This window comes from Pseudomonas sp. NFX98, assembly GCF_047784845.1.
GTDB lineage: Bacteria > Pseudomonadota > Gammaproteobacteria > Pseudomonadales > Pseudomonadaceae > Aquipseudomonas.
On sequence record NZ_JBLNNF010000018.1, the window covers coordinates 111,265 to 163,794 of the forward strand.

A 52,530-nucleotide genomic window follows, 5' to 3' on the forward strand; every position below is an offset into this window, starting at 1 on the left:
TCGTGACCACTGGCTATGCCCAAAGCCTGTGGGCCAACAAGACCGATGCGCCGGTCGAAGTGGCTCAGTTGCAGCAACAGTCGACAGCGTTCAAACGCTAAACCTGTCTTTCGACGCCGCTGAGTCCAGTGGCGTCTAGCCTGCGAAATACCAGGCCTTGTCCGTTACCGTTCCTTGCAGCGGCACATCCCAGCTCGCCTGAGCCAACCGCTCGACCTTCTGACATTCATGGGCCAGTCCCAATAGCGTCGGCTTGCGCCAGTCATTGCGGCGCGCCAGATAGGCCAGGCTTCGGTCGTAGAAGCCGCCACCCATGCCCAGGCGCCCACCGACATCGTCAAACCCCACCAACGGCAGCAGCACCAGGTCCAGCGCCCAGACTTTGCGTTGTCGGGCGAGGTTGTGCCTGGGTTCGAGAATACGGAAACGGTTGGGTTTCAACTTTTCGCCGGGGCGGATGCGCTGGAACACCATCTTGGTTCGCGGCCAGGCGCTGAGCACTGGCAGATAGGTGGCTTTGCCCCGACGCTGGGCGGCCCGCAGCAGAAGGCGCGGATCGATTTCACCGTCGGTAGGCAAATAGAGGGAGATGTGTTTTGCGCGGCGAAACAGCGGTTGCTGGGCCAATTGCTTATATAGCCCGCGAGCGGCCTGGCGCTGCTGACTGGGTGTCAGTGCGCGGCGGGCCTTGCGCAGCATGCGTCGAAGTTGCGGGCGGGGGAGCAGCGCAGGTTCGGTCATGGGTTCGGGCTTCAGCAGTGCGGATACGTAAAAGCGTACCCGTAAAAAAGCCGATGCCGGTATTTAAACCGGCATCGGACTGGAATCAGGCTCCCCGAATGTGTCGCTGTCGACTTAGCCCTTGAACCCGAAAGTTCAAGGTGGAAGATGCAGTAGGCTTTAAGGCTTTCCGTCTAGCGGACATGCACACCAGCCCAACGTGCAACCTCCAGGGTATAGCAAATCGGCTCAGGGACATCGCCAACTGGCAAACACCCCAGGGAGTGATCGGAGTATACCCCAAGCGGTGAGGCGAATCAGCCTTTGGTGACGTCCGGATCGGTGGCGAGGACCAGATCGACGCGATCGAGCAGGTCGCGCACCTGCTCACGGGTCGAGCCGCTGGCCTGGATATCCGGGCGTTCTTCCTTGTGCAGCAGGTCGTGGGTGATGTTCAGCGCGGCCATCACGGCAATGCGATCGGCGCCGATGACTTTGCCGCTGCTGCGGATCTCGCGCATTTTTCCGTCCAGGTAACGGGCGGCGCTCACCAGGTTGCTGCGTTCTTCCTGGGGGCAGATGATCGAATACTCTTTGTCGAGGATCTGCACGGTGACGCTATTGCTTGAACTCATGAGTCTTGCTCCAGGGCCTTGAGGCGCGAAATCATCGATTCGACCTTACGCCGGGCGATTTCGTTTTTTTCAATGAGGTGAGCGCGTTCCTCGCGCCAGGTCTTTTCCTGAGCTAGTAAGAGTCCGTTTTGGCTCTTTAGTTGCTCGACTCGGGTAATCAGCAGCTCGAGTCTGGCCATCAGCGCTTGCAGGTCGGTGTCTTCCATTGTCTTCACTGTCTGATGGGTTTGGACTGTAGGAGCAAGCTTGCTCGCGATAAGCCTGAGAACGCCGCGGGGTGTCAGGTACCCAGCATTAACGTTGACGACCATCGCGAGCAAGCTCGCTCCTACAGGGGTAGTCGATGTAGGATACAAGGCCTTCATTCTAGACATAGCGCCGTCTGGCGCCTAGCTGCCCATGACCATTCAGAATTCCCCGTACAACGCCTTCGCCACCCTGCTGACTTCCAGCGGCCATAACGTCTCGCCTGCCGAACTGCATGGCCTGTTGCTCGGCCGCAGCTGCGCCGGCGCCGGTTTCGATGCCGAAGGCTGGTTGATCGACGCCGCCGAGCTGCTTGAGAGCGAGCCGCAGGACAACGTTCGCAACGCCTTGATCGGCCTGCAAGAGATGGTCAAAGGCGAGCTGACCGGCGACGACGTGACCGTCGTTCTGCTGCTGCCAACCGACGACGCGCCACTGGCTGATCGAGCCATCGCACTGGGCCAATGGTGCCAGGGTTTCCTCAGCGGATTTGGCCTTAACTGCCGTGACAGCAGCGCCCTGAGCACCGAAGCTACCGAAGTGCTTCAGGATCTGGCGGCCATTTCCCAGGTGCAAGACGCCCTGGAAGAGTCCGACGACGGCGAAAACGACTATATGGAAGTCATGGAGTACCTGCGCGTCGCGCCGCTGCTGCTGTTTTCCGAGACCAAAAAAGACGTGCCGGCCGCTGCCAAACCGTCTTTGCATTAATCGCAAGAAAGGGAAAACCATCTGCCCATGATCCATATCCCGAAATCGGAATACAGCCGTCGCCGCAAGGCGTTGATGGCGCAGATGGAACCCAACAGCATCGCGATCCTGCCCGCCGCCGCAGTGGCCATCCGCAACCGCGATGTCGAGCACGTCTACCGTCAGGACAGTGACTTTCAATACCTCAGCGGTTTCCCCGAGCCTCAGGCCGTTCTGGTACTGATGCCGGGGCGCCTGCATGGCGAATACATTCTGTTCTGTCGTGAGCGCAATGCCGAACGTGAGTTGTGGGACGGCCTGCGCGCCGGGCAGGAAGGCGCGATCCGCGACTTCGGTGCCGACGACGCCTTTCCGATCACCGACATCGACGACATCTTGCCGGGCCTGATCGAAGGTCGCGACCGGGTGTATTCGGCGATGGGCAGCAACCCGGAATTTGACCGCCACTTGATGGAGTGGATCAACGTGATCCGCTCCAAGGCCAACCTAGGCGCCCAGCCACCGAACGAATTCGTTGCCCTGGATCATTTGCTTCACGACATGCGCCTGTATAAATCGGCGGCAGAAGTGAAGGTGATGCGCGAAGCCGCGCGGATTTCCGCCCAGGCGCACGTGCGCGCCATGCAGGCCAGCCGTGCCGGGTTGCATGAGTTCAGCCTGGAAGCCGAACTCGATTACGAATTCCGCAAGGGTGGGGCGAAGATGCCGGCCTACGGTTCGATCGTCGCGGCGGGGCGCAACAGCTGCATCCTGCATTACCAGCAGAATGACGCGGTGCTCAAGGACGGCGATCTGGTGCTGATCGACGCCGGTTGCGAGATCGACTGCTACGCCAGCGACATCACCCGCACCTGGCCGGTCAACGGCAGGTATTCAGCGGAGCAGAAGGCAATCTACGAACTGGTGCTGGCGGCGCAGGAAGCTGCGTTCGCCGAGATCGCACCGGATAAACACTGGAATCAGGCCCATGAAGCCACGGTTCGGGTGATTACCAAAGGCCTGGTCGAATTGGGTTTGTTGCAAGGCGACGTCGATGAATTGATCGCCAGCGAAGCCTATAAGGCGTTCTACATGCACCGAGCCGGGCACTGGCTCGGCATGGACGTGCATGACGTCGGTGAATACAAGGTCGGCGGTGAATGGCGCGTGCTGGAAGTCGGCATGGCGTTGACCGTGGAGCCGGGGATCTACATTGCCCCGGACAACCGCAACGTGGCGAAGAAATGGCGCGGCATTGGCGTGCGCATCGAGGACGACGTGGTGGTCACTAAAACCGGCTGTGAAATCCTCACCAAAGGCGTACCGAAAACGGTCGCCGAAATCGAGGCCTTGATGGCGCAAGCACGGACACAAGCGGCATGAGTCGAGTCAATCTGGCGATTATCGGAGGCGGTCTGGTCGGTGCCAGTCTGGCGCTGGCGTTGCAGGCCGGGGCCAAGTCCCGTGGCTGGAGGATCGTGCTGATCGAGCCGTTTGCTCCCGGCGACAGCTACCAACCGAGCTACGATGCGCGTTCCACGGCATTGTCGTTTGGCGCCCGGCAGATTTATCAGCGCCTGGGCGTCTGGCAGGAAATCTCCCGCCGCGCCGAACCGATCAAGCAGATTCACGTCTCCGACCGCGGGCGTTTTTCCACGGCGCGACTGTCGGCGATGGAAGAGGGCGTTCCGGCGCTGGGCTACGTGGTGGAAAACGCCTGGCTCGGCCAATGCCTGTGGCAAGGCCTGGACAAGGACGTGATCAGTTGGCGTTGCCCGGCGGAAGTCACGCGCATGGAGCCGCTCACCGACGGATATCGCCTGACCCTCAATGACGAAACCACGCTGGAATGCGACCTCGCGGTCCTGGCGGATGGCGGCCGGTCCGGTTTGCGCGAGCAACTGGGGATCGGCATCAGAAAACGTCCGTACAACCAGAGCGCCCTGATCGCCAACATCACCCCGAGCGAAGCCCACAACGGCATGGCGTTCGAGCGATTCACCGACGATGGCCCGATGGCGTTGCTGCCGTTGCCGGACAACCGCTGCGCGCTGGTCTGGACTCGTCTGGGGATGGACGCGCAACGCTTGGCTGCCCTTGATGAGCGCAGTTTTCTCAACGAATTGCAGGGCGTGTTCGGGTATCGCCTCGGCACGTTGAAGCAAGTTGGCGCGCGGCATCTGTACCCGCTGTCGCTGGTGGAAGCCGAAGAGCAGGTGCGATCGCATTTGGCGATACTTGGCAATGCTGCCCACAGCCTGCATCCGATTGCCGGCCAAGGCTTCAACCTGTCGCTGCGCGATGCCCAGGCGCTGGCCGATGCGTTGCTCGCCAGCGAGCAGCCATTGGGCGATTTCGCGACCTTGCAGGCCTATCGCGAGCGCCAGCGTCTGGATCAGAACCTCACCGTCGGCTTCTCCGATCAGGTCACGCGCCTGTTCGGCAGCACTCAGCCATTGGTTTCGCTGGGCCGCAATCTCGGCCTGCTCGGCCTCGATCTGCTGCCACCGGCCAAACGCTGGTTCGCCCGGCAGGCGATGGGTTTGGGTACTCGCCCGGATGCTTAAGTGGCTGATTCGAAAATTTGGTAAAGCGCGGTTGATGCGCACGTTCATGAGCCTCTACCCGCCGTACCTCGGCGCCGGGGTTCGGGTACGGCACATCAGTGACGATTTCCGGGACATTCAGGTGTCCATGGGCCTTGGCTGGTACAACCGTAACTACGTCGGCACCCAGTTTGGTGGCAGCCTGTATTCGATGGTCGACCCGTTCTTCATGCTGATGCTGATGGAGAACCTCGGGCGCAACTACATTGTCTGGGACAAGGCCGCCGACATCGATTTCATCGCACCGGCCAAAGGCCCGGTGTTCGCCCGTTTCAACATCGACGACACCTTGCTCGACGAGATCCGCCGGCAGACGGCCAACGGCGAAAAATACCTGCCGCAGTTGCAGGTCGATATTCATGACGGTGCCGGCAACCTCGTGGCGCGTGTCGGAAAAACCCTTTACGTGCGGCTCAAGCCGCAAGCGAGACAGGCTTAAAGCATGGAAATGCGCGCAGATCTGCTGATTGTCGGAGCCGGAATGGTCGGCAGTGCCTTGGCGCTGGCGTTGCAGGACAGCGGGCTGGAAGTCCTGCTGCTGGACGGCAGCCCGATGAGCGTCAAACCGTTTGATGCCCAAGCCCCGTTCGAACCGCGGGTGAGCGCGCTGTCCATCGCCAGTCAACGAATTCTCGAACGCCTCGGTGTCTGGGACGGCATCGCCAACCGACGCAGCAGCCCTTACGGCGAGATGCAGGTCTGGGATGGCAGCGGCACCGGGCAGATCCACTTTTCGGCTGCCAGCGTGCATGCCGAGGTGCTGGGCCATATCGTCGAGAACCGCGTGGTTCAGGACGCGTTGCTTGACCGTTTGCACGACTGTGACTTGGGGATGCTGGCCAACGCGCGCCTGGAGCAGATGCGTCGCTCCGGTGACGACTGGCTGCTGACCCTCGCCGATGGCCGCACCCTGCGCGCGCCGTTGGTCATCGCGGCGGATGGCGCCAACTCGGCGGTGCGACGCCTGACCGGTGTCGCGACGCGCGAATGGGATTACCTGCACCACGCGATCGTCACCAGTGTGCGCAGCTCAAAAAATCATCAATCGACAGCCTGGCAGCGCTTTACCGACACCGGCCCATTGGCGTTTCTGCCTCTGGAACGTGATGGTCAGCAGGACTGGTGTTCGATCGTCTGGTCGACCACGCCAAGCGAAGCCGAACGCCTGATGGCGCTGGATGACGAGGCCTTCTGCCGTGAACTGGAACGCGCCTTCGAAGGTCGGCTCGGCAGCGTGCTCAGCGCCGACCCGCGTCTGTGCGTGCCGCTGCGCCAGCGTCATGCCAAACGATACGTGGCAGAAGGCCTCGCGCTGATCGGCGACGCGGCGCACACCATTCACCCGTTGGCCGGGCAGGGCGTGAACCTCGGCTTCCTTGATGCCGCCGTGCTCGCCGAAGTGTTGTTGCAAGCCGCCGCCCGAGGCGAGCGTCTGGCGGATGTGAAGGTGCTTAGCCGTTACGAGCGTCGTCGCATGCCGCACAACCTGGCCCTAATGGCCGCGATGGAAGGCTTTGAGCGGTTGTTCCAGGCTGATCCGTTGCCAGTGCGTTGGTTGCGTAATGCCGGGTTGAAGATGGTCGACCAGATGCCCGAGGCCAAGGCGTTGTTCGTGCGCGAGGCGTTGGGGTTGATCGGGGATTTGCCGGCACTGGCCAAGGCCTGAGATTCCCCTGTAGGAGCTGCCGCAGGCTGCGATCTTTTGATCTTGCTCTTCAAAATCAAAAGATCGCAGCCTGCGGCAGCTCCTACAGGGAACGCGGTAAATTTAATGCCTGTGCAACATCTGGTAACTCCTCCGCGAACTGTTCGATTGAGAAGGCAAATGTGAGTCCTTATCATTTGGCCTCACTTTTTCAATCGAGAGACCGCTCCCATGTTGGCACCGAAGCGTCTACTGACCGCACTGGCCCTGACCCTGATTGGCAGCACCGCCGCCCAGGCCGCCGACGAGGTGGTGGTCTATTCCTCGCGTATCGACGAGCTGATCAAGCCGGTCTTCGATGCCTACACCGCGAAAACCGGTGTGAAGGTGAAGTTCATCACCGACAAGGAAGCGCCGCTGATGCAGCGCATCAAGGCCGAGGGCGAGAACGCTACCGCCGACCTGCTGCTGACCGTCGATGCCGGTAACCTCTGGCAAGCTGAGCAGATGGGCATCCTCCAGCCCTTCACCTCGAAAACCATCGATGCCAACATCCCGCTGCAATATCGCGCGGCGTCCCATGCCTGGACCGGCCTGAGCCTGCGGGCGCGGACTATCGCCTATTCCACCGACCGGGTGAAGCCGGGCGAACTGACCACTTACGAAGCACTGGCCGACAAGAACTGGGAAGGCCGCCTGTGCCTGCGTACGGCGAAGAAGGTCTACAACCAGTCGCTGACCGCCACGATGATCGAAGTGCACGGCGCCGAGAAAACCGAGAAGATCCTCAAGGGCTGGGTCAACAACCTGTCCACTGACGTGTTCTCCGACGACGTTGCGGTACTGGAAGCCATCAGTGCCGGCCAGTGCGACGTCGGTATCGTCAACACCTACTACTACGGTCGCCTGCACAAGCAGAAACCGGATCTGCCGGTGAAGCTGTTCTGGCCGAACCAGGCGGACCGCGGCGTGCACGTCAACTTGTCGGGCATCGGCCTGACCAAGTACGCGCCGCACCCGGAAGCCGCCAAGGCCTTGGTCGAGTGGATGACCACGCCTGAAGCGCAGAAAATCTTTGCTGATGTGAACCAGGAATTCCCGGCTAACCCGGCTGTTCAGCCATCCGCTGAAGTCGCAGCGTGGGGCAAGTTCATCGCCGATACCTTGCCGGTGGAAGTTGCCGGCAAGCGTCAGGCAGAGGCAATTCGCATGATGGACCGTGCTGGCTGGAACTGAGTCCGCAGCGTTAAAGAGTAAAAGATCGCAGCCTTCGGCAGCTTCTACAGGGTGATCACCAAGCCAATGTAGGAGCTGCCGGAGGCTGCGATCTTTTTTGCGTTTCTCTACACTTCAAGATTTTCGCGAGAGCTTTTCCTTGGCCCACCCCGCCCAACGCCGCTGGTATCCCCTGGTCTTCGCCATCGCTGCACTGGTCCTGCTGCCCCTGAGCGTCTTGCTGCTGTCCTGGCAAACCATCGATCAACAGATCTGGTCCCACCTCTGGGACACGCAGATGCCGCGACTGCTGGGCAACACTCTGACTCTGGTACTCGGCGTTGGCGTCGGCGTGACTGTCCTCGGTGTGAGCCTGGCCTGGCTCACCAGCCTCTGCGAATTCCCCGGTCGGCGTTGGCTCGATTGGGCGTTGATGCTGCCTTTTGCGATTCCGGCGTACGTGCTGGCATTTGTCTTCGTCGGTCTGCTGGATTTCGCCGGTCCGGTGCAAACCCTGCTGCGAGAGTGGTTCGGCACGGGACTGCGCTTGCCGCGAGTGCGCTCCACGGGCGGGGTGATTCTGGTTCTGGTGCTGGTGTTTTATCCCTACGTTTACCTGTTGGCGCGGACAGCGTTCCTGGCTCAGGGCAAAGGCCTGATGGAAGCCGCGCGAGTGCTTGGGCAATCGCCATGGCAGGCGTTCTGGCGGGTGGCCATGCCGATGGCGCGTCCCGCCATCGGCGCCGGCGTGGCGTTGGCGTTGATGGAAACCCTGGCGGACTTCGGCGCGGTGTCGGTGTTCAACTTCGATACCTTCACGACAGCCATCTACAAGACCTGGTACGGGTTCTTCAGCCTTTCCACCGCCGCACAACTGGCCAGCCTGTTGCTGCTGGTGGTGATGGTGGTGCTGTACGGCGAGCGTCGTGCCCGCGGCGCCAACCGGGCAAGCAACGAGCGGCCACGGGTCAAGGCGTTGTATCACCTGCATGGCTTCAAAGCGCTGCTGGCCACAGCATGGTGCGGGTTGGTGTTCGCCTGCGCCTTCGTCATTCCGATGCTGCAACTGGTGGTGTGGTTCTGGCAGCGGGGGCGCCTGGATCTGGATGAGCGTTACACCGGCCTGATCGTACACACCTTGTATCTTGGGGCGATGGCGGCGCTGATCACCGTCAGTGTCGCCCTGATCCTGGCATTTGCCCGACGATTGGCGCCGACTCAGGGGATCAATGCCGGTGTCGGCCTGGCCAATCTTGGCTACGCCTTGCCCGGTTCGGTGCTGGCGGTGTCGATCATGCTGGCATTCAGTTATTTGGACCGCGAACTGGTGATTCCGCTGTCCGGTTGGTTCGGTGGCGCTGGAAAGCCGCTGCTGCTCGGCAGTCTGGCGGCGTTGCTGTTGGCGTATCTGGTGCGTTTCATCGCCGTGGCCTATGGGCCGCTGGAAAGCAGTCTGGCGCGTATACGGCCATCTTTGCCCGAAGCGGCACGTAGCCTGGGTGTCAGTGGGCCGCGACTGTTTTTCAAAGTGTATCTGCCGTTGTTGCTGCCCGGATCGTTGAGCGCGGCGTTGCTGGTGTTCGTCGATGTGCTCAAGGAAATGCCCGCGACCCTGCTGATGCGCCCGTTTGGCTGGGACACACTGGCCGTGCGGATCTTCGAAATGACCAGCGAAGGCGAGTGGGCGAGGGCGTCTTTGCCGGCGCTGACCCTGGTTTTGGTTGGTCTGCTACCGGTCATCGGATTGATACGACGTTCGGCGCATCGAAACAGCTAGGTGTCAGTCCTACACCTTGCGGCTACAATGCGCGGCATTCGGTGCGGTCCGTCTGACAGACAAGGTAGTAGTAATCGGCTGGAAGCCTTTTGTTTCAACGCTTTCACCCGATAAAGCACTCGCCCGCACCTTCGCCACGCCCGGAAGGAGAAACCCATGGGACAGCGTACGCCTCTGTATGACCTTCATCTCGCCCTCGGCGCGAAGATGGTCGATTTTGGCGGTTGGGATATGCCTCTGCATTACGGATCGCAGGTCGAGGAACACCATCAGGTGCGCCGCGATTGCGGTGTTTTCGATGTATCCCACATGACCGTGATCGACGTCGGCGGCTCCCAGGCCAAGGCCTGGCTCCAGCATTTGCTGGCCAATGATGTCGAGCGCCTGCACAGCCCCGGCCGTGCGTTGTACAGCACCATGCTCAACGAGCAGGGCGGCATCGTCGATGACATGATCGTCTACCGTCTCGATGAGGGTTATCGTCTGGTGGTCAACGCGTCCACCCGCGACCAGGACATGGCCTGGATGCAAGCCCATCTCGACGGTTTCGACGTGCAGCTCAGCGAACGTTCCGAGTTGGCGATGCTGGCTATCCAGGGGCCCCACGCCCGACACAAGATTGCCGAGCTGGTTAACCAGTCCCGTGGCAACCTGATTCAGCTGCTTAAACCTTTTGAAGGTCAGCCCGACGGTGACTGGTTCATTGCACGCACCGGTTACACCGGTGAAGACGGGCTGGAAATCATCTTGCCGGCCGATCAGGCTCCCGGTTTTTTCAACGATCTGGTGGGTGCCGGGATCTCGCCAATCGGACTTGGCGCGCGGGATACCTTGCGGGTCGAAGCCGGCATGAACCTTTACGGTCAGGACATCCAGCAGGACGTTTCACCGCTGGCCTCCAACATGGCCTGGACCATCGCCTGGGAGCCGGCAAGCCGGCAGTTCATCGGGCGCACGGCGCTGGAAGCCGAACGCAGCGGTGGCGTACAGCACAAACTGGTCGGTCTGGTCCTTGAGGAGCGCGGGGTTTTACGCGCTCATCAGGTGGTCCGCATCGCCGATGTTGGCGAAGGGGAGATCACCAGTGGTAGTTTCTCTCCTACGCTTAGCAAGTCGATTGCACTGGCGCGCGTGCCGATGGCAACTGCCGACCGCGCAGAAGTGGAAATCCGTGGCAAGTGGTACCCGGTCCGAGTGGTCAAACCGACCTTCGTACGCCATGGCAAAACCTTGATCTAATCTTTTCCGGCGGGCTTGGACCGCTGACAATTTCCCTGAGGACACAGAACATGAGCGATATCCCTGCCGAACTGCGTTTTGCCGAAAGTCACGAATGGGCACGTCTGGAAGCCGATGGCACCGTCACCGTGGGCATCAGCGATCACGCGCAGGAAGCGCTGGGTGATGTGGTGTTTGTAGAACTGACCGAAGTTGGAAAAACCTTCGCCGCCGGCGATCAATCCGGTGTGGTTGAGTCGGTTAAAGCCGCTTCCGATATCTATGCACCGATCAGCGGTGAAGTGATTGCGATCAACGAAGACCTGAGTGGTTCGCCGGAACTTCTGAACTCCGACCCTTATGGCGCGTGGATCTTCAAGCTCAAGCCAAGCGACAAGGCTGAGCTGGACAAGCTGCTCGACGCCGCCGGTTACAAGGCCGCTATCGGCGAGTAAGCCTTCTGCGTCATCCAAAGCCCCGACCTGTCGGGGCTTTTTCATGTCTGGCTGGAAGATCAAAAGATCGCAGCCTGCGGCAGCTCCTACAGCGGTTCGCATTTCAATGGAGCTGCCGCAGGCTGCGATCTTTTGATCTGCTATCGGCTGCTATGCTGGTTTGACCGTGTTGCATCGACGTTGAGCGCCAGTCAAGAGAGAGCCCGTCATGTCCCAGTTGCCGTCCCTGAGCCAGTTACGCGACCCCAATGCCTTCCTTCGCCGCCACCTCGGGCCGGATGCCGCCGAGCAACAGGCGATGCTCGACAGCCTGGGTCTGGGCAGTCGGGTCGAACTGATCGAGCAGACGGTGCCACCGGGCATTCGCCTGAACCGGCCGCTCGACTTGCCGCCAGCATTGGACGAAGAAGCGGCATTGGCCAAGTTGCGCGGTTATGCCGAGCAGAACCAGGTCTGGACCAGCCTGATTGGCATGGGCTACCACGGCACCCTCACGCCCGCCGTGATCCTGCGCAACGTGCTGGAAAATCCCGGTTGGTACACCGCGTACACGCCGTATCAACCGGAAATCGCCCAAGGACGACTCGAAGCGCTGCTCAATTTTCAGCAATTGACCATTGACCTCACCGGGCTGGAGCTGGCCAACGCCTCGCTGCTGGACGAAGCCACCGCTGCGGCGGAAGCCATGGCGCTGGCCAAACGGGTCGCCAAGTCGAAAAGCAATCTGTTCTTCGTCGATGAAAACTGCCATCCGCAGACCATTTCCGTGGTGCAGACCCGTGCCGAAGGCTTCGGGTTCGAGCTGATCATCGACGCTGTGGATAACTTGAAGCAGCACCAGGTGTTCGGTGCGTTGCTGCAATATCCAGACACCCACGGCGAGATCCGCGACCTGCGTCCGTTGATTGATCACCTGCACGCGCAACAGGCGCTGGCGTGCGTCGCCACCGACCTACTGAGTTTGCTGTTGCTGACCCCACCGGGGGAGTTGGGCGCCGACGTGGTATTCGGCTCGTCCCAGCGTTTTGGCGTGCCCATGGGTTACGGCGGGCCGCACGCGGCATTTTTTGCCAGTCGCGACGAGTACAAGCGGGCAATTCCGGGGCGGATCATCGGTGTGTCGAAAGACGCCCGCGGCAATGTCGCTCTGCGCATGGCGCTGCAAACCCGCGAGCAACATATTCGCCGCGAGAAGGCCAATTCAAACATTTGCACGGCTCAGGTGCTGCTGGCCAATATCGCCAGTTTCTACGCGGTCTACCACGGCCCTGATGGGCTCAAGCGTATTGCTCAGCGCGTGCACCGGCTGACCTGCATCCTCGCCGCCGGCCTTGAGCGCAAGGGCATCGCCCGGCTCAATCAGCATTTCTTCGACACCCTGACGCTGGAAGTCGGCGGCACCCAGACCGCGATCATCGAAAGTGCCGTGGCCGCGCAGATCAATTTACGCATCCTGGGCCGTGGGCGATTGGGCCTCAGCCTCGACGAGAGCTGCGACGAATCCACCGTGGCGAAACTGTTCGACGTGTTCCTCGGTGCCGATCATGGGCTCAGCATCGACGAACTGGACGCTGAAACCCTGGCCTCCGGCATTCCCGCCGGGCTGGCGCGTACGTCGCCCTATCTGCGCCATCCGGTATTTAGCGCCCATCACAGCGAAACCGAGATGCTGCGCTATCTCAAGCAACTGGAAAACAAGGACCTGGCGCTCAATCAATCGATGATCCCGCTCGGCTCGTGCACCATGAAGCTCAACGCCACCAGCGAGATGATCCCGATTACCTGGCCGCAGTTCGCCAATCTGCATCCGTTTGCGCCGAAAGAGCAGGCGGTTGGTTATTCATTGATGATCGAGGAACTGGAGCGCTGGCTCTGCGCGATCACTGGTTTCGATGCGATCTGCATGCAGCCCAACTCCGGCGCCCAGGGCGAGTACGCGGGGTTGCTGGCGATCCGCAAGTATCACGAGAGCCGTCAGCAGGGTGGGCGGGATATCTGCCTGATCCCATCGTCGGCCCACGGCACCAACCCGGCATCGGCGCAGATGGCCGGGATGCGCGTGGTGATCGTCGAGTGCGACGAAGCGGGCAACGTCGATCTGGATGACTTGAAGGAAAAAGCCGCAGACGCCGGGGACAAACTCTCCTGCCTCATGGCGACTTATCCGTCGACCCACGGCGTGTACGAGGAAGGCATCAGCGAAATCTGCGAAGTTATCCACAAGCACGGCGGCCAGGTGTACATGGACGGCGCCAACCTCAATGCCCAGGTCGGGCTGGCGCGCCCGGCGGATATCGGCGCTGACGTGTCGCACATGAACCTGCACAAAACCTTCTGCATTCCCCATGGCGGTGGCGGCCCGGGCATGGGGCCGATTGGCGTGCGCGCGCATCTGGCGCCCTTCGTGGCCAATCACCCGGTGGTGCCGATCGACGGGCCGCTGGCACAGAACGGCGCGGTCAGCGCGGCGCCGTGGGGCAGTGCGAGCATTCTGCCCATCAGCTGGATGTACATCGCCATGATGGGCCCGCAATTGGCCGACGCCAGCGAAGTGGCGATCCTCGCCGCGAATTACCTGGCGCGTCATTTGTCCGGGGCGTTTCCGGTGCTTTACACCGGGCGCAACGAACGCGTGGCCCACGAATGCATTCTCGACCTGCGGCCATTGAAGGCGCTGACCGGTATCAGTGAAGAAGACGTCGCCAAGCGCCTGATGGACTATGGCTTCCATGCGCCGACCATGTCGTTTCCGGTGCCGGGGACGTTGATGGTCGAGCCTACCGAAAGTGAATCGAAGGCGGAGCTGGACCGTTTTATCGGCGCGATGCTGAGCATCCGTGCGGAGATAACCGAGGTGCAGAACGGCAACTGGCCGGCCGAGGACAATCCGCTAAAGCGTGCGCCGCACACGCTGGCCGACATCACCGGAGTCTGGGAGCGGCCCTACAGCATCGAGCAAGCGGTGACGCCGGATGCGCACACCAAGGCCCACAAGTATTGGCCGGTGGTGAACCGGGTGGACAATGTTTACGGGGACCGGAACCTGTTTTGTGCGTGTGTACCGGTGGATGATTACCGCTGACAGTACTCGTTCCTGTAGGAGCAAGGCTTGCCCGCGATAGCGCCCTTGAGATCGCCATCGCGGGCAAGCCTTGCTCCTACAGAAGGAGGTTGGGAAAAAAAATGCCGCTCATATGAGCGGCATTTTCATTTCGGCATCGATTACTCGGCAGCCACGGCATTCTTCGCCAGAATCGCGTTGGCCAATTCCATATCCGTAGCCTGCAGGCCCGGGTTGTCGGCGCGGACTTGCTGCATCGCGGCTTCCAGATACGGGCCGCGGATGCCGCCGTCACTGGCGACGAAGCTGCCGGCATCATCCTGGGCAGCGACGATCAGCTTGTGATCCTTGAAGGTCAGGTAGGTCGAGCCGGTGGTGGCACCGGACGAGATGACGTTACGCCAAAAGCTGTCAGCCATCGCCGAACCGACAGGCAGGGACAACAAGGCGATGGTAGCGACAGCAAGTTTGAAACGCATGATGGGTGACTCCACTGGGTTAACTATGCCGTTGGATTGTCATTCCCCCAATCGAGTTCCATCACCGCACAGCTACTTCTGCTCGCTCTGCGGCGTCACGCGCAACACCTCCTCGATAGTGGTCAAACCGGCCGCGACCTTCTGCGCCCCGGACAAACGCAAGCTGCGCATGCCCTCCTTGAACGCCTGCCGCCGCACTGCCAGCATATCGGTGTCGGGGTTGATCAGGGCTTTGAGGCCGTCGGTCAGTTGCATGATTTCGTAGACCCCGGCGCGGCCGTGATAGCCGGTGTCGCGGCATTCCACGCAACCGATGGCGCGTTGGGCGTTGCCCGGCAGCGGTGCTTGCCAGGGGCGGGTCAGGGTTTGCCAGTCTTCTTCGCCCAAGGTTTGCGGTGCCTTGCAGTGCGGGCACAAGGTACGCACCAATCGCTGGGCCATGACGCCGAGAACCGTGGCCTTGATCAGGTAATGCGGCACGCCAAGCTCCAGCAAACGGCTGATGGCACTGGGTGCGTCGTTGGTGTGCAGCGTCGACAGCACCAGGTGTCCGGTGAGCGCGGCCTGGATCGCCATTTCGGCGGTTTCCAGATCGCGAATCTCGCCGATCATGATGATGTCCGGGTCTTGTCGCATCAGCGCGCGTACCCCGGCGGCGAAGGTCAGGTCGATGTTGTGCTGGACCTGCATCTGGTTGAACGCCGGTTCGACCATTTCAATCGGGTCTTCGATGGTGCAGAGGTTGACCTCCGGCGTCGCCAGTTTTTTCAGCGTGGTGTAGAGCGTGGTGGTCTTGCCGGAACCGGTCGGCCCGGTGACCAGAATGATGCCGTTGGGCTGGCGGGTCATGTCCTGCCAGCGTCGCAGGTCGTCGGCGGAGAAGCCCAGCTGGTCGAAATCCTTGAGCAGCACTTCCGGGTCGAAAATCCGCATGACCATTTTTTCGCCGAAGGCTGTTGGCAAGGTCGATAACCGTAACTCGACTTCGCCGCCGTCCGGGGTTTTGGTTTTCACCCGGCCGTCCTGGGGTTTGCGCTTCTCCGCAACGTTCATCCGCCCCAGGCTTTTCAGGCGACTGACGATGGCCATGGTCACTTGCGGCGGGAATTGGTAGACGTTGTGCAGCACGCCGTCGATGCGAAAACGCACCGTGCCTTGCTCGCGCCGGGGCTCGATGTGGATATCGCTGGCGCGCTGCTGGAAGGCGTACTGGAACAGCCAGTCGACGATGTTGACGATGTGCGCGTCGTTGGCGTCCGGCTCCTGGTCGCTGGCGCCGAGGTTGAGCAACTGCTCGAAGTTGCCCAGGGTGTTGACCTGCTGATCGGCGTTGTTCGCGCCGGTAACTGATTTGGCCAGTCGGAAAAATTCCACGCTGAAGCGCTGGATATCCACCGGGTTGGCCACCACACGCTTGATCGGTAGCTTCAGCACGTGGGTCAGGTCGGCTTCCCAACCGGTGACGTAGGGCTGGGCGCTGGCGACGGTCACGGCGTCGCGGTCGATGGAGACGGCGAGGATCTTGTGGCGCTGGGCAAAGGCGTAGGACATCAACGGCGTCACGGCCGCGACGTTGATCTTCAACGGGTCGATGCGCAGGTAAGGCTGACCCGCCTGCTGGGACAGCCACAGGGTCAGGTTTTCCAGGTCGAGGTGTTTGCCGGGGCGGCTGAGGTCGTCCAGCTGCTGGCCGGCGATGAATTCCAGTGGATGCAGCTGCCCATGAGCGGCGTGGCGACGGCGGGCATTGAGCGCCTGCTCGGCCGAATCCTGGCTGATAAAGCCTTGGGCAACCAGCTCGCGCAGCACATCATTGAGATCCAGCCAGCGGTCCTGAATGGAGAATTGAACGGACATGCGGGCTCCTTTTGAACAACAAGTGCGCAAAGGATAGTCGTGGCGCCACAGACCGTTGGGCCACTACCCGACGAAGCCGTATCGAGTTTTTTCAGCCCGCCGCTTGAGCGGCCTCAGCCCAGGCAGCGTCAGCGGTTTGCAGATCGACCGAGCAGACGCTGATCAGGTTACGAAGTTTTTCCGCGATCACCTGGGCGCGATGCCAGCTCAAACCATCGATGACAATCTCGATCGCCAGCAGATCGTCCTGGCGCTGCACGTGCACCTGTTCCGGCGTCAGAAACTGCAACGCGAACAGATTGAGCGCACGGCACAGCAGATCCGGTTCGGCTTCGGCCAGCAATTGGTAGCGAACGCAGCAATGCGCGTTGCCGACATGCCAGACATCGGCGCGTGTGGATGGGGTGTTGACGGCTTCAAGGTGCGGCATGGTCGTTCTCCAAAATCACTGGAGAAATTTTTACATTCGGTGCCGGGTTTTTCTTATCTATGATGGTCCGTATTACGGGTTCTTCGAATCGCTCAATTCGGCTAGTCATCAATTTAAGGTTTTTTTATGCAAAGCGAGCTGGACGGCTACGACCGCAAGATCCTGGCGATGCTGCAAGAGGACGCTTCGCTCTCCAGTGCGCAGATCGCTGAGCAGGTGGGGCTTTCACAGTCGCCCTGCTGGCGGCGGATTCAGCGGATGAAAGAGGAGGGGATCATTCGCGGCCAGGTGACGTTGCTCGACCGCAAGAAAATCGGCCTGAACACGCAGATCTTCGCGCAGGTAAAACTCAACGCCCACGGACGTTCGAACTTCACCGAATTCACCGAAGCGATTCGCGGTTTTCCCGAAGTGCTGGAGTGTTATGTGCTGATGGGGGCTGTGGATTTCATGCTGCGGATCGTCGCGGCGGACATCGAGGCTTACGAGCGCTTCTTTTTCGAGAAGCTGTCGATGGTGCCGGGGATTCAGGAGGTGAATTCGATTGTGGCGTTATCGGAGATCAAGTCGACCACCAGTTTGCCGGTTTGAAGCTTTGCGGTGAATTGGCTGTCCTCATCGCTGGCAAGCCAGCTCCCACAGATTTTTGTGTTGAATCACAATTTGCATTCCAACATCGAACCCTGTGGGAGCTGGCTTACCAGCGATAGCGGTGTTACATGCGCAGCAACATCTTCCAGGCACGATTCTGATAAACCGCAATCGCCTGCTGCTTGCGCGCATCGAGCAGTTCATCAGTGATCGTCGGCTCGTTGGCCAGTTGCGCCAGTTTGTTCAATTCGCCATACAGGCGATCCATTTCCGGGATCTCCAGCACGTTGCGCGCATGGTGCAGCCACGCCTGAATGCGTTCGATGCGCGGCAATTGCTCAGCGAGGTCTTCCGGCTGTTGCTGGTAACGCTGCAATTGCAACGAAGTGGCTTCTTCGCCCAGCAGGCGTGGCAACCAGCTGCCCAGTTGCGCCGCGCCCTGGCGATTGCCACGGGTGTTGCGCTCGGCGGTCCAGGTGCGGGCCAGCAACCAGCGTGAAGTGTTCAGCGAGAACAGGCCCCAGCGCGGATCTTCGAGTTCTTCGAGGAATTGCTCCGGCGCTGCTTTGCGCACGTCTTCATCGTCCAGGCCTGCTTGCACCAGCGGGCGCCAGTCTTCCAGCAAGGCGTCGAGGGCGACACGCAAATCGTGGGTCGACTGACGCGGTGCGGCTTGACCGAGGCTGCTGACCAGCGCACGCAGTTCGGCGAGGTTTTCCACCCAGTCCAGCAGCAGGCGCCAGTGACCATTGAAACGATACTGCTCGGCCAGACGCTGGCTGCTGCCGAGCAGATGCCAGCACAGTGCGGCGAAAGCGTCGTCCAGCGGGGTTTCGGCGGTGAGTTGTGGTGCCGGCAGGCTCAGCGAGTAACTGTTGGCGTCGTACAGACGATAGCCACGTTCGGCCTTGCTGATGTCGCACGGCATCAGGGCCAGTTTCTCGGCCAGTTCGGCGGCCAGTTCCAGCAACGCGGCAGGCTCGCCTTCGCGCAACTCCAGTTCCAGCTCACAGATTTCTTCTTTCTGCTTGCCGACCACGACGTGGCCCAGGTCCAGTGCGGCTTCGATGACCACTTTGGTCTTGCCGCGACCCCAGGCGATTTCCGCGCGCTCGCGGACGAAATCGGTGGTGAAGATGGGCTTCAGGGTTTTCTTGTCCAGTTCGGCCAGTGCCTCGGGCCAGCATTCGCCGTCGAGTTTTTTCAGGTCGAGCTTGGCTTTGGGCAGGTTCCAGTCGTACTCATTGCGCACGGACAGACCGGCGACACTCTGACCACGGGTCTTGAGGGTCTGGATCACTTCTTCGCCATCCTTGCGCAGGCGCAGGGCGACTTTGGCCTGGGCCAGGTCACGTTCTGGGGTGTCGAAGTACTGGTTCATCAACTCACGGCGTTCCCAGCCACTTTTGTTGCGTTTTTTCAGTAACGGGTGCTCGCGCAGGGCGGCGAGGGTTTCGCGGCTGACGCGGAGTTTGATTTCGGTTTCTTTCTGCATGGCCGGAAAATCCAGGATCGGGAGCGCAGCCGGGGGAATGTGTGGCTGCTAAGGTCGTGCAGTGTACAGGACTCGACCTGCCTACGCCGCGCGACGGTTTATTCCTGTCGCCGGATGGCTCTATGATGGTCTTCAATTCGGGAGTTGGAGCCAGCGATGCCATTGCCGTCCATGAAAGATCAGTTCGCTGCACTGATTGCTGCGCCGTCCGTCAGCTGTACTCAGGCAAGCCTCGATCAATCCAATCGTCCGGTGATCGATCTGCTGGCTGCGTGGCTCGGCGATCTGGGTTTCGCCTGCGACATCCAGCAGGTCAGCCCCGGCAAATTCAACTTGCTGGCCACTTTCGGTTCCGGCCCCGGTGGTCTGGTGCTGGCCGGGCACAGTGACACGGTGCCGTTCGATGGTGCGCTGTGGCAGACCGATCCGTTGAAGCTGACCGAAGTCGATGGTCGCTGGGTCGGGTTGGGCAGTTGCGACATGAAGGGTTTTTTCGCGCTGGCCATTGATGCCGTCAAACCCCTGCTCGACCAACCGTTCAAGCAACCGCTGCTGATCCTTGCCACCTGCGATGAAGAAAGTTCGATGTCCGGCGCCCGTGCGCTGGCCGCAGCGGGTCGCCCGCTCGGACGCGCGGCAGTGATCGGCGAGCCGACCGGACTCAAGCCGATCCGCATGCACAAAGGCATCATGATGGAGCGCATCGACATCCTCGGGCAGAGCGGCCATTCCTCTGACCCGCGCCTGGGTCACAGCGCACTCGAAGCCATGCACGATGCCATTGGTGAACTGCGTGGCCTGCGCCTGTTGTGGCAACGTGAGTTTCGCAACATGCAGTTCGGTGTGCCGACGCCGACCATGAATTTCGGCTGCATCCATGGCGGCGACAACCCCAACCGCATCTGCGGCCAGTGTTCGCTGGAGTTTGATTTGCGTCCTTTGCCGGGCATGGACCCCAAAGCCTTGCGTGCCGAGATCCTGGGTAGACTCAAGCCGGTTGCCGAGCGGCATCAGGTCAAGATCGACTACGCACCGCTGTTCCCTGAAGTACCGCCGTTCGAGCAAGCAGCAGACTCGGAACTGGTGCGCATCGCCGAAAAGCTCACCGGCCATAGCGCCGAAGCGGTGGCGTTCGGCACCGAAGCGCCTTATCTTCAGCAACTTGGCTGCGAGACACTGGTGCTCGGCCCGGGCGATATCGCCTGCGCCCACCAGCCGGGGGAATACCTTGAAATGTCACGTTTGCAGCCTACGGTGCATCTACTACGTCAGTTGATTGAACATTACTGCCTGACACCGGCCCAAACTGCAGTGCCAACCAATTGAACGCAACCCTTGTAGGAGCTGCCGAAGGCTGCGATCTTTTGATTCTGGATTTTAAGATCAAAAGATCGCAGCCTTCGGCAGCTCCTACAGGGGGCGCGATTAATTTGTCAGTTTCAAAACCCGTATTCATGAGGAGAGCGCGCGTGTCGCCAAGCCTGTTCCGACGATAACCATCAGCCCGCTGTGCGTTTTCAGTTTCGCCCTTTTTTCGGCTGCTATTTATTACAGGCCCAGGTTCATGCCCGAATACGTCAATTGGCTTCGTCACGCTTCGCCTTACATCAACGCCCACCGCGATTGCACCTTTGTCGTCATGCTGCCCGGCGACGGCGTTGAACATCCGAACTTCGGCAATATCGTCCACGACCTGGTGCTGTTGCACAGCCTGGGTGTGCGGCTGGTGCTGGTTCACGGTTCCCGTCCGCAAATCGAAACGCGCCTCGCCGCGCGCGGCCTGACCCCGCATTACCACCACGGCATGCGCATCACCGATGCCGCGACGCTGGAGTGTGTGATCGATGCGGTCGGCCAGTTGCGCATTGCCATTGAGGCTCGCCTGTCGATGGACATGGCGTCCTCGCCGATGCAGGGCTCGCGCCTGCGGGTGGCCAGCGGCAACCTGGTGACCGCGCGGCCGATCGGCGTGCTTGAAGGCGTCGATTATCACCACACCGGCGAAGTGCGCCGGGTTGACCGCAAAGGCATCAATCGCTTGCTGGACGAGCGCTCCATCGTGCTGCTGTCGCCATTGGGCTACTCGCCGACCGGTGAAATCTTCAACCTCGCCTGCGAAGACGTCGCCACCCGCGCGGCCATCGACCTGGGCGCGGACAAGCTGCTGCTGTTCGGCGCCGATCTGGGCTTGATCGATGAAAACGGACGTCTGGTGCGTGAGTTGCGCCCGCAACAGGTGCCGGCGCATTTGCAGCGTCTGGGCAGCAACTATCAGGCAGAACTGCTGGATGCCGCCGCCGAAGCTTGCCGTGGCGGCGTGGCGCGCAGCCATATCGTCAGCTATGCCGAGGATGGCGCACTGCTGACCGAACTGTTCACCCGCGACGGTGGCGGTACATTGGTAGCGCAAGAGCAGTTCGAAGTGGTGCGCGAAGCGGCCATTGAAGACGTCGGTGGATTGCTGGATTTGATCAGCCCGCTGGAAGAGCAGGGCATTCTGGTGCGGCGTTCGCGCGAAGTGCTGGAGCGTGAAATCGAGCAGTTCAGCGTGGTCGAGCGCGAAGGCATGATCATCGCCTGCGCGGCGCTGTATCAGATTGCCGATTCGGATGCCGGGGAGCTGGCGTGCCTGGCGGTGAACCCGGAGTATCGCCATGGCGGTCGAGGTGATGAGCTGCTGGAGCGTATCGAAACCCGTGCCCGGGCGCAGGGTTTGAAGACCTTGTTCGTCCTCACCACCCGCACGGCGCACTGGTTCCGTGAGCGTGGCTTCGTGCCGAGCAGCGTTGATCGGCTGCCATCGGCGCGGGCGTCGCTGTACAACTATCAGCGTAATTCGAAGATTTTCGAAAAAGCCCTTTGATCACACTGCCCCTGTAGGAGCTGCCGCAGGCTGCGATCTTTTGATTTTTCCTTTCAAGATCAAAAGATCGCAGCCTGCGGCAGCTCCTACAAGGATGTTGCATTACTCCTGCACGAACTTCGCGCTGACATACGGCGAGTAATCCGGCAGCACCGTCTCAACCTTCCCCTGTTCCTTCAAGAACTTCGCCGTCTCGCCAATCGCCTTGGCCGTGCCGCCATCCAGCAGTGCGCTGGTCAGTTGCGCCTTGGCATCCGGGAACGCGGAACCGGCCAATAATTCCGGCACGTCGGCGGCATTGGCACCGGTCAATTTAGCGATTTTTTGTACGGGTACCGAGTCGGCGGTCCAGGTGTCTTTGTGCGCCGCATAGTCGGCGAATGAGTCCAGGGTGACCTTGGCGAATTTGGCGATCACCTCCGGATGCTTCTCGGCGTAGTCCTTGCGCGCCACCCACACTTCGAAGGTCGGTGCGCCCCATTGCCCGACCTGCGCGGCGTCGGTCAAGGTCTTGCCAGTCTTGCGAATTTCCCCCAGCGCGGGCGACCAGACGAACGCGCCATCAATGTCGCCGCGTTTCCACGCGGCGGCGATTTCCGCCGGTTGCAGATTCACCACTTTGACTTTCGAAGCGTCCAGGCCCCAATGCTTCAGCGCACCCAGCAAACTGTAATGAGAAGTTGATACAAACGGCGTGGCGATGGTCTTGCCGATCAGATCTTGGGGTTTTTCGATGCCGCTGCCGTTGCGCACCACCAGCGCTTCGGCCGCGTTGATCTGGGCAGAGACGATGAACGCGACAATCGGCAAGTTACGCGAAGCCGCCGCCGCCAAAGGGCTGGAGCCGAGGTTGCCGATCTGCACATCGCCGGACGCAATGGCAGTGACCACTTCCGGGCCGCTGTTGAAGCGTCGCCAGTCGATTTTCTCGCCGATGGTTTTTTCGTACAGGCCATCCGCCTGTGGGACTTTGCTGGGATCGATACCGGTTTGGTAACCGACCGTGAGGCTTGCCGCGTGGGCGGATAATGAAAAAATGAGCGACACACAAACTGTAACAATTGGTCTGGATAGTGCGCGTTTGGTCGTCATGGCAGGGGCCTTTTCGATAGGTTTTGTTTCGGAATTGCTACCGAAACTAATCGATCTAAAAAACTCCTGACAAATACCATTTAGGAATTAGCTTATCCGCCAGCCGCTCTATTCTGAGGGAGTCCGGAGCGGCGAGCTAAATTCCTAAACGGTATGAGAAAAGAATGAACCAATTCTTTTCAGGTTTATGACAAGCGCGTGAACCTGCAAGGACCAAAAAACTGGGGATTAGACTATGGTCGTAGACACACATAGTTACGATTGACTTGTGAGTCACCGTCCGGCGCTAATCGCGCATCTTAGGATTCCAGGCACTTGACCCGGAACCAGGACTACAAGAATTAGAGACTAGAGGAGCTTCACCATGAACAAGTCCACCTTGGCTCTGGCCGTGGCCGTAGGGGTGTTGGCGCAGCAGGCAGGCGCCGCCGGTTTCATCGAAGACAGCAAGGCATCCGTTAGTTCGCGTACCTATTATTTCGACTCCGACAAGCGTGAAGGCGCCAGCACTCCTGCCAACCGCCAGCGCGAGGCCGCTGAAGGTCTGAAGTTCGATTACCAGTCGGGCTTCACCCAAGGTGTCGTAGGTTTCGGTATCGACGCCCAGGCGCTGGTGGGTATCCATCTGGACGGTGGCAAAGGCCATCACCCGGATAACAACTCCTTCACTCCTAGCGATTCCGATGGTTCGGCAGAGAGCTCGTGGAGCCGTGCGGCGGCTAACGTCAAGGCACGCTTCTCGAAGACCGAGGCCCATGTGGGTGGCGCTCTTCAGCCAAACATGCCGATCCTGATCGCGAACGACAGCCGCGTGCTGCCGCAAACCTTTGAGGGTGGCACCATCTCCTCGAAGGAAATCGACAACGTGACCTTCAACCTGGGTCAGTTGGAGCACGCGACCGGTCGCGCATCCAGCAACAGCACCGGCCTGGCCGTGGCTGGCGGTACTCAGGACAGCAACCAGTTCCGCTACGCCGGTGCTGACTGGAAGATCACCAAAGACCTGATGCTGCAGTACTACTTCGCGAACCTGGAAGACTACTACAAGCAGAACTTCCTCGGTCTGGTGCACGTTTACCCGATCGCGCCGAACCAGTCGTTCAAAACCGATATTCGTTATTTCGACAGCAGCTCTGACGGCAAGAACGGCACTGCTGGCTACCAGTTCAACAACAACAACGGTTACGCCAAAAATGCGGGCGAGGTCGACAACAAGACCTGGAGCGCTACCTTCACTTACACCCTGGGCGGCAGCGCGTTCCTGCTCGGTCACCAGCGTGTCAACGATGACGGCGGCTTTGTTTTCCTGAACCAGGGTAACGTTGTCGATGGCAACGGTCGCAACGAAGGTGCTGGCGGCGCAAGCTTCTACTCCTTCACCGATGCCACCGTGGGCAGCTTCATTCGTGCTGGTGAAAACACCACGTACGGTCAGTACTCCTATGACTTCGCTTCGTTGGGTGTGCCAGGCTTGAAAGCTTCGGCCGCTTATCTGTACGGCCGGGACATCAAGGCCACCAACGGCGTGGGTGATGACCTGAACGAGCGCGAGACCGACCTGCGTGTGGACTACGTGATTCAAACCGGTCCACTTAAAGGTTTCGGCACCACACTGCGTCACGGTATGTACCGTGGCAACACCAGCACTCTCGATGAAGACCAGACCCGTCTGATCTTCAACTACACCTACAGCTTCATGTAACAGCGGTTGTGCAAAAAGCCTCGCCGAACGGCGGGGCTTTTTTTGGGCCGGTTTTTAATATTCCATAATGTTAGCTGATGTGTATTTTTTATTCTTTTTAGCTTTTTTCTCTAGCGATTACAGTAAGACCGTCCGACACGCACCGTAAGCCGCGGACCCCGCTTCAAATCCCTCGAAGATCAAAAAAGTTCAGGAATCGGCTTTCACGCCGATACCCCGAATCTGTGCTGTCGAGGCTTATTTCCCAATGCGATTAAAACCAGCTTGATGATTCTTTTTAGGATTATGAAGAGGTATTCTGCGCGCCCGAAAAATGACCGCTTCAGACGGTCCGGCGCGAATGGCGCGTCTGTGGATCCAGGGCATCCGACCCAGGACCAGCAGCACAAGAATTAGAAAACGATAGGAGCGAAACACATGAACAAGTCCACCTTGGCCCTGGCTGTGGCCGTAGGGGTTTTGGCGCAGCAAGCAAGCGCCGCCGGTTTCATCGAAGACAGCAAGGCAACATTGGGGCTGCGCAACTTCTACATCAACACTGACTATCGTGACGGCACCGGCAATGTCCCGAACAAGAACGAAGAATGGGGCCAAGGCTTCGATCTGCGTTTCATCTCCGGTTACACCCAAGGCACTGTCGGCTTCGGTATCGATGCGATCGGCCTGTTGGGCGTGAAGCTGGATTCGGGCGGTGGTACTAACGGTGCAGCGAACACCGCTGCTTACGGCGGTACTGTTTTCCCAAGCAAATCCAATGGCGAAGCAGTTGATAACTTCTCCAGCCTGGGCCTGACTGCCAAAGCCAAGATTTCCCAGACTGAGCTGAAACTGGGTACTTTGCAGCCGAAACTGCCGGTCATCGTGACCAACGACGGTCGCCTGCTGCCGCAAACCTGGGAAGGTGGTCAGATCACTTCCGGCGAGATCAAGGACCTGACTCTGACGGGTGGCCAGATCGAGCACGTCAAGGGCCGCAACTCCAGCAACAATGAACAGATGTCTATCAACGGTGCTTCCCCACGCACCATCAATAGCAACAAGTTCATCTACGCCGGTGGTGACTACAAACTCACCAAGGACCTGACTGCGCAGTACTATTACGGCAACCTGGAAGACTTCTACAAACAGCACTTCCTGGGTCTGGTTCATAACTGGGCAATCGGCCCGGGCGTACTGAAGTCCGACCTGCGTTACTTCAACAGCTCCGACGACGGCGCCAACGGTCACGATCCGCTGTACTACAGCACCGGCAACTACAACGCGCCTAACGGTAAAGGCAAGGTCGACAACAACCTGTACAGCGGCCTGTTCCTGTACACCGTGGCCGGTCACACCTTCGGTGGCGGTTACCAGGTCAGCAACGGCAGCAGCGACTTCCCTTGGCTGAACCAGGGCGACGGTTCGTCGAACTACACCATCACCGACGCGCAAATCCAGAAGTTCGGTCGTGCCGGCGAGAAAACCTGGCAGGCACGCTACTCCTTTGACTTTGCCAAGGTCGGCGTACCTGGCCTGACGGCAGGTGTGGTTTACCTGCACGGCGACGACATCGACACGGTGAACGCTGCCGGTCGTCAAGCTGCTAACGGCGCTTCCGAGTGGGAGCGCGACCTGACCGTAGGTTACGTTGTCCAGTCCGGCGCATTGAAGAACCTTGGCCTGATGTGGAAAAACGCCACCTGGCGCACCGACCTGCCGAACACCCGTTCCCAGGACGAAAACCGCCTGATCGTCAGCTACTCGATCCCGCTGTTGTAATAGCGTGTAGGAGCTGCCGCAGGCTGCGATCTTTTGATTTTGTTTTAAAAACAAGGTCAAAAGATCGCAGCCTGCGGCAGCTCCTACATGTGACAAAAAAAGCCCCGCCCGGCATCACGCCGGGCGGGGCTTTTGCGTTTTCAAGGCGGAGTCACCCCCGTAATCCCGCCTTGAAATTCCCCTCTTTTGCAGCAACTCAAGGCCTTCTCGAACCTTGGGGCCGATGTTCGGCGGGATGCGTGATCACGTCCAGTGAACAGATCTTTAATATTTCGTTTAGATCTAAATAAATGGATATTTATTCTTTTTAATAGATAAAAAACACAGGCACAGTGGGCTCAACCAGAACTCAAAAGGAGCAGCACACCATGGGCATCAGACTCGGCGATATCGCCCCCGATTTCGAACAGGATTCCAGCGCCGGTACCATCCGTTTCCACCAGTGGCTGGGCGATAGCTGGGGCGTGCTGTTTTCCCACCCGGCGGACTTCACGCCGGTGTGCACCACTGAGCTCGGCTTTACCGCCAAGTTGAAAGATGAATTCGCCAAGCGTGGGGTCAAGGCCATCGCGCTGTCCGTCGACCCGGTGGATTCGCACCACAAGTGGATCGAAGACATCAACGAAACCCAGAACACCGTCGTCAACTTCCCGATCCTCGACGACGCCGACCGCAAGGTCTCGGACCTCTACGACCTGATCCACCCCAATGCCAACGACACCTTGACGGTGCGTTCGCTGTTCGTGATCGATCCGAACAAAAAGGTCCGGTTGACCATCACCTATCCAGCCAGCACCGGCCGTAACTTCAATGAAATCCTGCGGGTGATCGATTCGCTGCAACTCACCGACAACTACAAGGTGGCTACCCCGGCCAACTGGCAGGACGGTGATGAGGTGGTGATCGTGCCGTCGCTCAAGGATGAAGACGAAATCAAGCAGCGCTTTCCCAAAGGCTATCGCGCCGTTAAACCTTACTTGCGCCTGACGCCGCAGCCGAATCGTTGAAGATCAAAAGATCGCAGCCTGCGGCAGCTCCTACAGGTGCACGCCGGTGCATGTAGGAGCTGCCGAAGGCTGCGATCTTTTGAAGGTATCCAAAAAGCAGGGGATTTCAGGCCGTTTCAACGGCCTGTTTTTTTGCCTGGAAGAATTGAATTTGTATATCTCTTAAACGAATAACCAAATGAATAAATATGATTTATGGATATATAAATCACCTGTTAAGGTCACTCCATCGAAGCGAGATCGCAAATCGCGAATCGCCAACACCGTTCAAGGAATCCTCTGAATGCTGGTCGTCTCACTCGGTGGCAGTCCCAGCCAACGCTCCCGTTCCGGGGTGTTGCTGGAGCGCTCCCAGCGTTGGTTGCAAGGGCAGGGTGTGGAAGTGGTGAGTTACCAGGTGCGGGACTTCCCGGCCGAAGACTTGCTGCATGCACGCTTCGACAGCCCGAAGGTGATCGACCTGTTGCAACAGATTGAAAACGCCGATGGCTTGCTGATTGCCACGCCGGTCTACAAAGCGTCGTTCTCCGGTGCGTTGAAAACCGTGCTGGATTTGCTGCCCGAGCGCGCCCTGAGCCACAAAGTGGTTCTGCCGATGGCGACCGGAGGCAGCATCGCCCACATGCTGGCGGTGGATTACGCGCTCAAGCCAGTGCTGTCGGCGTTGAAAGCCCAGGAACTGCTGCAGGGGATTTTCGCCGTCGACAGCCAGATCGCCTACGGCGAAGGCAGTGCGCAAGCGCAGTTGGCGCCGGAGCTGGAGCAAAGATTGAATGAGTCGCTGGAGTTGTTTTTCAGCGCCATGGCGCGACGGCCGAAGCCGCTCGATCCGAACCTGTTGAATGATCGTTTGTTGACTGCTCGCTGGAGCATTTAAGCCTTACCCAAATTTTATGTACTGGCCTTACTCGCCCGCTAACGGGCAAGCAGGTGCAGCCAAAAACCCTACTGCAAAAAGGAGAGCGCCATGCGCCCTGTCATTTTGCGTCGTGGTCTGGTCGCTCTGTTTGCTGCGGCTGTCACCTTCGGCGCCATTACTCAAGCTCAAGCCGAGACACTTCGAATCGGCTATCAGAAATACGGCACTCTGGTGCTGCTCAAAGCCAAGGGAACCCTGGAAAAACGCCTCGCCGCCCAAGGCGTGGACGTGCAATGGACTGAATTCCCCGGCGGCCCGCAACTGCTCGAAGGCCTGAACGTCGGCTCGATCGACTTCGGCGTCACCGGCGAAACACCGCCAGTGTTCGCTCAAGCGGCCGGTGCTGATTTGCTCTATGTCGCCTACGAACCGCCAGCGCCTCACAGCGAAGCGATCCTGGTGCCGAAGGACTCGCCGATCAAGTCGGTGGCCGAGCTCAAGGGCAAGAAAGTCGTGCTGAACAAAGGCTCCAACGTGCACTACCTGCTGGTGCGTGCGCTGGAAGACGCCGGCCTCAAATACACCGATATCCAGACCGTATTCCTGCCTCCGGCCGACGCCCGCGCCGCGTTCGAACGTGGCAGTGTCGATGCCTGGGTCATCTGGGACCCGTACCAGGCGGCCGCCGAACAGCAACTGCAAGCGCGCACCCTGCGCGATGGCAAAGGCATCGTCGATAACCATCAGTTCTATCTCGCGACCAAGCCTTATGCGCAGAAAAATCCCGAGGTGATCAAGACCCTCGTGGATGAAGTGCGCGCGGTCGGCGAGTGGTCCAAGGCCAACCCGGAAGACGTGACCAAACAGGTCTCGCCACTGCTCGGCCTGCCGGCGGACATCACCCTGACCTCGATGAAACGCCAGGGCTACGGTGCGTTGTTCCTCACCCCGGAAGTGGTCGCAGCGCAGCAGAAAATCGCTGACAGCTTCTACCAGCTCAAGCTGATTCCGAAGCCGTTGAGCATCAAAGACGTGATCTGGACGCCACCGGCGGCCGTTGCCAAAGCTCAGTAACTCACGCTCAGAAACTTAAGCCGATTCCCCAAGGAGACCACTCCATGAGCCTCAATATCTTCTGGTTCCTGCCTACCCACGGCGACGGCCATTACCTTGGCACCGCCGAAGGCGCTCGCGCCGTTGACCACGGTTACCTGCAACAAGTCGCACAAGCGGCGGATCGACTGGGCTTCGGCGGCGTGCTGATTCCCACCGGCCGCTCCTGCGAAGACTCGTGGCTGGTGGCGGCGTCGCTGATTCCGGTGACCCAGCGTTTGAAGTTTCTGGTCGCCCTGCGCCCCGGGATCATTTCCCCGACGGTGGCAGCGCGTCAGGCCGCGACACTTGATCGCTTGTCCGGCGGTCGTGCGCTGTTCAACCTGGTCACGGGCGGTGATCCGGAAGAATTGGCCGGCGACGGACTGTTCCTGACTCACGAAGAGCGCTATCAGGCTTCGGTGGAATTCACCCGCATCTGGCGCCGCGTGCTGGAAGGCGAAACCGTTGATTACGACGGCCAGCACATCAGCGTGAAGGGCGCCAAGTTGCTCTACCCGCCGATCCAGCAACCGCGTCCGCCGCTGTACTTCGGCGGCTCGTCGGAAGCGGCGCAGGACCTCGCGGCAGAGCAGGTGGAAATGGTCCTGACCTGGGGCGAGCCACCGGCCGCCGTGGCCGAGAAGATTGCACAGGTGCGTGCGAAAGCCGCCAAGCTCGGTCGTACCGTGCGCTTCGGCATTCGCCTGCATGTGATCGTTCGCGAAACCAATGCCGAGGCCTGGCAAGCGGCGGATCGACTGATCTCGCACCTGGACGACGAAACCATCGCCCGTGCCCAGGCATCGCTGGCACGTTTCGATTCCGTGGGCCAGCAACGCATGGCGGCACTGCACGGCGGCAGCCGCGACAACCTGGAAGTCAGCCCGAACCTTTGGGCCGGTGTCGGCCTGGTGCGTGGCGGTGCTGGTACGGCGCTGGTGGGTGATGGTCCGACCGTTGCCGCACGCGTGAAGGAATACGCGGACCTGGGCATCGACACCTTCATCTTCTCCGGTTATCCACACCTTGAAGAGTCGTATCGCGTTGCCGAGTTGCTGTTCCCGCACCTCGATATCGAACGTCCCGAGTTGCCGAAAAGCGCCGGTTACGTCAGCCCGTTCGGCGAGATGGTCGCCAACGACATTCTTCCCAAAGCCGCGTCGCAGAGCTGAGGCGCGCCATGAAGAAAATCATCCACGGTCTCGCGCCTTGGGCGTTGCCGGTGTTGCTGCTGGCGGTGTGGCAGTTGTCGGTGTCGGCGGGCTGGTTGTCGACGCGGATTCTGCCGGCACCGATCGCCGTGATCGAAGCCGGCGTGAGTCTGGTGCGCAGCGGCGAAATCTGGACGCACCTTGCAATCAGCGGCTGGCGCGCGGCGCTGGGCTTCGCCATCGGTGGCGGCATCGGCCTGACCCTGGGCTTCATCACCGGTCTGTCGAAATGGGGCGAGCGCCTGCTGGACAGCTCGGTGCAAATGATCCGTAACGTGCCGCACCTGGCGCTGATTCCATTGGTGATCCTGTGGTTCGGCATCGACGAGTCGGCGAAGATTTTCCTGGTGGCGCTGGGTACGTTGTTCCCGATCTACCTCAACACCTATCACGGCATCCGCAACGTTGATCCGGCGCTGGTGGAAATGTCACGCAGCTACGGTTTGTCCGGTTTCGGTCTGTTTCGCCAAGTGATCCTGCCGGGGGCGTTGCCTTCGATTCTGGTCGGTGTGCGTTTCGCACTGGGCTTCATGTGGCTGACGCTGATCGTCGCGGAAACCATTTCCGCCAGCTCCGGCATTGGCTACCTGGCGATGAATGCCCGGGAGTTCTTGCAGACCGACGTGGTGGTGCTGGCGATCCTGATGTACGCGGTGCTCGGCAAACTGGCCGACCTCGCGGCCCGTGGACTTGAGCGCGTGTGGCTGCGCTGGCATCCGGCCTATCAGGTTGTAAAAGGAGGTGCCGCATGACTGCTCAACAACCTCCACGCCTGCTGCGCGGGATTCCGCTGGCGGTGCGCAGACTGCAAAAAACCTTCGGTTCGCGGCAGGTGCTGCGCGAGATCGATCTGCATATTCCGGCGGGGCAGTTCGTCGCCGTGGTCGGTCGCAGCGGCTGTGGCAAAAGTACTTTGCTGCGCTTGCTGGCCGGTCTCGATCAGCCTACGGGCGGTGAGCTGCTGGCCGGCTCCGCGCCGTTGAGCGAAGCGCGGGAAGACACCCGGCTGATGTTTCAGGAAGCACGTCTGCTGCCGTGGAAAAAGATCATCGACAACGTCGGCCTCGGGCTCAAGGGCAACTGGCGTCCCAAGGCTTTGGAAGCGCTGGAAGCGGTGGGTCTCGCGGATCGCGCCAACGAGTGGCCGGCGGCGTTGTCCGGTGGGCAGAAGCAACGTGTGGCACTGGCCCGCGCGCTGATCCATCAACCGCGCCTGCTGCTGCTCGACGAGCCTTTGGGCGCGCTGGATGCACTGACCCGAATCGAGATGCAGCAACTGATCGAACGGCTCTGGCAACAGCATGGCTTTACCGTGTTGCTGGTGACCCACGACGTCAGTGAAGCGGTGGCGATTGCCGATCGGGTGATCCTCATCGAAGACGGCGAAGTCGGCCTCGACCTGCACGTGGAACTACCGCGCCCTCGGGTCCGCGGTTCCCATCGGCTGGCGGCGCTGGAAACCGAAGTGCTCAATCGTGTGCTGTCACTGCCAGGCCAGCCGCCGGAACCGGAACCTGTTTCACCGTTGCCAACGCAATTGCGTTGGGCTCAGTAAAACAGCTGCAAGCTTTCAGCTTCAAGCTGCAAGAAGGAGCAGAGCGCTTTTACTTGCAGCTTGAAACTTGCTGCTTACAGCTCATTTCGACCCTAGGAGAAATAAATATGACTATCAAAGCCATCAACGTACGCAACCAGTTCAAAGGCTCCATCAAGGAAATCGTCCTCGGTGACGTGCTGTCGGAAATCGACGTGCAGACCGCCTCCGGCATCGTCACTTCAGTGATCACCACCCGCTCGGTGAAAGAGCTGGAACTGGCGGTCGGCAGTGAAGTGATCGCCTTCGTGAAATCCACCGAGGTGTCGATCGCCAAGTTGTAAACCGTGCGCGCAAACAACAACCCCGAAGGGTTTTAGCCCTTCGGGGTTTTTTGATTCCTTAAGATCATTCCGATGTAGGAGCTGCCGAAGGCTGCGATCTTTTAAAGCGCAGCGCGCTTGGGCAGATACGGCGGCAAATACAACCCAAGGTAAGCATCAAACACCCGCATCCCTTCCTCGGCCATGCGCGGCGTGATCTGCCCGTGCTGTTGCACCGAGCGCGCATAGACGCGATCCCCGAGCTCCATGGCCAACGCAAACACATCCACATCCCCCGGCAACTTCGGCAATTCGAAATGGTGATCGAACAGCTTGTGCATCAAGTCGCCCAGTTCGATGTCGTGCTGGCGGTCGGCCTGGGTGACTTCGGTCAGGCCGTGCTGGGCAAGGATCAGTTGGCGCGCGGCGGCATCCTCACCGTAGATGTCGAGCATGCGCTGTTCCACCAGTCGCGACAAATCGCGCCAGCCGCTCAACGCGTCGTGATCGATAGGCGCTTGCAGGCAGGCGCGGAAGGCGGCGTGGACATCGGCGGTCAGCGCTTCGAGCAGCGCCGGGACACTGGCGAAAAAGTGGTAGACGGAGGAGGGTGGGATCTCCGCACGCTCGGCGACGCTGTAGATCGACAGGCTGGCCACACCCTCGGCGGCCAGCAGCGTGCGGGCGGCATCGAGGATCGAATCGATTCGCGCCTGGCTGCGTGCGCGGGGTTTGCGGGGAGTGGCTACGCGTGTCATTGGAGTCTCCTGCGGGGCAGCGGGCATTGTACGAGCAGGGTTGTGTGTTGTCTCGTCGGCCGCCATCGCTGGCAAGCCAGCTCCCACAAGGATCTGTTGTGGACGCGATATCCGCGTGCGCCACAAGACACTGTGGGAGCTGGCTTGCCAGCGATCCGCCGAAGGCGGCCATAAAAAAACGCCGCAGGCTTGTTCGGCCAACGGCGTTTTTTCTACTACAACCACTTAAACAGTATGCAGATACCAGTTGTACTCAAGGTCGGAGATGGAGTGTTCGAACTCCTCCAGCTCGCTCTCTTTGCACGCGACGAAGATATCGATGTATTTCGGATCGATGTACTTGGCCATGACTTCGCTGTCGTCCAGCTCGCGCAGTGCATCGCGCAGGTTGTTCGGCAGGCTTTGCTCGTTCTGCTCGTAGCTGTTGCCTTCGACCGGTGCGCCCGGCTCGATCTTGTTGGTCAAACCGTGGTGCACGCCCGCCAGGACCGAAGCCATCAGCAGGTACGGGTTGGCGTCGGCACCGGCCACCCGATGCTCGATACGCACGGCATCGGCAGAACCGGTCGGTACGCGGATCGCGACGGTACGGTTGTCCAGGCCCCAGCACGGCGAGTTCGGCACGTAGAACTGTGCGCCGAAACGACGGTACGAGTTGACGTTCGGGCAGAGGAAAGCCATCTGCGCCGGTAGGGTCTCGAGCACACCGCCGATCGCGTGACGCAGTGCGGCGTTCTGCTCGGGATCCTCACTGGCAAAAATATTCTTGCCATCTTTGTCGAGAATCGAGATGTGGACGTGCAAACCATTACCCGCCTGGCCTGGGTAAGGCTTGGCCATGAAAGTGGTGTCCATTTCATGGTCGTAGGCGATGTTCTTGATCAGGCGCTTGAGCAGGACCGCATAGTCGCAGGCCTTGATCGGGTCGGCCACGTGGTGCAGGTTCACTTCGAACTGCGCCGGGGCACTTTCCTTGACGATGGCGTCGGCCGGGATGCCTTGCTCTTTTGCACCTTCCAGAATGTCCTGGAGGCAGTCGACGTATTCGTCGAGGTCGTCGATCAGGTAGACCTGTGTCGAGTGCGGACGTTTGCCGGAAACCGGCGAGCGAGGTGGTTGCGGTCGACCGTTCACGTTCTCCTGGTCGATCAGGTAGAACTCCAGTTCGAACGCGGCGCAGATGGTCAGGCCCATTTCGTCGAACTTGCGCACGACATTGGCCAGCACTTCACGCGGGTCAGCGAAGAAGGGTTCACCTTCAAGTTCGTGCATGGTCATCAACAGTTGCGCGGTCGGCCGCTTCTGCCATGGCTCGTTGCACAGGGTGTCGGGAATTGGATAGCAGATTCGGTCAGCATCACCGATGTCCAGGCCCAGGCCGGTGCTTTCCACCGTCGAGCCGTTGATATCCAGAGCAAATAGAGAGGCCGGCAGGTTGATGCCTTTCTCGTAAACCTTGTGGAGGCTGGTGCGTTCGATGCGCTTGCCGCGCACCACACCATTCATATCCGCAATCAGAAGGTCAACGTACAGAACCTCAGGATGTTCCTTAAGGAACGCGTTCGCTTCGTTAAGCTGAACGGCACGCGGGGGTACCGACATGATGCAACACCTTTGTTGTTAAAAATATCAATCATTGATCTTTTCTGGTTTCAGTCAACCCGAACGGCCTGCCGAAGTCAAGCGAGGCCTTTTATGCCCTGAAAAAGCGCCGCAAGGGCATTTATGGGGCACTTTGGGGCATTTTTCTGCCATCGGACGGCTGGGCACCCGCACAGTTGAGCGGGCCGTGTTGTATTTTTTACGGGGGTGTTGTGTAAAAAAATGAACAAGGCTAAGCTCGAATCAAACCCATAACAGCAATAATACCGGGGTGCTTCATGTCTCGCCTGCCGTTAATCGGCCTCACCGACTGCTCTGTGCAGAACGGTCTGCATGCTTGCCACATCAGTGGCGACATTTGCGTCAGCGCCGAGGTCTCAGCGGCTCCGGGCCTGGCGGCGATCCTTGCTTCCCCGGCGGATCGACCATCCCCGTCCGATATTCTGGACGTTCGAGATAGCACACCCATTACGGTTACTCCATTCAATATAGAACCGATTCACAATAGCGGCTCTGCCATCGCGCAGGACACCGCTCGTGATTCTGCACGCCCGGTGTTTATCGGGCTGCCTGGAAAAACACGATAGCCTGTCGTAGACACGCATTCCAACGCGACGCCGATGCGTCAAACATCGCCTGACTCCCGAGAGTCGGGAAACTCAAAGCCTAGAGGCATTTATGAGTCACAACCTCGACCAGCTCACCGATTGGTTGAAAGACCACAAGATCACAGAAGTCGAATGCATGATCGCCGACTTGACCGGGATCACCCGGGGCAAGATTTCGCCGACCAACAAATTCATCGCCGAAAAAGGCATGCGTCTGCCAGAGAGTGTGCTGTTGCAGACCGTGACCGGCGATTACGTCGAAGACGACATCTATTACGAACTGCTCGACCCGGCCGACATCGACATGATCTGCCGCCCCGACCAGAGCGCGGTGTACGTGGTGCCTTGGGCCATCGAGCCGACCGCTATCGTTATCCACGACACCTACGACAAGCAGGGCAACCCGATTGAGCTGTCGCCGCGCAACGTGCTCAAGAAGGTTCTGAAACTCTATGCCGACAAGGGCTGGCAGCCGATCGTGGCGCCGGAAATGGAGTTTTACCTGACCAAGCGCAGCGATGACCCGGACTACCCGTTGCAACCGCCAATCGGCCGTTCCGGTCGCCCGGAAACCGGTCGCCAGTCGTTCTCCATTGAAGCAGCGAACGAATTCGATCCGTTGTTCGAAGACGTCTACGACTGGTGCGAATTGCAGGAGCTGGACCTCGACACGCTGATCCACGAGGACGGCACGGCGCAGATGGAAATCAACTTCCGTCACGGCGATGCCCTGTCCCTGGCCGACCAGATCCTGGTGTTCAAGCGCACCATGCGCGAAGCCGCGCTCAAGCACGACGTGGCCGCCACCTTCATGGCCAAGCCCATGACCGGTGAGCCGGGCAGCGCGATGCACTTGCACCAGAGCATCATCGACATCGAGACCGGCAAGAACATCTTCTCCAATGAAGACGGGACCATGAGTCAGTTGTTCCTGCACCACATCGGTGGCTTGCAGAAACTGATTCCCGAGTTGTTGCCGCTGTTCGCACCCAACGTCAACTCGTTCCGCCGCTTCCTGCCAGACACCTCGGCACCGGTGAACGTGGAGTGGGGCGAAGAGAACCGCACCGTGGGCCTGCGGGTGCCGGATGCCGGACCGCAAAACCGTCGGGTGGAAAACCGCCTGCCGGGTGCCGACGCCAACCCGTACCTGGCGATTGCCGCGAGCCTGCTCTGCGGTTACATCGGCATGGTCGAAGGCCTGAACCCGAGCGCGCCTGTGGTGGGCCGTGGCTATGAGCGCCGCAACCTGCGCCTGCCGCTGACCATCGAAGACGCGCTGGAACGCATGGAAAACAGCAAGACCATCGAGAAATACCTGGGCAAAAATTTCATTACTGGCTACGTCGCGGTCAAGCGGGCCGAGCATGAAAACTTCAAGCGCGTGATCAGTTCGTGGGAACGGGAATTCCTGCTATTCGCCGTCTGATGCGCCGGGCGCTGCTGTTATCGGGCAGCGCCTTCACCTGATTTTTTTAGGAGATTCGTATGACCAGCAACAACCCGCAAACCCGTGAATGGCAAACCCTGAGCAACGATCACCACCTGGCCCCGTTCAGCGATTTCAAGCAGCTGAAAGAGAAAGGCCCGCGGATCATCACCAACGCCAAGGGCGTGTACCTGTGGGACAGCGAGGGCAACCAGATCCTCGACGGCATGGCCGGCCTGTGGTGCGTGGCGATCGGTTACGGTCGTGACGAGTTGGCCGATGCCGCCGCCAAGCAAATGCGCGAACTGCCTTACTACAACCTGTTCTTCCAGACCGCTCACCCGCCGGTGCTGGAACTGGCCAAGGCCATCTCCGACATCGCGCCTGAAGGCATGAACCACGTGTTCTTCACCGGTTCCGGTTCCGAAGGCAACGACACCATGCTGCGTATGGTCCGCCACTACTGGGCGATCAAGGGCCAGCCGAAGAAGAAAGTCATCATCAGCCGCAAGAACGGCTATCACGGTTCCACCGTGGCCGGCGCGAGCCTGGGCGGCATGACCTACATGCACGAACAGGGCGACTTGCCGATCCCGGGCATCGTCCACATCGCCCAGCCGTACTGGTTCGCCGAAGGCGGCGACATGACTCCGGACGAGTTCGGGATCTGGGCTGCCAACCAGCTGGAAGAGAAAATTCTCGAAGTCGGCGTCGACAACGTCGGTGCCTTTATTGCCGAGCCGATCCAGGGCGCCGGCGGCGTGATCATTCCGCCAGACAGCTACTGGCCGCGCATCAAGGAAATCCTCGCCAAGTACGACATCCTGTTCGTGGCTGACGAAGTGATCTGTGGTTTCGGTCGTACCGGTGAGTGGTTCGGTACCGATTTCTACGGCCTCAAGCCCGACATGATGACCATCGCCAAAGGCCTGACCTCCGGCTACATCCCGATGGGTGGCCTGATCGTGCGTGACGAAGTGGTCGACGTGCTCAACGAAGGCGGCGACTTCAACCACGGTTTCACCTACTCCGGGCATCCGGTGGCCGCTGCCGTGGCGCTGGAAAACATCCGCATCCTGCGCGAAGAAAAAATTGTCGAGCGTGTGCAGACGGAAACGGCACCGTATTTGCAGAAACGTCTGCGGGAACTGAACGATCACCCGTTGGTGGGGGAAGTTCGTGGGGTGGGTCTGTTGGGGGCCATCGAACTGGTTCAGGACAAGGCCACACGCAAGCGCTACGAAGGCAAGGGCGTCGGCATGATCTGCCGGCAGTTCTGCTTCGATAACGGCCTGATCATGCGCGCCGTCGGCGACACCATGATCATCGCGCCGCCGCTGGTGATCACGCCTGCGGAAATCGATGAGTTGGTCGCCAAGGCACGCAAGTGCCTGGACCTGACCCTGAGTGCATTGCAGGGCTAAGTGCTAGGCTCTGAGCGAAGGCGCCGCGGCAACTTCGCTTGGGGACGTCAGAAAGGTTGGCCTTTTCTTGAAAGACCGCCTCGGATCTTGCCAGACTAGCCGCGGTTCCAGTTGTCGGGGTTCGGCCGCTGAACAAAGTGGTTCAAAAAAGAAAAATTTGGAGCATTAACGCATGAAGGCATTAGGCAAAAAGCTTGCTGGCAAGACTCTTCTCGCCATGTCCCTGATGGGCATTATGGCGGGCGCGGTTCAGGCGGACGACAAGGTGTTGCACGTCTATAACTGGTCCGATTACATCGCTCCGGACACCATCAAGAAGTTTGAAGACGAGTCGGGCATCAAAGTGGTCTACGACGTTTTCGACAGTAACGAAACCCTGGAAGCCAAGTTGCTGGCAGGCAAGTCCGGCTACGACATCGTCGTACCGTCGAACAACTTCCTGGCCAAGCAGATCAAGGCCGGCGTCTACCAGAAGCTGGACAAGTCCAAACTGCCTAACTGGAAAAACCTGAACACCGACCTGCTCAAGGCGGTATCGGTCAGTGACCCGGGCAACGAACACGCTTTCCCGTACATGTGGGGCTCGATCGGCATCGGCTACAACGCCGAGAAGGTCAAGGCTGCACTGGGTGCCGACGCACCGGTCGATTCCTGGGACCTGATCTTCAAGCCTGAAAACGCCGCCAAGCTGAAGTCCTGCGGCATCAGCCTGCTGGATTCGCCAACCGAGATGATTCCGGTGGCGCTGCATTACCTGGGCCTGCCAACCGACAGCCAGAAGAAAGAAGACATCGACAAGGCTGAAGCGCTGATCATGAAGGTCCGTCCTTCGATCGCCTACTTCCACTCGTCCAAGTACATCTCCGACCTGGCCAACGGCAACATCTGCGTGGCCGTGGGTTACTCGGGTGACATTTACCAGGCCAAGTCCCGCGCGGCTGAAGCCGGTGACAAGGTGAAAGTCAGCTACAACATTCCGAAAGAAGGTGCCGGCAGCTTCTACGACATGGTCGCCATCCCTAAAGATGCCGAAAACGTCGAAGGCGCCTACAAGTTCATGACCTTCCTGCAGAAGCCGGAAATCATGGCTGAAATCACCAACGCCGTGCGTTTCCCGAACGGTAACGCGGCTGCCACTGCGTTGGTTGATAAAGACATCACCAGCGATCCAGGCATCTACCCGCCGGCGGACGTGCTGGCCAAGCTGTACGCGATTGCCGACTTGCCGGCCGCGACCCAGCGGATCCTGACTCGCAGCTGGACCAAGATCAAATCCGGTAAATAAGAAGTAAACCTTGTGGGAGCGAGCTTGCTCGCGAAAAACATCAGAACGCCGCGGGGTGTCAGGCACAACGCGTTATCGTTGACGACCATCGCGAGCAAGCTCGCTCCCACAAAGGTCGTGGTATATGCATAAAAGTTTTGCTGGAACGGTTTTTCGAGGGTAAGTTGCGCGCCGGTTTTGTTGCGGGACAACCACGGTTGTCATGTAACGCGGGGCAACTTGGGCCCAACTAACTTTTAGAGGACCTCCACTTGCCTATTTTTTCTTTGTTGCGCAATGCCATGCTGTTCGGCGCCGGACTGACGCTTGTCGCCAGTGTTCAGGCCGCCGGCACCGTGCATATTTATAACTGGTCGGATTACATCGGTGAGACCACCCTGGCCGACTTCCAGAAAGAGACCGGCATCAAACCGGTCTATGACGTGTTTGATTCCAACGAAACCCTGGAAGGCAAGTTGCTGGCCGGTCGTACCGGTTACGACGTGGTCGTGCCGTCCAACCACTTCCTCGGCAAGCAGATCAAGGCTGGCGCGTTCCAGAAACTCGACAAGTCGCTGCTGCCGAACTATTCCAACCTCGACCCTGTATTGCTCAAGCGTCTGGAGCAAAACGATCCGGGCAACCTGTACGCCGTCCCGTACCTGTGGGGCACCAACGGAATCGGTTACAACCCTGAAAAGGTCAAGGCTGCGCTGGGCGTCGACAAGATCGATTCGTGGGCTGCGGTGTTCGAACCGGAAAACATCAAGAAGCTGAGCAAATGCGGCGTGGCGTTCCTCGACTCCGCCGACGAGATGATGCCTACGGTCCTCAACTACATGGGCCTGGATGCCAACAGCACCAACCCTGAAGACTACAAAAAGGCCGAAGCCAAGTTGCTCGCGGTGCGGCCTTACGTGACGTATTTCCACTCATCCAAATACATCGCGGACCTGGCCAACGGCGATATCTGCGTCGCGATCGGGTTCTCCGGCGATATGTTCCAGGCCCGCAACCGCGCAGCTGAAGCCAAGAAAGGCGTAGACATCGTTTACTCGATTCCAAAAGAAGGCGGCGCACTCTGGTTCGACATGCTGGCGATTCCAAAGGACTCGGCCAACGTCAAAGAGGCGCACGCGTTCATCAACTATTTGCTGAAACCTGAGGTGATTGCCCAGGTCAGTGATTACGTCGGCTATGCCAACCCTAACCCTGGGTCGGACAAACTGATGGAACAGTCCATACGCACCGACGAAGCGGTTTATCCACCGCAGGCCGTACTCGACAAGACCTACGTGTCCATCGAGTTGCCACCCAATATTCAACGTTTAATGACCCGCAGCTGGACCAAGGTCAAGTCGGGTAAATAGCTTCAAGGCTCAAACTATCCAAAGTTGGCTCACCTTGAGCGAACTGCACTCTTTTTTCTGGGAGTTTCGTAAATGGCAGTTGCCTCCGGCGCCTATAAGAAAGCCCTCGAGGGCGACCAGTCACCTAAGCAGGTGCTGGTCAAAATCGACCGGGTCACGAAGAAGTTCGACGAGACGATTGCCGTGGACGATGTGTCCCTGGAAATCAAGAAAGGCGAGATTTTCGCCCTGCTCGGCGGTTCGGGATCGGGCAAATCCACCTTGTTGCGCATGCTCGCAGGTTTCGAACGGCCCACGGAGGGGCGCATTTTCCTTGATGGCGTAGACATCACCGACATGCCGCCGTACGAGCGGCCGATCAACATGATGTTCCAGTCCTACGCCTTGTTCCCGCACATGACCGTGGCGCAGAACATCGCCTTCGGCCTCAAGCAGGACAAACTGCCTGCCGCTGAAGTCGATGCTCGCGTGGCCGACATGCTCAAGCTGGTGCAGATGAGCCAGTACGCCAAGCGCAAGCCGCATCAATTGTCCGGCGGCCAGCGTCAGCGTGTGGCCCTGGCCCGTTCGCTGGCCAAGCGACCGAAGCTGCTGTTGCTCGACGAACCGATGGGTGCACTGGATAAAAAACTGCGCTCGCAAATGCAGCTGGAGCTGGTCGAGATCATCGAGCGCGTCGGCGTAACCTGCGTCATGGTGACCCACGATCAGGAAGAGGCCATGACCATGGCCGAGCGCATCGCGATCATGCACCTGGGCTGGATCGCCCAGATCGGCAGCCCGATCGACATCTACGAAACCCCGACCAGCCGCCTGGTCTGCGAATTTATCGGTAACGTGAACATCTTCGAAGGCGAAGTGATCGACGACGCCGAAGGCCACGCCATCATTACCTGCAAAGACATGGACCATCAGATCTACGTTGGCCACGGCATCAGCACTTCGGTGCAGGACAAGTCGGTCACCTACGCGATCCGTCCGGAGAAGCTTCTGGTCACCGCTGACATGCCGACCTGCCAGTACAACTGGTCCAGCGGCAAGGTCCACGACATCGCCTACCTCGGCGGTCACTCGGTGTTCTACGTGGAACTGCCGAGCGGCAAGATCGTCCAGTCGTTCGTGGCGAACGCCGAACGCCGTGGCGCGCGTCCGACCTGGGGTGATCAGGTCTACGTGTACTGGGAAGACGATAGCGGCGTGGTACTTCGCTCATGAACATGCGCAAATTCAAACGCCGCCTCAATCGAATAATTCCCGGTGGCCGCCAACTGGTCATCGGGGTTCCTTTCATCTGGCTGTTCCTGTTCTTCATGTTGCCGTTCTTCATCGTCCTGAAGATCAGCTTCGCCGAAGCCGACGTGGCCATCCCGCCGTACACCGAAATCTACAGCTACGCCGAACAGAAATTGCAGCTGCTGCTGAACCTTGGCAACTACGCGATGCTGGCCGGCGACGAGTTGTACATCGCCGCTTACCTCGGCTCGTTGAAGATGGCGCTGATCAGCACCATCCTCTGTCTGGTGATCGGCTACCCGATGGCCTATGCCATCGCCAGCGCCCGCAAAGAAATGCAAACGGTGCTGGTGTTGCTGATCATGATGCCCACCTGGACCGCGATCCTGATCCGCGTCTACGCGTGGATGGGCATTCTCAGCAACAACGGCCTGCTCAACGGTTTCCTGATGAGCATGGGCTGGATCAACGAACCGCTGCAAATCCTGAACACCAACCTCGCGGTGTACATCGGCGTCGTCTATTCGTACCTGCCGTTCATGATCCTGCCGCTGTACGCCAACCTCGTGAAGCACGACAACAGTTTGCTGGAAGCCGCTTCCGACCTTGGTTCGAGCACCTTCAACAGCTTCTGGAAGATCACCATCCCGCTGTCCAAGAACGGCATCGTCGCCGGCTGCATGCTGGTGTTCATCCCGGTGGTGGGTGAGTTCGTGATCCCGGAACTGCTCGGCGGTCCGGAAACCCTGATGATCGGTAAAGTGCTCTGGCAAGAGTTCTTCAACAACCGTGACTGGCCGGTGGCCTCCGCCCTGGCGGTAGTGATGCTGGCGATCCTGATTGTGCCGATCATTCTGTTCAACCGCAGTCAGGCCAAGGAAATGGAGGGTAAAGAATGAAGCGCTTCCGTTTCTCCAGCCTGATGCTGGTACTGGGTCTGCTGTTCATCTACGCGCCGATGCTGATCCTGGTGATCTACTCCTTCAACGCCTCGAAACTGGTGACGGTCTGGGGGGGCTGGTCGATCAAGTGGTACGTCGGCCTGCTCGACAACACCCAACTGATGGGCTCGGTGGTGCGCTCGCTGGAAATCGCCTGCTACACGGCAGTTGCAGCGGTGGCGCTGGGTACATTGGCGGCATTCGTCCTGACTCGCATCACCCATTTCAAGGGCCGTACGCTGTTCGGCGGCCTGGTGACGGCGCCGTTGGTAATGCCGGAAGTGATCACCGGTCTGTCGCTGTTGCTGCTGTTCGTGGCGATGGCGCAGATGATCGGTTGGCCGCAGGAGCGCGGCATCGTCACGATCTGGATCGCTCACACCACGTTCTGTGCGGCGTATGTCGCGGTGGTGGTCTCGGCGCGCTTGCGTGAGCTGGATCTGTCCATCGAAGAGGCGGCCATGGACCTCGGTGCGCGGCCGTGGAAGGTGTTCTTCCTGATCACCATTCCGATGATCGCGCCATCGTTGGGTGCGGGTGGCATGATGTCGTTCGCTCTGTCGCTGGATGACCTGGTGCTGGCGAGCTTCGTGTCGGGTCCGGGTTCCACGACCCTGCCGATGGAAGTGTTCTCGGCGGTGCGTCTGGGCGTGAAGCCTGAGATCAACGCCGTGGCCAGCCTGATTCTGCTGGCGGTCTCGCTGATGACTTTCCTGGTGTGGTTCTTCAGCCGTCGCGCAGAAGAAAGCCGCAAGCGTGCGATTCAGCAAGCCATCGAGGAAAGCGCAGCCGACTCGTGGAAACAGCCTGACGTGCGCCGCGCGCAACAGGCGCCGGAAGCGGCGTAACAGCAAAAGATCGCAGCCTGCGGCAGCTCCTACAGAGGAATGTGTACTCCTGTAGGCGCTGCCGCAGGCTGCGATCTTTTGATTTTCAGGACTATGCAATCCAAGGCGACTTGCGGATGATCTCAACGAAGTTCATCGGCTTGAAGCCTGGTTCGCTGTCCACCAGCACGTCAGCATTCACCGTGCCGAATGTGGTGTCCGGCTTGTGTTTGAAGCCGTTGGCGAACGCGCAGAGGATGCACTCCTTGAACCCCTCACCCCGTGGATGCGCATGCACCACCGCTTCGCGCTGCACGGTGGGAAATGCCGCGTAGTTGATGCCCAGCACATCCATTTCAACGCCGGCGGTCACCAGTGCCACGTTGGGGCGCAGGTGGTGCACCACGTTCGGTGTAGTGTGCAGAGCAATCGACAGCCACACTTGCTCGATATCGTCATCCGAAAAGCCGTACGGCTGAAGGAACGCTTTGGCGGCATTGGCGCTATCGACTTCGAAACGCTCGTTGTCTGTGCGGTGACCTTCCACCAGGCCCAGGTCATGGAACATCGCGCCGACGTACAACAACTCAGGGTTATAGGCCAGTTGCTTGCGTTCACCGCTCAGTGCACCGAACAGAAAGACGCGACGCGAGTGGTGATAAAGCAGGTCGGACTCGACGTCACGGATGTATTCGGTGGTGGCTTTGGCCAATGCGCTGTCGGGGATTTTGATACCGGCAATGGTGGTGCTCATGGGAGTTTCCTCATGGTGAGCGCCGTGGCGGCGCTGAGGTGTCCAGTCTGTTCGCCCCCCTGAAACCGGACAATCGATCCATGGCTGCGATCCCGGCCAATGAACATGCATATCGCGCCAGCCTCGCTTCCTGCGTGCATATTCGCTACGGTGAATCATGGTGAATGGCTGACCTGCTTTTCGTAGGAGCAAGGCTTGCCCGCGATGGCGATCTCACAGGCGCCATCGCGGGCTAGCCTTGCTCCTACAAAGGCGGTTAGCGTCGAGTCTGATTCTTCGAGAGCTATCCAAACCATGCAGAAAACCGTTGCCATCGTGGTCTTCGCCGGTGTCCAGTCGCTAGACGTCACCGGTCCCATGGATGTGTTTTCCGAGGCCAATCGTTTCCTCGCGCCCGAGGATCACTATCGGCTGGAAGTCATCGGCGTGGAGCGTGGGGTGATGGCGTGCTCCAACGGATTGGCGCTGAACGCGCATCGGCATTTCAGTGAGGCGTTGCAGGCTTACGATTTGCTGCTGGTGGCCGGTGGTCCCCAGTTGCCGTTCATGAGTTTTGGCGCCGCGTTCGATACCTGGCTGCGTGATGCCTGCGCGCTGGCGCAACGCTTTGGTTCGATCTGCAACGGTGCGTTCATGCTTGCGCGGGCGGGGTTGCTGGAAGGGCGGACAGTCACCACGCATTGGAGCGATGCGGCGGCGTTGGCGACGTTGTGTCCATCGACCCAGGTCGAGGCCGATCGCTTGTACGTGCAGGACGCTGAGCTTTACACCTCGGCCGGGGTCACAGCGGGGATCGACTTGTCGCTGTACCTGCTGGGCCGCGATCACGGGCCGGAAGTGGCGTTGAATGTAGCGAAGCGATTGGTGGTGTTCACCCAGCGCTCGGGCGGGCAATCACAGTTCAGCCCGTTCCTGACGCCCCACGCGGAACCGACCTCGGCGGTGGCAATGGTCCAGCATTACGTGTTGGCCAACTTGACGGGCGACCTGGCCATCGCCGACCTCGCCAACGCAGCCAACATGAGTGCGCGCAATTTTTCCCGGGTGTTCGCCAAGGAAGCGAAAATCACCCCGGCCGAATTCGTCGAGCGGGCGCGGGTGGATGCCGCGCGGGTGATGCTGGAGAGCACCAGCGCCCCGCTCAAGACCGTCGCCTATCAGTGCGGCTTTCGCGATGCCCAGCACATGCGCAGCGTGTTCAACCGCAGGTTGGGGGTGACGCCGCAGCAGTTCAGGCTGAATTTTGCGGCGATGGTTTGAGTCGGGATTTTCTGTCGTCTGACAGGGCCTCATCGCGGGCAAGCCCGCTCCCACAAGGATCTTGGTTGAACACAAATTCTGTGAACACCAAGAAAACCTGTGGGAGCGGGCTTGCCCGCGATGAGGCCAGTCCAAACGACCAAACCTATTGCCCTGAGCGCGCAGGCAATAGCTTCAAGGTACTGCGAGTATTGGCCGTCACCTCTTCATCATTGAGATGCGCCTGGTAGTAAACCCCTTCGATATACGCCTCGGCCTGATCCTCATAGTGACGGTCAAACAGCACGCCACTCTGGCCAACCGGGTTGACGGTCAGGCTGTGGGTCGGGTCGGCGAAGTCGATCAGGCGCCGGGTCGACGGGCCGTAGGTCACCGGCCACGGTGCCGGGCCGATCTTGGCCGACAGGTTGTTCGGTACTTCATGACTGCCAGGTGCGGCAAACGGGCCGACGTTGAACAGACGATCCAGCGGCTTTTGCTGGCCCAGCGGATGACCATGGGTCAGGGTGTGCGCGTTGCCCCACTGCCATTGCGCGAAGTCCGCACCGAGGGTGGTCTTGAGGTGGGCGATGCTGGCCTGCCAGGCAGCCTTGACTGTATCGGCGCGGGTTTCCTTGCCGAGGGTGTTGCGGTTGTCCCACCACGGTGAATCGGCGTTTGCCGCCAGGCGCGGGAGCGCTGCGTCGATCACGCGGGTCGAGAGCAGGGTTTCGAAAAAGTCGTTGCCCAGCTCATCGTGCATCGCCGCGTCGGCGAGGTTGAACAGAAATTGGTTGAACACGGTGGCGTTTGTGGATTCGAGGGGGTAATCGCCTTTCCACTGCGCCAGTTGCTCCACTAGTTTGAGTTCTGCAGGATCGCTGACCACTTCACGCAACACCGGTAGCAGTGGCGCCAACAAGCGCGGGCCGTAACCGGTGGTGGTGCCCAGTTGCAGCTGCTGGCTGGCGTCCAGATCCCACTTGATCGCCTTGTCGCTGAGTTGCTGATTAAGCTGCTGGCCACGGTCGGCCAGGTTGTAATAGCCGGGGATTTCCATGCCCGTCGCCGACACCGGCTGGAAGTTGGCCGAGACGATATAGCCCCGCGCCGGGTTCTCTTCCTGCGGGTTGGCGCTGAACGGGTAGAAACCGTCCTTGTCCGCCTCGGCAGTGCTCCCGTCGAGGATGAACCACGGCTTCACCCCGGCAGGTCGCTTGGGCAATTGCGCCGCCGCCCACCAGCCGATGTCGCCCTTGACGTTGGCCCAGACAACGTTAAGCCCCGGCGCCTGGATCTTCGCCGCAGCACTGCGAGCCTTGGCCGGGGTGTCGGCGCGGTTGAGCTGATAGAAGCCTTCAAGGATCGGGTTCTGGCTTTCGAGAAAACCCCACCACATGGCGATCGGTGTTTTGCCGACACTGTTGCCCAGCGCATCGTTAACGATCGGACCATGGGGTGACTGACGCAGCACCAAGGTGACCGGCGCCTGGCCCTTGACCGCGATCTGCTGTTCGCTGCTCACCATGTCGACCCATTTACCGCGATACCAGACTTGATCGGGATTGGCCGGGTTGACCTTTTCGGCGATCAGGTCGAGGTCATCGTTCTGGAACATGGTGATGCTCCAGCCGAAGTCGCGGTTCATGCCCAGCGAGGCGAACGGCATCAAGGCTTGATAGTGGCCGTAGAGCTCGAAGCCCGGTGCCGAGAGATGCGCTTCGTACCACACCGACGGCGCGGAAAAGCGGATGTGCGGGTCACCTGCCAGCAGCGGCTTGCCGCTTTTGGTGCGATTGCCGGCCACGACCCAGGCATTGCTGCCCTCGAACTGCGGCAAGCCGTTGTCGGCCAAGGCCTGCTCGCTGAGGCGGGCGAGGGCGTTGAGATCCTTCCAGTCGGCGCTGGCGAGAACCGGCCCGCTGCCGCTGTGTTGCTTCGCCAGCACGCCTTTGGGCTGCCAGTCGAGATCGAACACGTTCAGGTAATCGGCGCCGAGTTGGTCGCGCACGTAGGTCAACAGCGGTTCGGTGCGAAACGCCGCGGCAAAACTGTAGGCCATGTAACCGGCGATGCTGATGGTGTCCTGGGCGGTGAACGGGCGCTTCTGAATGCCCAGCACATCGAATTCCACGGGTTTGGCGTGGCTGTCCTGATATTGGTTGATGCCATCCAGATAGGCCTGCAAGGCGATGAAGGTCGGTGATTGCTTATCAAGATTCGCCAGGTAGGTTTCGGCGCGTTCGCGAATGCGCAGGCTGCGCATCAGCTTGTCGGTGTCGAGCAGCTTCGGCCCTAGCACTTCGGCCAACTCGCCACGGGCGAGGCGACGCAGGACTTCCATCTGGAACAACCGGTCCTGGGCGTGGACATAGCCGAGCGCGCGGTACAGGTCGGTTTCGTTTTCGGCACGGATATGCGGGATGCCGCGCTCGTCGTAGCGCACAGTGACCGAGCCTTGCAGGTGTTGCAGTTCCACCATGCCCTGGCGTGTCGGCTGCTTGCTGTAGACGTACCAGCCGCCGGCGGCGGTGAGCGCGACAATCAGCAGACCGAGTGCGGTCAGGCTTCGTTTCATGGTGACTCCTTGTTGTTATGAGTGGCAGCAGTTCCCTGGTGCCACTGTTTAACACGGCTAACCGGATTGGCCCATCGCCCGTAGGAGGGATTCGTATTACCGCGTTTTTCCCTACTTCGACGTATCGACCGGCCACGGGCAGTAACAACCCACCGCCAGTGTGTGAGTGGCACTCACCGGGCGCCCCTGGTTCAGCGCTTGCAGGATCGGCTCGATAAAACTGTTACTGGAATTGCAGGTCAGGCCTTCGCTGTATGGGCCGAAGTACGCCAGTTTGCCGCTGCGATCCCAGATCGCCACGGCGGGGCTGGCGGGGATTTGCTCGGAGCCGGGCAGGACCGTGAGGGTTTTCAGGTTGCTCAAGGTGCTCGGCAACTGACCGTGGCTGCCGGGCTTTTGCACGGAGTAGAACTCCACACCTTGCGGACCATACTGCTCGACCAGATCGCTGAGGTGCTGCTGATTGCCGACATTGCACGGACAGGCCGGGTCCCAGAAGTGCACGAGGCGGATCGCGCCGGGTCCGGAAAGCGTATCGGGCAGGCGCAGCGGATCGCCGGAGAACACCGCCGTGTGCTCGCTGAATGCGCGCAGGTAGCGCCCTTGAAACCAATCGTAAGCCGCCCACAACACGCCGGCGCACAACAGAGCGAGCAGGCTGATAAACACGGTGGCACGGACGGGCGAGCGCATAGGGTCAATCCTCGAAGGTCGGCTAGCTTGCCATGCTTGCCGCGACAGATGAATATCGCAGATCCATAAACCCTGTTTCGTGTTCTGGAATCGTCCATGCCTGCCACCTTCGACCCTGATCATCTGCGCGCCAGCCTGCGGCCATTGGCCGAGGGACAGCCGCTTACAGCGGAGGCGCAGGCGTATCAGCGGTTCTACGGTCTGGATTTTTCCTCGCGCCATGTCCGCAGTGGGCTGGGGCGTTTTCAGATTGATGGCTACGAGTTGGTCAGCCAGGTCTGGTGGCCGGCGCAGGCGAAGGCGACTTTGTTCGTGTTCCACGGTTTCTACGATCACACCGGGCTCTACCGGCATGTGATCGAGTGGGCGCTCGATCAGGGCTTTGCGGTGATTGCCTGCGACCTGCCGGGGCACGGTCTGTCCAGTGGCGAGCGGGCGAGTATCAAGGACTTCGCCGAGTATCAGGACACCTTGCAGGGGCTGTTTGCCGAAGCGAAATCCCTCGACTTGCCGCAACCGTGGCACCTGTGCGGGCAGAGTACCGGTGGGGCGATCGTGATCGATCATGTGTTGAATGCGGGGGCGAGCAGCCCGGCCCAGGGCCAGGTGATTCTGCTGGCGCCATTGGTGCGGCCGCGGGCCTGGGGCTGGTCGCATTTCAGTTATTACTTGCTCAAGCCGTTCGTCAAAGCCATCGCCCGACGCTTCAGCGAGAACTCCAACGACCCGGCCTTTCTGCCATTCCTGCAAGCCGATCCGTTGCAGCCGCTGCGACTGCCGACGGCGTGGGTGGGGGCATTGGCGCAATGGATCAAGCGTGTCGAAGCCGCGCCGGCCAGCACCCGGCGACCATTGATTGTGCAGGGACAAGCCGACATGACAGTGGATTGGCAGCACAACCTTGAGGTGCTGCGGGCGAAATTCGATCGGCCGCAGGTGTTGATGCTGCCCGAGGCGCGGCATCATTTGGCGAATGAAGCGCTGGTGTTGCGGGGGGAGTATTTCGGGTTTCTGAGCAAGCGGATCAAGGGCAGGAATTTGTAGTGAGACTGGTGGCCCCATCGCGGGCAAGCCCGCTCCCACAATGAACTGTGTGAACTCACAAATATGCGACTTACACAAAACCTGTGGGAGCGGGCTTGCCCGCGATGGCGATCCTGCAGGCGCTCAAGATCATTGGCTGAGATTCGAAGGATTCTGCCCCACCGCCAACCCCGCCTTGATCGCTGCCAGCGCCGCCTGGTAATACGCCTTGCCTTCAGTCGACTCGGCAAACGTGGCGAATTCTTCCAGCTCTTCATCCGACAGGTCGCGATAGACATACAGCAGCGTGTTGTTCAGGTCGCTGCCGATCTGGTCCATCAAGCGCTGCCGTTGTCCATTCAGCATGCCTTGCGCCTGACCTGCGCCGAGCAGGCCAGGGATCATCGAGCTCAGGCTGTCCGCCGCGACACCGGCAATCGCCAGACTGACTTCCGCACCAGCCTCGCGCGCTGGCAGCGCCTGGGCCAGATGGCCGATGATCAGTAAGCGGCTGTCGCTGGCCTGCATCTTCGGCAAGCCCTTGGCATTTTTCGCCAATTGATCGCGACGGGTGGCGAGCAGTTCGGCGGCGACGACTTTCTTGCCCAGCGGGGATTGAAAGAACGCCAGTGCGGGCTTCGGATCGGTGAGGTTCTTGCGCAATTGTGCTTCGGCGCGCTGGTCGACAGCCTTGGGTTCAAAGCGCTGGTTGCTGTTGTTGACCAGGGCCTGGAACACCGCAGGTGGCAGGCTGCTCTGGTAACGCTGCTGCGCGGCCGAGAGGGCGTCGCTGAAATGCGCGCGTTGTTCCGGCCAGCCGGCGACCTTGTACAACTGGTCGTGGCCGTCTGCCCAGGCGGGCAAAACGCAGAACATCAGCAGGGAGAAAAGCAAACGGCGCATAGGGACTCCTGTCAGCAGGCGACTATTCTCCGTGTGGCATAAGGTCTTGTCGAGAATTCGTATCAACCCGCTGCGTGGCTCTGTCGGATTTTCAGGCGCCGGAATACTATGCGCGCCATGCAAATACCTTCTGATCACCCGCTGCTGTTACGAATCGTCGACGACCTCGCTGCCAACGGCTGGTCGCAGCAGAATATTTTCCTGCCTCTGGATCTGACCCGAGCACTGGCGGCCGAGTGCCGTAAACGTGCCGCCGAGGGTGAATTGGCCCCGGCAGCGGTGGGGCGTGGGCCTTCCTCGGAGATCCGCGAGGGGATTCGCGGTGATCACATCCAGTGGATCGAACCTGGTCAGGCCGAGGCGTGCGACAGTTATCTGCGGTTGATGGACAGCCTGCGCGAGGCGATGAACCGCGGTCTGTTCCTGGGGCTGGAAGATTTCGAAAGCCATTTCGCGATGTATCCGCCCGGCGCGTTTTACCTCAAGCACGTCGATCGCTTTCGCGATGACGACAAGCGGATGGTATCGGCGGTGGTCTACCTCAATGACGCATGGCTTCCCGAGCATGGCGGCCAGTTGCGCATGTACCTGGACGAAAACGCGGAATACGATGTGGTGCCGACCGGTGGGTGCCTGGTGGTGTTCCTGTCAGGCGAGGTTCCCCATGAAGTCCTGCCCGCGACCCGGGAGCGCCTGTCGTTGACCGGCTGGTTTCGGCGCCGGGGCAACGAGCCGTTTTGATCATGCAGAAGATATTGGTAAGCCGCTGCCTGTTGGGTCACCGCGTTCGATACGACGGCGGTGCCAGCGGGCCGTTCGATCAGCTTCAGGCGTGGCTCGACGAAGGTCGGGTCGTGCCGCTGTGCCCGGAAGTCGCCGGAGGCTTGCCGACGCCACGGGCGGCAGCGGAGATTCCTGGCGGGCAGGGCAGCGAAGTGCTTGAAGGTCATGCATCGGTAATCACCACCGAAGGCGAAGACGTCAGTGCGCAATTTTTGTCCGGGGCTTATCAGGCGCTGGAGCTCGTGCAACAACACGGCATCCGCATCGCCATCCTCAAGGCCAACAGCCCGTCGTGCGGCAATCTGCTGACCTATGACGGGACGTTCAGTGGGGTGAAGGTCAGTGGCGAAGGGGTGACGGCGGCGTTGCTCAAGCGTCATGGGGTGTTGGTGTTCAGTGAACTGGAGTTGGCTGAAGCGGCGCAGGTGCTGACAACGCAGGACTAACAAACACCACAAAATCCTGTGGGAGCGAGCTTGCTCCGGGCGGCGTTCCGACGATGGCGGCCTGACAGTCAACGAAGATGTTGAATTTGGC

The 52,530-nt window shown here is 59.9% G+C and carries 48 protein-coding genes and 1 other RNA gene (1 of these 49 only partly in view); 34 read left to right on the forward strand and 15 right to left on the reverse strand.

Going from position 1 to position 52,530, the window contains the following annotated elements:
- Positions 1–101: the 3' portion of a hypothetical protein gene (locus ACM110_RS22905; protein ID WP_008048702.1), read on the forward strand. 55 nt of this gene lie to the left of the window's left edge; 101 of the gene's 156 nt are visible here — the last part of the coding sequence; the start codon falls outside the window, past its left edge; it ends in the stop codon at positions 99–101.
- 34 nt (positions 102–135) lie between these two features.
- On the opposite strand, the gene ACM110_RS22910 is transcribed toward ACM110_RS22905, so the two are convergent.
- The 4 genes from ACM110_RS22910 to ACM110_RS22925 all read right to left on the reverse strand — a co-directional run bounded on the left by ACM110_RS22910 (position 136) and on the right by ACM110_RS22925 (position 1,561).
- Positions 136–741, reverse strand: a complete 606-nt coding sequence (locus ACM110_RS22910) for a 5-formyltetrahydrofolate cyclo-ligase (protein WP_416129558.1) — start codon at positions 739–741, stop codon at positions 136–138.
- Positions 742–828: 87 nt separating this feature from the next.
- A non-coding RNA gene (gene ssrS, locus ACM110_RS22915) (6S RNA) lies at positions 829–1,007 on the reverse strand.
- A gap of 30 nt (positions 1,008–1,037) precedes the next feature.
- Positions 1,038–1,355, reverse strand: coding sequence for a cell division protein ZapA (locus ACM110_RS22920; protein ID WP_008055229.1), 318 nt, complete (start codon positions 1,353–1,355; stop codon positions 1,038–1,040).
- A complete protein-coding gene (locus tag ACM110_RS22925; protein WP_007982902.1) occupies positions 1,352–1,561 on the reverse strand; it encodes a TIGR02449 family protein in 210 nt (69 codons plus the stop codon). Before ACM110_RS22925 ends, ACM110_RS22920 begins: the two co-directional genes overlap by 4 nt.
- Before the next feature lie 193 nt (positions 1,562–1,754).
- Between ACM110_RS22925 and ACM110_RS22930 the strand changes: the two genes are divergently transcribed.
- The 10 genes from ACM110_RS22930 (at position 1,755) to gcvP (ending at position 14,289) form a co-directional block, all read left to right on the forward strand.
- Positions 1,755–2,312 (forward strand): YecA family protein, encoded by a 558-nt coding sequence (locus ACM110_RS22930; RefSeq protein WP_416129559.1) that lies wholly within the window; start codon positions 1,755–1,757, stop codon positions 2,310–2,312.
- 27 nt (positions 2,313–2,339) lie between these two features.
- The gene (gene pepP / locus ACM110_RS22935) at positions 2,340–3,674 is read left to right on the forward strand and encodes a Xaa-Pro aminopeptidase (protein WP_416129560.1); all 1,335 of its coding nucleotides are present in this window, start codon (positions 2,340–2,342) and stop codon (positions 3,672–3,674) included.
- Positions 3,671–4,858 (forward strand): 2-octaprenyl-6-methoxyphenyl hydroxylase, encoded by a 1,188-nt coding sequence (gene ubiH, locus ACM110_RS22940; RefSeq protein ID WP_416129561.1) that lies wholly within the window; start codon positions 3,671–3,673, stop codon positions 4,856–4,858. The genes pepP and ubiH overlap by 4 nt, the downstream gene beginning before the upstream one ends.
- On the forward strand, positions 4,851–5,336 hold the full coding sequence (locus ACM110_RS22945) for a DUF4442 domain-containing protein (RefSeq protein WP_416129562.1): 486 nt from the start codon (positions 4,851–4,853) through the stop codon (positions 5,334–5,336). Before ubiH ends, ACM110_RS22945 begins: the two co-directional genes overlap by 8 nt.
- Positions 5,337–5,345: 9 nt before the next feature.
- Positions 5,346–6,563: a 2-octaprenyl-3-methyl-6-methoxy-1,4-benzoquinol hydroxylase gene (locus ACM110_RS22950; RefSeq protein ID WP_416129590.1), complete on the forward strand. Its 1,218-nt coding sequence runs from the start codon at positions 5,346–5,348 to the stop codon at positions 6,561–6,563.
- A 210-nt stretch (positions 6,564–6,773) separates the two neighbouring features.
- Positions 6,774–7,778: an extracellular solute-binding protein gene (locus ACM110_RS22955; protein WP_416129563.1), complete on the forward strand. Its 1,005-nt coding sequence runs from the start codon at positions 6,774–6,776 to the stop codon at positions 7,776–7,778.
- Positions 7,779–7,917: 139 nt separating this feature from the next.
- The gene (locus ACM110_RS22960; protein ID WP_416129564.1) at positions 7,918–9,534 is read left to right on the forward strand and encodes an ABC transporter permease; all 1,617 of its coding nucleotides are present in this window, start codon (positions 7,918–7,920) and stop codon (positions 9,532–9,534) included.
- 156 nt (positions 9,535–9,690) lie between these two features.
- Complete coding sequence (gene gcvT / locus ACM110_RS22965; protein WP_416129565.1) at positions 9,691–10,773, forward strand: glycine cleavage system aminomethyltransferase GcvT; 1,083 nt, start codon at positions 9,691–9,693, stop codon at positions 10,771–10,773.
- A 50-nt stretch (positions 10,774–10,823) separates the two neighbouring features.
- A complete protein-coding gene (gene gcvH, locus ACM110_RS22970) occupies positions 10,824–11,207 on the forward strand; it encodes a glycine cleavage system protein GcvH (RefSeq protein WP_416129566.1) in 384 nt (127 codons plus the stop codon).
- A 208-nt stretch (positions 11,208–11,415) separates the two neighbouring features.
- On the forward strand, positions 11,416–14,289 hold the full coding sequence (gene gcvP / locus ACM110_RS22975) for an aminomethyl-transferring glycine dehydrogenase (protein ID WP_416129567.1): 2,874 nt from the start codon (positions 11,416–11,418) through the stop codon (positions 14,287–14,289).
- Between the two features lie 140 nt (positions 14,290–14,429).
- Here gcvP and ACM110_RS22980 read toward each other — a convergent pair whose 3' ends face one another.
- The 3 genes from ACM110_RS22980 to ACM110_RS22990 form a co-directional block, all read right to left on the reverse strand.
- Entirely contained in the window at positions 14,430–14,747 is a 318-nt protein-coding gene (locus ACM110_RS22980) for a DUF2388 domain-containing protein (RefSeq protein ID WP_416129568.1), read from the reverse strand.
- Between the two features lie 72 nt (positions 14,748–14,819).
- Positions 14,820–16,604 carry a GspE/PulE family protein gene (locus ACM110_RS22985; RefSeq protein ID WP_416129569.1) on the reverse strand — a complete coding sequence of 595 codons (1,785 nt, stop codon included), beginning with the start codon at positions 16,602–16,604 and terminating at the stop codon, positions 14,820–14,822.
- 91 nt (positions 16,605–16,695) lie between these two features.
- Positions 16,696–17,034 (reverse strand): hypothetical protein, encoded by a 339-nt coding sequence (locus tag ACM110_RS22990; protein ID WP_416129570.1) that lies wholly within the window; start codon positions 17,032–17,034, stop codon positions 16,696–16,698.
- A 126-nt stretch (positions 17,035–17,160) separates the two neighbouring features.
- On the opposite strand from ACM110_RS22990, the gene ACM110_RS22995 reads away from it, so the two are divergent.
- Positions 17,161–17,625: an Lrp/AsnC family transcriptional regulator gene (locus ACM110_RS22995; protein WP_416129571.1), complete on the forward strand. Its 465-nt coding sequence runs from the start codon at positions 17,161–17,163 to the stop codon at positions 17,623–17,625.
- Between the two features lie 124 nt (positions 17,626–17,749).
- Here the strand turns inward: ACM110_RS22995 and ACM110_RS23000 are convergent, their stop codons facing one another.
- Positions 17,750–19,120 carry an inorganic triphosphatase gene (locus ACM110_RS23000; RefSeq protein ID WP_338583767.1) on the reverse strand — a complete coding sequence of 457 codons (1,371 nt, stop codon included), beginning with the start codon at positions 19,118–19,120 and terminating at the stop codon, positions 17,750–17,752.
- A 156-nt stretch (positions 19,121–19,276) separates the two neighbouring features.
- Here ACM110_RS23000 and argE point away from each other — a divergent pair, with 156 nt between their 5' ends.
- Entirely contained in the window at positions 19,277–20,446 is a 1,170-nt protein-coding gene (gene argE / locus ACM110_RS23005) for an acetylornithine deacetylase (protein ID WP_416129572.1), read from the forward strand.
- Between the two features lie 238 nt (positions 20,447–20,684).
- Positions 20,685–21,983 carry an amino-acid N-acetyltransferase gene (gene argA / locus ACM110_RS23010; RefSeq protein WP_075946396.1) on the forward strand — a complete coding sequence of 433 codons (1,299 nt, stop codon included), beginning with the start codon at positions 20,685–20,687 and terminating at the stop codon, positions 21,981–21,983.
- Between the two features lie 102 nt (positions 21,984–22,085).
- Here the strand turns inward: argA and tauA are convergent, their stop codons facing one another.
- Positions 22,086–23,075, reverse strand: a complete 990-nt coding sequence (tauA, locus tag ACM110_RS23015; protein ID WP_416129573.1) for a taurine ABC transporter substrate-binding protein — start codon at positions 23,073–23,075, stop codon at positions 22,086–22,088.
- Between the two features lie 364 nt (positions 23,076–23,439).
- Between tauA and ACM110_RS23020 the strand changes: the two genes are divergently transcribed.
- The 9 genes from ACM110_RS23020 (at position 23,440) to ACM110_RS23060 (ending at position 32,585) form a co-directional block, all read left to right on the forward strand.
- Positions 23,440–24,777 carry an OprD family outer membrane porin gene (locus tag ACM110_RS23020; RefSeq protein ID WP_338583764.1) on the forward strand — a complete coding sequence of 446 codons (1,338 nt, stop codon included), beginning with the start codon at positions 23,440–23,442 and terminating at the stop codon, positions 24,775–24,777.
- 417 nt (positions 24,778–25,194) lie between these two features.
- On the forward strand, positions 25,195–26,535 hold the full coding sequence (locus ACM110_RS23025) for an OprD family porin (RefSeq protein WP_416129574.1): 1,341 nt from the start codon (positions 25,195–25,197) through the stop codon (positions 26,533–26,535).
- A gap of 368 nt (positions 26,536–26,903) precedes the next feature.
- Positions 26,904–27,542 carry a peroxiredoxin gene (locus ACM110_RS23030; protein WP_338583762.1) on the forward strand — a complete coding sequence of 213 codons (639 nt, stop codon included), beginning with the start codon at positions 26,904–26,906 and terminating at the stop codon, positions 27,540–27,542.
- Positions 27,543–27,825: 283 nt separating this feature from the next.
- Positions 27,826–28,419 carry an NADPH-dependent FMN reductase gene (gene ssuE / locus ACM110_RS23035; RefSeq protein WP_338583761.1) on the forward strand — a complete coding sequence of 198 codons (594 nt, stop codon included), beginning with the start codon at positions 27,826–27,828 and terminating at the stop codon, positions 28,417–28,419.
- A 90-nt stretch (positions 28,420–28,509) separates the two neighbouring features.
- The gene (locus tag ACM110_RS23040) at positions 28,510–29,475 is read left to right on the forward strand and encodes a sulfonate ABC transporter substrate-binding protein (RefSeq protein ID WP_416129575.1); all 966 of its coding nucleotides are present in this window, start codon (positions 28,510–28,512) and stop codon (positions 29,473–29,475) included.
- 44 nt (positions 29,476–29,519) lie between these two features.
- Positions 29,520–30,668 (forward strand): FMNH2-dependent alkanesulfonate monooxygenase, encoded by a 1,149-nt coding sequence (ssuD, locus tag ACM110_RS23045; RefSeq protein WP_150701828.1) that lies wholly within the window; start codon positions 29,520–29,522, stop codon positions 30,666–30,668.
- Between the two features lie 8 nt (positions 30,669–30,676).
- Positions 30,677–31,459: an aliphatic sulfonate ABC transporter permease SsuC gene (gene ssuC / locus ACM110_RS23050; protein ID WP_416129576.1), complete on the forward strand. Its 783-nt coding sequence runs from the start codon at positions 30,677–30,679 to the stop codon at positions 31,457–31,459.
- A complete protein-coding gene (gene ssuB / locus ACM110_RS23055) occupies positions 31,456–32,262 on the forward strand; it encodes an aliphatic sulfonates ABC transporter ATP-binding protein (protein WP_416129577.1) in 807 nt (268 codons plus the stop codon). The genes ssuC and ssuB overlap by 4 nt, the downstream gene beginning before the upstream one ends.
- Positions 32,263–32,369: 107 nt before the next feature.
- Positions 32,370–32,585, forward strand: coding sequence for a TOBE domain-containing protein (locus ACM110_RS23060; protein ID WP_007967989.1), 216 nt, complete (start codon positions 32,370–32,372; stop codon positions 32,583–32,585).
- Between the two features lie 101 nt (positions 32,586–32,686).
- Here the strand turns inward: ACM110_RS23060 and ACM110_RS23065 are convergent, their stop codons facing one another.
- Both ACM110_RS23065 and ACM110_RS23070 read right to left on the reverse strand, forming a co-directional pair.
- Positions 32,687–33,322, reverse strand: a complete 636-nt coding sequence (locus ACM110_RS23065; RefSeq protein ID WP_416129578.1) for a TetR/AcrR family transcriptional regulator — start codon at positions 33,320–33,322, stop codon at positions 32,687–32,689.
- Between the two features lie 225 nt (positions 33,323–33,547).
- Positions 33,548–34,924, reverse strand: a complete 1,377-nt coding sequence (locus tag ACM110_RS23070; protein ID WP_053163627.1) for a glutamine synthetase family protein — start codon at positions 34,922–34,924, stop codon at positions 33,548–33,550.
- Positions 34,925–35,602: 678 nt separating this feature from the next.
- Between ACM110_RS23070 and ACM110_RS23075 the strand changes: the two genes are divergently transcribed.
- From ACM110_RS23075 to ACM110_RS23105, 7 genes are all read left to right on the forward strand, one after another.
- Positions 35,603–36,961, forward strand: coding sequence for a glutamine synthetase family protein (locus ACM110_RS23075; protein WP_338583756.1), 1,359 nt, complete (start codon positions 35,603–35,605; stop codon positions 36,959–36,961).
- Positions 36,962–37,020: 59 nt separating this feature from the next.
- A complete protein-coding gene (locus ACM110_RS23080; RefSeq protein ID WP_416129579.1) occupies positions 37,021–38,385 on the forward strand; it encodes an aspartate aminotransferase family protein in 1,365 nt (454 codons plus the stop codon).
- 172 nt (positions 38,386–38,557) lie between these two features.
- Positions 38,558–39,670, forward strand: a complete 1,113-nt coding sequence (locus tag ACM110_RS23085) for a polyamine ABC transporter substrate-binding protein (RefSeq protein WP_338583754.1) — start codon at positions 38,558–38,560, stop codon at positions 39,668–39,670.
- A 251-nt stretch (positions 39,671–39,921) separates the two neighbouring features.
- Entirely contained in the window at positions 39,922–41,019 is a 1,098-nt protein-coding gene (locus ACM110_RS23090) for a polyamine ABC transporter substrate-binding protein (RefSeq protein WP_338583753.1), read from the forward strand.
- Between the two features lie 72 nt (positions 41,020–41,091).
- Positions 41,092–42,234: an ABC transporter ATP-binding protein gene (locus tag ACM110_RS23095; RefSeq protein WP_338583752.1), complete on the forward strand. Its 1,143-nt coding sequence runs from the start codon at positions 41,092–41,094 to the stop codon at positions 42,232–42,234.
- Between the two features lie 35 nt (positions 42,235–42,269).
- Positions 42,270–43,151 carry an ABC transporter permease subunit gene (locus tag ACM110_RS23100; RefSeq protein ID WP_338586428.1) on the forward strand — a complete coding sequence of 294 codons (882 nt, stop codon included), beginning with the start codon at positions 42,270–42,272 and terminating at the stop codon, positions 43,149–43,151.
- Positions 43,148–44,041, forward strand: a complete 894-nt coding sequence (locus tag ACM110_RS23105; protein WP_338583751.1) for an ABC transporter permease subunit — start codon at positions 43,148–43,150, stop codon at positions 44,039–44,041. Before ACM110_RS23100 ends, ACM110_RS23105 begins: the two co-directional genes overlap by 4 nt.
- Before the next feature lie 91 nt (positions 44,042–44,132).
- On the opposite strand, the gene ACM110_RS23110 is transcribed toward ACM110_RS23105, so the two are convergent.
- Positions 44,133–44,774 (reverse strand): HD domain-containing protein, encoded by a 642-nt coding sequence (locus ACM110_RS23110; protein ID WP_416129580.1) that lies wholly within the window; start codon positions 44,772–44,774, stop codon positions 44,133–44,135.
- Between the two features lie 294 nt (positions 44,775–45,068).
- On the opposite strand from ACM110_RS23110, the gene ACM110_RS23115 reads away from it, so the two are divergent.
- A complete protein-coding gene (locus tag ACM110_RS23115) occupies positions 45,069–46,034 on the forward strand; it encodes a GlxA family transcriptional regulator (protein ID WP_416129581.1) in 966 nt (321 codons plus the stop codon).
- A 145-nt stretch (positions 46,035–46,179) separates the two neighbouring features.
- Here the strand turns inward: ACM110_RS23115 and ACM110_RS23120 are convergent, their stop codons facing one another.
- Together ACM110_RS23120 and ACM110_RS23125 are read right to left on the reverse strand one after the other, a co-directional pair.
- A complete protein-coding gene (locus tag ACM110_RS23120; RefSeq protein WP_416129582.1) occupies positions 46,180–48,591 on the reverse strand; it encodes a penicillin acylase family protein in 2,412 nt (803 codons plus the stop codon).
- Between the two features lie 111 nt (positions 48,592–48,702).
- A complete protein-coding gene (locus ACM110_RS23125; RefSeq protein WP_416129583.1) occupies positions 48,703–49,284 on the reverse strand; it encodes a DUF6436 domain-containing protein in 582 nt (193 codons plus the stop codon).
- A gap of 96 nt (positions 49,285–49,380) precedes the next feature.
- Here ACM110_RS23125 and ACM110_RS23130 point away from each other — a divergent pair, with 96 nt between their 5' ends.
- On the forward strand, positions 49,381–50,328 hold the full coding sequence (locus ACM110_RS23130) for an alpha/beta hydrolase (protein ID WP_416129584.1): 948 nt from the start codon (positions 49,381–49,383) through the stop codon (positions 50,326–50,328).
- Between the two features lie 129 nt (positions 50,329–50,457).
- Here ACM110_RS23130 and ACM110_RS23135 read toward each other — a convergent pair whose 3' ends face one another.
- Positions 50,458–51,210, reverse strand: a complete 753-nt coding sequence (locus ACM110_RS23135) for a DUF2059 domain-containing protein (RefSeq protein ID WP_416129585.1) — start codon at positions 51,208–51,210, stop codon at positions 50,458–50,460.
- A 108-nt stretch (positions 51,211–51,318) separates the two neighbouring features.
- On the opposite strand from ACM110_RS23135, the gene ACM110_RS23140 reads away from it, so the two are divergent.
- Together ACM110_RS23140 and ACM110_RS23145 are read left to right on the forward strand one after the other, a co-directional pair.
- Complete coding sequence (locus ACM110_RS23140) at positions 51,319–51,951, forward strand: 2OG-Fe(II) oxygenase (RefSeq protein ID WP_416129586.1); 633 nt, start codon at positions 51,319–51,321, stop codon at positions 51,949–51,951.
- A gap of 2 nt (positions 51,952–51,953) precedes the next feature.
- Positions 51,954–52,439, forward strand: coding sequence for a DUF523 domain-containing protein (locus ACM110_RS23145; RefSeq protein ID WP_416129587.1), 486 nt, complete (start codon positions 51,954–51,956; stop codon positions 52,437–52,439).
- Positions 52,440–52,530: the final 91 nt, after the last annotated feature.

Coding starts and splice junctions, on each gene's coding strand:
- ACM110_RS22910 (WP_416129558.1), bottom strand. CDS start 741: ATGACCGAACCTGCGCTGCTCCCCCGCCCGCAACTTCGACGCATGCTG.
- ACM110_RS22920 (WP_008055229.1), bottom strand. CDS start 1,355: ATGAGTTCAAGCAATAGCGTCACCGTGCAGATCCTCGACAAAGAGTAT.
- ACM110_RS22925 (WP_007982902.1), bottom strand. CDS start 1,561: ATGGAAGACACCGACCTGCAAGCGCTGATGGCCAGACTCGAGCTGCTG.
- ACM110_RS22930 (WP_416129559.1), top strand. CDS start 1,755: ATGACCATTCAGAATTCCCCGTACAACGCCTTCGCCACCCTGCTGACT.
- pepP (WP_416129560.1), top strand. CDS start 2,340: ATGATCCATATCCCGAAATCGGAATACAGCCGTCGCCGCAAGGCGTTG.
- ubiH (WP_416129561.1), top strand. CDS start 3,671: ATGAGTCGAGTCAATCTGGCGATTATCGGAGGCGGTCTGGTCGGTGCC.
- ACM110_RS22945 (WP_416129562.1), top strand. CDS start 4,851: ATGCTTAAGTGGCTGATTCGAAAATTTGGTAAAGCGCGGTTGATGCGC.
- ACM110_RS22950 (WP_416129590.1), top strand. CDS start 5,346: ATGCGCGCAGATCTGCTGATTGTCGGAGCCGGAATGGTCGGCAGTGCC.
- ACM110_RS22955 (WP_416129563.1), top strand. CDS start 6,774: ATGTTGGCACCGAAGCGTCTACTGACCGCACTGGCCCTGACCCTGATT.
- gcvT (WP_416129565.1), top strand. CDS start 9,691: ATGGGACAGCGTACGCCTCTGTATGACCTTCATCTCGCCCTCGGCGCG.
- gcvH (WP_416129566.1), top strand. CDS start 10,824: ATGAGCGATATCCCTGCCGAACTGCGTTTTGCCGAAAGTCACGAATGG.
- gcvP (WP_416129567.1), top strand. CDS start 11,416: ATGTCCCAGTTGCCGTCCCTGAGCCAGTTACGCGACCCCAATGCCTTC.
- ACM110_RS22980 (WP_416129568.1), bottom strand. CDS start 14,747: ATGCGTTTCAAACTTGCTGTCGCTACCATCGCCTTGTTGTCCCTGCCT.
- ACM110_RS22985 (WP_416129569.1), bottom strand. CDS start 16,604: ATGTCCGTTCAATTCTCCATTCAGGACCGCTGGCTGGATCTCAATGAT.
- ACM110_RS22990 (WP_416129570.1), bottom strand. CDS start 17,034: ATGCCGCACCTTGAAGCCGTCAACACCCCATCCACACGCGCCGATGTC.
- ACM110_RS22995 (WP_416129571.1), top strand. CDS start 17,161: ATGCAAAGCGAGCTGGACGGCTACGACCGCAAGATCCTGGCGATGCTG.
- ACM110_RS23000 (WP_338583767.1), bottom strand. CDS start 19,120: ATGCAGAAAGAAACCGAAATCAAACTCCGCGTCAGCCGCGAAACCCTC.
- argE (WP_416129572.1), top strand. CDS start 19,277: ATGCCATTGCCGTCCATGAAAGATCAGTTCGCTGCACTGATTGCTGCG.
- argA (WP_075946396.1), top strand. CDS start 20,685: ATGCCCGAATACGTCAATTGGCTTCGTCACGCTTCGCCTTACATCAAC.
- tauA (WP_416129573.1), bottom strand. CDS start 23,075: ATGACGACCAAACGCGCACTATCCAGACCAATTGTTACAGTTTGTGTG.
- ACM110_RS23020 (WP_338583764.1), top strand. CDS start 23,440: ATGAACAAGTCCACCTTGGCTCTGGCCGTGGCCGTAGGGGTGTTGGCG.
- ACM110_RS23025 (WP_416129574.1), top strand. CDS start 25,195: ATGAACAAGTCCACCTTGGCCCTGGCTGTGGCCGTAGGGGTTTTGGCG.
- ACM110_RS23030 (WP_338583762.1), top strand. CDS start 26,904: ATGGGCATCAGACTCGGCGATATCGCCCCCGATTTCGAACAGGATTCC.
- ssuE (WP_338583761.1), top strand. CDS start 27,826: ATGCTGGTCGTCTCACTCGGTGGCAGTCCCAGCCAACGCTCCCGTTCC.
- ACM110_RS23040 (WP_416129575.1), top strand. CDS start 28,510: ATGCGCCCTGTCATTTTGCGTCGTGGTCTGGTCGCTCTGTTTGCTGCG.
- ssuD (WP_150701828.1), top strand. CDS start 29,520: ATGAGCCTCAATATCTTCTGGTTCCTGCCTACCCACGGCGACGGCCAT.
- ssuC (WP_416129576.1), top strand. CDS start 30,677: ATGAAGAAAATCATCCACGGTCTCGCGCCTTGGGCGTTGCCGGTGTTG.
- ssuB (WP_416129577.1), top strand. CDS start 31,456: ATGACTGCTCAACAACCTCCACGCCTGCTGCGCGGGATTCCGCTGGCG.
- ACM110_RS23060 (WP_007967989.1), top strand. CDS start 32,370: ATGACTATCAAAGCCATCAACGTACGCAACCAGTTCAAAGGCTCCATC.
- ACM110_RS23065 (WP_416129578.1), bottom strand. CDS start 33,322: ATGACACGCGTAGCCACTCCCCGCAAACCCCGCGCACGCAGCCAGGCG.
- ACM110_RS23070 (WP_053163627.1), bottom strand. CDS start 34,924: ATGTCGGTACCCCCGCGTGCCGTTCAGCTTAACGAAGCGAACGCGTTC.
- ACM110_RS23075 (WP_338583756.1), top strand. CDS start 35,603: ATGAGTCACAACCTCGACCAGCTCACCGATTGGTTGAAAGACCACAAG.
- ACM110_RS23080 (WP_416129579.1), top strand. CDS start 37,021: ATGACCAGCAACAACCCGCAAACCCGTGAATGGCAAACCCTGAGCAAC.
- ACM110_RS23085 (WP_338583754.1), top strand. CDS start 38,558: ATGAAGGCATTAGGCAAAAAGCTTGCTGGCAAGACTCTTCTCGCCATG.
- ACM110_RS23095 (WP_338583752.1), top strand. CDS start 41,092: ATGGCAGTTGCCTCCGGCGCCTATAAGAAAGCCCTCGAGGGCGACCAG.
- ACM110_RS23105 (WP_338583751.1), top strand. CDS start 43,148: ATGAAGCGCTTCCGTTTCTCCAGCCTGATGCTGGTACTGGGTCTGCTG.
- ACM110_RS23110 (WP_416129580.1), bottom strand. CDS start 44,774: ATGAGCACCACCATTGCCGGTATCAAAATCCCCGACAGCGCATTGGCC.
- ACM110_RS23115 (WP_416129581.1), top strand. CDS start 45,069: ATGCAGAAAACCGTTGCCATCGTGGTCTTCGCCGGTGTCCAGTCGCTA.
- ACM110_RS23120 (WP_416129582.1), bottom strand. CDS start 48,591: ATGAAACGAAGCCTGACCGCACTCGGTCTGCTGATTGTCGCGCTCACC.
- ACM110_RS23125 (WP_416129583.1), bottom strand. CDS start 49,284: ATGCGCTCGCCCGTCCGTGCCACCGTGTTTATCAGCCTGCTCGCTCTG.
- ACM110_RS23130 (WP_416129584.1), top strand. CDS start 49,381: ATGCCTGCCACCTTCGACCCTGATCATCTGCGCGCCAGCCTGCGGCCA.
- ACM110_RS23135 (WP_416129585.1), bottom strand. CDS start 51,210: ATGCGCCGTTTGCTTTTCTCCCTGCTGATGTTCTGCGTTTTGCCCGCC.
- ACM110_RS23140 (WP_416129586.1), top strand. CDS start 51,319: ATGCGCGCCATGCAAATACCTTCTGATCACCCGCTGCTGTTACGAATC.
- ACM110_RS23145 (WP_416129587.1), top strand. CDS start 51,954: ATGCAGAAGATATTGGTAAGCCGCTGCCTGTTGGGTCACCGCGTTCGA.